This window comes from Bradyrhizobium sp. CCBAU 11386, from assembly GCF_028128955.1.
GTDB lineage: Bacteria > Pseudomonadota > Alphaproteobacteria > Rhizobiales > Xanthobacteraceae > Bradyrhizobium.
On record NZ_LBKA01000027.1, the window covers coordinates 56,201 to 110,959 of the forward strand.

59 protein-coding genes and 3 tRNA genes (2 of these 62 only partly in view) are annotated in these 54,759 nt (G+C 64.1%); 42 read left to right on the top strand and 20 right to left on the bottom strand.

What is annotated here, in order from left to right; translation table 11 throughout:
* Positions 1–771, top strand: the 3' portion of a protein-coding gene (locus XI09_RS06570; RefSeq protein ID WP_271566142.1) for an outer membrane protein assembly factor BamB family protein. The gene continues 1,068 nt to the left of window position 1, outside the view; the window shows 771 of its 1,839 coding nt (coding positions 1,069–1,839); its start codon lies beyond the left edge, outside the window; the stop codon is at positions 769–771.
* 404 nt (positions 772–1,175) lie between these two features.
* On the top strand, positions 1,176–1,589 hold the full coding sequence (locus tag XI09_RS06575) for a GFA family protein (protein WP_271566143.1): 414 nt from the start codon (positions 1,176–1,178) through the stop codon (positions 1,587–1,589).
* 19 nt (positions 1,590–1,608) lie between these two features.
* Here XI09_RS06575 and XI09_RS06580 read toward each other — a convergent pair.
* Together XI09_RS06580 and XI09_RS06585 are read right to left on the bottom strand one after the other, a co-directional pair.
* Positions 1,609–1,683 (bottom strand) — tRNA-Thr (locus XI09_RS06580).
* A gap of 164 nt (positions 1,684–1,847) precedes the next feature.
* Positions 1,848–2,312: a hypothetical protein gene (locus tag XI09_RS06585; RefSeq protein WP_271566144.1), complete on the bottom strand. Its 465-nt coding sequence runs from the start codon at positions 2,310–2,312 to the stop codon at positions 1,848–1,850.
* Positions 2,313–2,591: 279 nt separating this feature from the next.
* Here XI09_RS06585 and XI09_RS06590 point away from each other — a divergent pair, with 279 nt between their 5' ends.
* Complete coding sequence (locus XI09_RS06590) at positions 2,592–3,077, top strand: hypothetical protein (protein WP_271566145.1); 486 nt, start codon at positions 2,592–2,594, stop codon at positions 3,075–3,077.
* A gap of 45 nt (positions 3,078–3,122) precedes the next feature.
* Complete coding sequence (locus tag XI09_RS06595; RefSeq protein WP_271566146.1) at positions 3,123–3,632, top strand: hypothetical protein; 510 nt, start codon at positions 3,123–3,125, stop codon at positions 3,630–3,632.
* Positions 3,633–3,696: 64 nt separating this feature from the next.
* Here XI09_RS06595 and rlmB read toward each other — a convergent pair whose 3' ends face one another.
* The gene (rlmB, locus tag XI09_RS06600; RefSeq protein ID WP_271566147.1) at positions 3,697–4,527 is read right to left on the bottom strand and encodes a 23S rRNA (guanosine(2251)-2'-O)-methyltransferase RlmB; all 831 of its coding nucleotides are present in this window, start codon (positions 4,525–4,527) and stop codon (positions 3,697–3,699) included.
* 207 nt (positions 4,528–4,734) lie between these two features.
* On the opposite strand from rlmB, the gene XI09_RS06605 reads away from it, so the two are divergent.
* Positions 4,735–4,820: transfer RNA gene (locus tag XI09_RS06605), tRNA-Tyr, on the top strand.
* 132 nt (positions 4,821–4,952) lie between these two features.
* Here XI09_RS06605 and XI09_RS06610 read toward each other — a convergent pair.
* Positions 4,953–5,984 (bottom strand): LLM class flavin-dependent oxidoreductase, encoded by a 1,032-nt coding sequence (locus tag XI09_RS06610; RefSeq protein ID WP_271566148.1) that lies wholly within the window; start codon positions 5,982–5,984, stop codon positions 4,953–4,955.
* 140 nt (positions 5,985–6,124) lie between these two features.
* A complete protein-coding gene (locus XI09_RS06615; protein ID WP_333939040.1) occupies positions 6,125–6,991 on the bottom strand; it encodes a LysR family transcriptional regulator in 867 nt (288 codons plus the stop codon).
* 174 nt (positions 6,992–7,165) lie between these two features.
* On the opposite strand from XI09_RS06615, the gene XI09_RS06620 reads away from it, so the two are divergent.
* The 3 genes from XI09_RS06620 to XI09_RS06630 are packed head-to-tail and all read left to right on the top strand — an operon-like array spanning position 7,166 to position 10,284.
* Positions 7,166–8,524, top strand: coding sequence for an MFS transporter (locus XI09_RS06620; RefSeq protein WP_271566150.1), 1,359 nt, complete (start codon positions 7,166–7,168; stop codon positions 8,522–8,524).
* Positions 8,521–9,024 (top strand): GAF domain-containing protein, encoded by a 504-nt coding sequence (locus tag XI09_RS06625; protein ID WP_271566151.1) that lies wholly within the window; start codon positions 8,521–8,523, stop codon positions 9,022–9,024. Before XI09_RS06620 ends, XI09_RS06625 begins: the two co-directional genes overlap by 4 nt.
* 12 nt (positions 9,025–9,036) lie before the next feature.
* Positions 9,037–10,284: a metal-dependent hydrolase family protein gene (locus XI09_RS06630; RefSeq protein ID WP_271566152.1), complete on the top strand. Its 1,248-nt coding sequence runs from the start codon at positions 9,037–9,039 to the stop codon at positions 10,282–10,284.
* On the opposite strand, the gene XI09_RS06635 is transcribed toward XI09_RS06630, so the two are convergent.
* On the bottom strand, positions 10,285–11,187 hold the full coding sequence (locus XI09_RS06635; RefSeq protein WP_271566153.1) for a hypothetical protein: 903 nt from the start codon (positions 11,185–11,187) through the stop codon (positions 10,285–10,287).
* Between the two features lie 234 nt (positions 11,188–11,421).
* Here XI09_RS06635 and XI09_RS06640 point away from each other — a divergent pair, with 234 nt between their 5' ends.
* Positions 11,422–12,267, top strand: coding sequence for an outer membrane protein (locus XI09_RS06640; protein WP_271566154.1), 846 nt, complete (start codon positions 11,422–11,424; stop codon positions 12,265–12,267).
* A gap of 28 nt (positions 12,268–12,295) precedes the next feature.
* On the opposite strand, the gene XI09_RS06645 is transcribed toward XI09_RS06640, so the two are convergent.
* Positions 12,296–14,353: an ATP-dependent helicase gene (locus tag XI09_RS06645; RefSeq protein WP_271566155.1), complete on the bottom strand. Its 2,058-nt coding sequence runs from the start codon at positions 14,351–14,353 to the stop codon at positions 12,296–12,298.
* 128 nt (positions 14,354–14,481) lie between these two features.
* On the opposite strand from XI09_RS06645, the gene XI09_RS06650 reads away from it, so the two are divergent.
* Complete coding sequence (locus XI09_RS06650) at positions 14,482–15,072, top strand: TMEM175 family protein (RefSeq protein WP_271566156.1); 591 nt, start codon at positions 14,482–14,484, stop codon at positions 15,070–15,072.
* A gap of 8 nt (positions 15,073–15,080) precedes the next feature.
* On the opposite strand, the gene XI09_RS06655 is transcribed toward XI09_RS06650, so the two are convergent.
* Positions 15,081–15,461: a YciI family protein gene (locus XI09_RS06655; RefSeq protein ID WP_271566157.1), complete on the bottom strand. Its 381-nt coding sequence runs from the start codon at positions 15,459–15,461 to the stop codon at positions 15,081–15,083.
* Positions 15,462–15,662: 201 nt separating this feature from the next.
* Here XI09_RS06655 and XI09_RS06660 point away from each other — a divergent pair, with 201 nt between their 5' ends.
* Together XI09_RS06660 and XI09_RS06665 are read left to right on the top strand one after the other, a co-directional pair.
* Positions 15,663–15,848 carry a hypothetical protein gene (locus XI09_RS06660; protein WP_271566158.1) on the top strand — a complete coding sequence of 62 codons (186 nt, stop codon included), beginning with the start codon at positions 15,663–15,665 and terminating at the stop codon, positions 15,846–15,848.
* A gap of 39 nt (positions 15,849–15,887) precedes the next feature.
* On the top strand, positions 15,888–16,091 hold the full coding sequence (locus tag XI09_RS06665) for a hypothetical protein (RefSeq protein WP_271566159.1): 204 nt from the start codon (positions 15,888–15,890) through the stop codon (positions 16,089–16,091).
* Positions 16,092–16,100: 9 nt separating this feature from the next.
* Here XI09_RS06665 and XI09_RS06670 read toward each other — a convergent pair whose 3' ends face one another.
* Positions 16,101–16,814, bottom strand: a complete 714-nt coding sequence (locus XI09_RS06670) for a substrate-binding periplasmic protein (RefSeq protein ID WP_271566160.1) — start codon at positions 16,812–16,814, stop codon at positions 16,101–16,103.
* Between the two features lie 336 nt (positions 16,815–17,150).
* Here XI09_RS06670 and XI09_RS06675 point away from each other — a divergent pair, with 336 nt between their 5' ends.
* From XI09_RS06675 to XI09_RS06685, 3 genes are all read left to right on the top strand, one after another.
* Positions 17,151–19,556 carry an ATP-binding protein gene (locus XI09_RS06675; protein WP_271566161.1) on the top strand — a complete coding sequence of 802 codons (2,406 nt, stop codon included), beginning with the start codon at positions 17,151–17,153 and terminating at the stop codon, positions 19,554–19,556.
* Positions 19,557–19,874: 318 nt separating this feature from the next.
* A tRNA-Gly gene (locus XI09_RS06680) sits at positions 19,875–19,948 on the top strand.
* Between the two features lie 197 nt (positions 19,949–20,145).
* Positions 20,146–20,319, top strand: a complete 174-nt coding sequence (locus XI09_RS06685) for a hypothetical protein (protein ID WP_271566162.1) — start codon at positions 20,146–20,148, stop codon at positions 20,317–20,319.
* 272 nt (positions 20,320–20,591) lie between these two features.
* Here the strand turns inward: XI09_RS06685 and XI09_RS06690 are convergent, their stop codons facing one another.
* The gene (locus tag XI09_RS06690) at positions 20,592–21,182 is read right to left on the bottom strand and encodes a hypothetical protein (RefSeq protein WP_271566163.1); all 591 of its coding nucleotides are present in this window, start codon (positions 21,180–21,182) and stop codon (positions 20,592–20,594) included.
* A 106-nt stretch (positions 21,183–21,288) separates the two neighbouring features.
* On the opposite strand from XI09_RS06690, the gene XI09_RS06695 reads away from it, so the two are divergent.
* Genes XI09_RS06695 through XI09_RS06705 form a run of 3 tightly spaced genes read left to right on the top strand, consistent with a single transcriptional unit; the run spans position 21,289 to position 22,552 of the window.
* The gene (locus XI09_RS06695) at positions 21,289–21,594 is read left to right on the top strand and encodes a hypothetical protein (protein ID WP_271566164.1); all 306 of its coding nucleotides are present in this window, start codon (positions 21,289–21,291) and stop codon (positions 21,592–21,594) included.
* Entirely contained in the window at positions 21,578–22,318 is a 741-nt protein-coding gene (locus XI09_RS06700) for a hypothetical protein (protein WP_271566165.1), read from the top strand. The genes XI09_RS06695 and XI09_RS06700 overlap by 17 nt, the downstream gene beginning before the upstream one ends.
* 36 nt (positions 22,319–22,354) lie before the next feature.
* A complete protein-coding gene (locus XI09_RS06705) occupies positions 22,355–22,552 on the top strand; it encodes a hypothetical protein (protein ID WP_271566166.1) in 198 nt (65 codons plus the stop codon).
* A 391-nt stretch (positions 22,553–22,943) separates the two neighbouring features.
* Here the strand turns inward: XI09_RS06705 and XI09_RS06710 are convergent, their stop codons facing one another.
* Genes XI09_RS06710 through mdcA form a run of 7 tightly spaced genes read right to left on the bottom strand, consistent with a single transcriptional unit; the run spans position 22,944 to position 28,985 of the window.
* Positions 22,944–23,888 carry an acyltransferase domain-containing protein gene (locus XI09_RS06710; protein ID WP_271566167.1) on the bottom strand — a complete coding sequence of 315 codons (945 nt, stop codon included), beginning with the start codon at positions 23,886–23,888 and terminating at the stop codon, positions 22,944–22,946.
* Entirely contained in the window at positions 23,888–24,736 is an 849-nt protein-coding gene (mdcB, locus tag XI09_RS06715; RefSeq protein ID WP_271566168.1) for a triphosphoribosyl-dephospho-CoA synthase MdcB, read from the bottom strand. Before mdcB ends, XI09_RS06710 begins: the two co-directional genes overlap by 1 nt.
* Entirely contained in the window at positions 24,733–25,380 is a 648-nt protein-coding gene (gene mdcG, locus XI09_RS06720; protein WP_271566169.1) for a malonate decarboxylase holo-[acyl-carrier-protein] synthase, read from the bottom strand. Before mdcG ends, mdcB begins: the two co-directional genes overlap by 4 nt.
* The gene (gene mdcE, locus XI09_RS06725; RefSeq protein WP_271566170.1) at positions 25,373–26,113 is read right to left on the bottom strand and encodes a biotin-independent malonate decarboxylase subunit gamma; all 741 of its coding nucleotides are present in this window, start codon (positions 26,111–26,113) and stop codon (positions 25,373–25,375) included. The genes mdcG and mdcE overlap by 8 nt, the downstream gene beginning before the upstream one ends.
* Positions 26,100–27,014, bottom strand: coding sequence for a biotin-independent malonate decarboxylase subunit beta (locus tag XI09_RS06730; RefSeq protein WP_271566171.1), 915 nt, complete (start codon positions 27,012–27,014; stop codon positions 26,100–26,102). Before XI09_RS06730 ends, mdcE begins: the two co-directional genes overlap by 14 nt.
* A complete protein-coding gene (gene mdcC, locus XI09_RS06735) occupies positions 27,011–27,328 on the bottom strand; it encodes a malonate decarboxylase acyl carrier protein (protein ID WP_271566172.1) in 318 nt (105 codons plus the stop codon). The genes XI09_RS06730 and mdcC overlap by 4 nt, the downstream gene beginning before the upstream one ends.
* 10 nt (positions 27,329–27,338) lie before the next feature.
* Positions 27,339–28,985 carry a malonate decarboxylase subunit alpha gene (gene mdcA / locus XI09_RS06740; protein ID WP_271566173.1) on the bottom strand — a complete coding sequence of 549 codons (1,647 nt, stop codon included), beginning with the start codon at positions 28,983–28,985 and terminating at the stop codon, positions 27,339–27,341.
* Between the two features lie 193 nt (positions 28,986–29,178).
* Here mdcA and madL point away from each other — a divergent pair, with 193 nt between their 5' ends.
* From madL to XI09_RS06815, 15 genes are all read left to right on the top strand, one after another.
* A complete protein-coding gene (madL, locus tag XI09_RS06745) occupies positions 29,179–29,613 on the top strand; it encodes a malonate transporter subunit MadL (RefSeq protein WP_092191220.1) in 435 nt (144 codons plus the stop codon).
* On the top strand, positions 29,610–30,374 hold the full coding sequence (madM, locus tag XI09_RS06750) for a malonate transporter subunit MadM (RefSeq protein ID WP_271566174.1): 765 nt from the start codon (positions 29,610–29,612) through the stop codon (positions 30,372–30,374). Before madL ends, madM begins: the two co-directional genes overlap by 4 nt.
* Complete coding sequence (locus XI09_RS06755) at positions 30,375–31,061, top strand: GntR family transcriptional regulator (RefSeq protein ID WP_135174358.1); 687 nt, start codon at positions 30,375–30,377, stop codon at positions 31,059–31,061.
* A 484-nt stretch (positions 31,062–31,545) separates the two neighbouring features.
* Positions 31,546–32,733 (top strand): ABC transporter substrate-binding protein, encoded by a 1,188-nt coding sequence (locus tag XI09_RS06760; RefSeq protein ID WP_271566175.1) that lies wholly within the window; start codon positions 31,546–31,548, stop codon positions 32,731–32,733.
* Between the two features lie 12 nt (positions 32,734–32,745).
* Positions 32,746–33,618, top strand: a complete 873-nt coding sequence (locus XI09_RS06765) for a branched-chain amino acid ABC transporter permease (protein WP_271566176.1) — start codon at positions 32,746–32,748, stop codon at positions 33,616–33,618.
* 46 nt (positions 33,619–33,664) lie between these two features.
* Positions 33,665–34,648 carry a branched-chain amino acid ABC transporter permease gene (locus XI09_RS06770; protein WP_271566177.1) on the top strand — a complete coding sequence of 328 codons (984 nt, stop codon included), beginning with the start codon at positions 33,665–33,667 and terminating at the stop codon, positions 34,646–34,648.
* Positions 34,645–35,415 (top strand): ABC transporter ATP-binding protein, encoded by a 771-nt coding sequence (locus tag XI09_RS06775; protein WP_271566178.1) that lies wholly within the window; start codon positions 34,645–34,647, stop codon positions 35,413–35,415. The genes XI09_RS06770 and XI09_RS06775 overlap by 4 nt, the downstream gene beginning before the upstream one ends.
* Positions 35,408–36,148, top strand: coding sequence for a branched-chain amino acid ABC transporter ATP-binding protein (locus XI09_RS06780; protein ID WP_271566179.1), 741 nt, complete (start codon positions 35,408–35,410; stop codon positions 36,146–36,148). The genes XI09_RS06775 and XI09_RS06780 overlap by 8 nt, the downstream gene beginning before the upstream one ends.
* Positions 36,149–36,215: 67 nt before the next feature.
* Positions 36,216–37,424: an aspartate transaminase gene (locus XI09_RS06785; RefSeq protein ID WP_271566180.1), complete on the top strand. Its 1,209-nt coding sequence runs from the start codon at positions 36,216–36,218 to the stop codon at positions 37,422–37,424.
* A gap of 154 nt (positions 37,425–37,578) precedes the next feature.
* Positions 37,579–38,517: a nitrogen assimilation transcriptional regulator NAC gene (nac, locus tag XI09_RS06790; RefSeq protein WP_271566181.1), complete on the top strand. Its 939-nt coding sequence runs from the start codon at positions 37,579–37,581 to the stop codon at positions 38,515–38,517.
* 162 nt (positions 38,518–38,679) lie between these two features.
* On the top strand, positions 38,680–40,746 hold the full coding sequence (locus XI09_RS06795; RefSeq protein WP_271566182.1) for a hydantoinase/oxoprolinase family protein: 2,067 nt from the start codon (positions 38,680–38,682) through the stop codon (positions 40,744–40,746).
* A gap of 12 nt (positions 40,747–40,758) precedes the next feature.
* Positions 40,759–42,441, top strand: coding sequence for a hydantoinase B/oxoprolinase family protein (locus XI09_RS06800; protein ID WP_271566183.1), 1,683 nt, complete (start codon positions 40,759–40,761; stop codon positions 42,439–42,441).
* 7 nt (positions 42,442–42,448) lie between these two features.
* A complete protein-coding gene (locus XI09_RS06805) occupies positions 42,449–43,252 on the top strand; it encodes an SDR family NAD(P)-dependent oxidoreductase (RefSeq protein WP_271566184.1) in 804 nt (267 codons plus the stop codon).
* Positions 43,253–43,267: 15 nt separating this feature from the next.
* Positions 43,268–43,969, top strand: coding sequence for an HpcH/HpaI aldolase family protein (locus XI09_RS06810; RefSeq protein WP_271566185.1), 702 nt, complete (start codon positions 43,268–43,270; stop codon positions 43,967–43,969).
* Positions 43,970–44,179: 210 nt separating this feature from the next.
* The gene (locus XI09_RS06815) at positions 44,180–44,392 is read left to right on the top strand and encodes a hypothetical protein (protein ID WP_271566186.1); all 213 of its coding nucleotides are present in this window, start codon (positions 44,180–44,182) and stop codon (positions 44,390–44,392) included.
* Positions 44,393–44,482: 90 nt separating this feature from the next.
* Here the strand turns inward: XI09_RS06815 and XI09_RS06820 are convergent, their stop codons facing one another.
* Positions 44,483–44,722, bottom strand: a complete 240-nt coding sequence (locus XI09_RS06820; protein ID WP_271566187.1) for a hypothetical protein — start codon at positions 44,720–44,722, stop codon at positions 44,483–44,485.
* 274 nt (positions 44,723–44,996) lie between these two features.
* On the opposite strand from XI09_RS06820, the gene XI09_RS06825 reads away from it, so the two are divergent.
* Positions 44,997–46,289 carry a c-type cytochrome gene (locus tag XI09_RS06825; protein ID WP_271566216.1) on the top strand — a complete coding sequence of 431 codons (1,293 nt, stop codon included), beginning with the start codon at positions 44,997–44,999 and terminating at the stop codon, positions 46,287–46,289.
* A gap of 59 nt (positions 46,290–46,348) precedes the next feature.
* Here XI09_RS06825 and XI09_RS06830 read toward each other — a convergent pair whose 3' ends face one another.
* Together XI09_RS06830 and XI09_RS06835 are read right to left on the bottom strand one after the other, a co-directional pair.
* On the bottom strand, positions 46,349–46,654 hold the full coding sequence (locus XI09_RS06830; protein ID WP_271566188.1) for a hypothetical protein: 306 nt from the start codon (positions 46,652–46,654) through the stop codon (positions 46,349–46,351).
* A 4-nt stretch (positions 46,655–46,658) separates the two neighbouring features.
* A complete protein-coding gene (locus XI09_RS06835) occupies positions 46,659–48,629 on the bottom strand; it encodes a 4Fe-4S binding protein (protein ID WP_271566189.1) in 1,971 nt (656 codons plus the stop codon).
* A gap of 183 nt (positions 48,630–48,812) precedes the next feature.
* Between XI09_RS06835 and XI09_RS06840 the strand changes: the two genes are divergently transcribed.
* The 8 genes from XI09_RS06840 to XI09_RS06875 all read left to right on the top strand — a co-directional run.
* Positions 48,813–49,535 carry a biotin/lipoate--protein ligase family protein gene (locus XI09_RS06840; RefSeq protein WP_333939041.1) on the top strand — a complete coding sequence of 241 codons (723 nt, stop codon included), beginning with the start codon at positions 48,813–48,815 and terminating at the stop codon, positions 49,533–49,535.
* Positions 49,532–50,071: a DUF6505 family protein gene (locus XI09_RS06845; RefSeq protein WP_271566191.1), complete on the top strand. Its 540-nt coding sequence runs from the start codon at positions 49,532–49,534 to the stop codon at positions 50,069–50,071. The genes XI09_RS06840 and XI09_RS06845 overlap by 4 nt, the downstream gene beginning before the upstream one ends.
* Positions 50,068–51,075, top strand: coding sequence for a DUF6352 family protein (locus tag XI09_RS06850; RefSeq protein WP_271566192.1), 1,008 nt, complete (start codon positions 50,068–50,070; stop codon positions 51,073–51,075). Before XI09_RS06845 ends, XI09_RS06850 begins: the two co-directional genes overlap by 4 nt.
* Positions 51,072–51,590: a DUF3305 domain-containing protein gene (locus tag XI09_RS06855; RefSeq protein WP_271566193.1), complete on the top strand. Its 519-nt coding sequence runs from the start codon at positions 51,072–51,074 to the stop codon at positions 51,588–51,590. The genes XI09_RS06850 and XI09_RS06855 overlap by 4 nt, the downstream gene beginning before the upstream one ends.
* The gene (locus XI09_RS06860; RefSeq protein ID WP_271566194.1) at positions 51,587–52,213 is read left to right on the top strand and encodes a DUF3306 domain-containing protein; all 627 of its coding nucleotides are present in this window, start codon (positions 51,587–51,589) and stop codon (positions 52,211–52,213) included. Before XI09_RS06855 ends, XI09_RS06860 begins: the two co-directional genes overlap by 4 nt.
* A 131-nt stretch (positions 52,214–52,344) precedes the next feature.
* On the top strand, positions 52,345–53,124 hold the full coding sequence (locus tag XI09_RS06865; protein WP_271566195.1) for a molecular chaperone TorD family protein: 780 nt from the start codon (positions 52,345–52,347) through the stop codon (positions 53,122–53,124).
* A 29-nt stretch (positions 53,125–53,153) separates the two neighbouring features.
* Entirely contained in the window at positions 53,154–53,372 is a 219-nt protein-coding gene (locus XI09_RS06870; RefSeq protein ID WP_271566196.1) for a twin-arginine translocation signal domain-containing protein, read from the top strand.
* Positions 53,373–53,374: 2 nt separating this feature from the next.
* A protein-coding gene (locus tag XI09_RS06875) for a formate dehydrogenase subunit alpha (protein WP_271566197.1) crosses the window boundary here: on the top strand, positions 53,375–54,759 show its 5' end (the start). The gene runs 1,558 nt beyond the window's last position; 1,385 of the gene's 2,943 nt are visible here — the first part of the coding sequence; it begins with the start codon at positions 53,375–53,377; the stop codon falls past the right edge of the window.

The following is a 54,759-nucleotide window of genomic DNA, read 5'->3' on the forward strand; positions in this document are numbered from 1 at the left end:
GCAACCGCCGATGCGATCCTCGCGTTCGAGCTTGCGACCGGAAAGCTGCTCTGGAAGCACCAGGCGACCCCGAAGGACGCCTTCATCGTGGCGTGCTACAGCGCGGACAGGACCAATTGTCCTGACGAGCACGGCCCCGATCACGATTTCGGCCAGTCGCCGATCCTCGTGACCCTGCGCGACGGCAGGCGTGTTCTTGCCATCGCGCAGAAGTCCGGCGTCGTGCACGCGCTCGACCCTGATGATGGCGGCAAGATCCTGTGGCAGACGCGGGTCGGCAAGGGCGGTGCGCTCGGCGGCAGCGAATGGGGCTCGGCCGCCGACCAGGACCGCATCTACGTCGCGAACTCCGACGTGCGTTTCCTGCACGATGGCACGCGGCGGCTCGATTCCACCCAAGGCGGCGGCCTGTTCGGCCTCGATCTCGCCAGCGGGAAGATTGCGATGGAAGTGTCTCCCGTCGCCTGCGGCGATCGCCTCCAATGCAGCCCCGCGCTGTCGGCGGCGGTGAGCCTGATCCCCGGCGTCGTGTTCTCCGGCAGCGTCAGCGGCTTCCTGCGCGCCTACGCCACAGCCGACGGCAAGCTGCTGTGGGAGTTCGATACCGCGCGAGACTATACGGCCGTGAACGGCGTCCCCGCCCATGGCGGCGCGATCGACGGCCCCGGGCCGGTCATCGCCGGCGGCATGCTCTACACCAATTCCGGCTACGGCCAGTGGAGCGGCGTCGCCGGCAACGTGCTGCTGGCGTTCGAGGTGGGAAAGGAGTGAGGGAATCTCCGACGATTGCATGAGATTGGGAATGGCGGCGTCGCAAGAGCGAAGCACGGCGCCACAGTCTCGGTGTCGTCCTGGCGAACGCCAGGACCCATACCGCGAGGTCTGTCGATTGCGGGTGGTGCCGATCCCGAACGACCAATCTTCGCCAAACCCCACTCTGGGGTAATGGGTCCTGGCGTTCGCCAGGACGACGTTGGAGAGGCATTTGAGTACAACTGCTTCAACGCTGTCATTGCGAGCCAACGGGTCCGCGCCAAGCGCGGCCCGATGACAGGCTCCGCGAAGCAATCCAGAATCTTTTCGCGACGACAGTATGCGGAAACACCGTCCCGGATTGCGCTCGGTTCCATCCGGGCTGCAGGGCCCGTCAGCCAATCAAAGAGGAAGGAGTTTCGATGATCGAAGCCCGATGTCACTGCGGCGCTCTTGCGCTGTCGCTTCCGGGGCCATCAAGCCTCGTCGCTGCCTGCCATTGCATTGACTGCCAGCGACGAACAGGCGCGCCGTTCGGTGTCGGTGCCTTCTATCCGGCAGAGGCCGTCACGATCTCAGGCACGTCGAAGGAATACGTCCGGACAGCTGCAAGCGGCGGCAAGGTTCGCAGTTATTTTTGTCCCGACTGCGGTTCAACGGTCTGGTGGAAAGCGGACAATCTGCCTGCGATGATCGGCGTGGCCGTCGGCGCCATCGCGGATCCGAATTTTCCGGAGCCGGTCAAATCGGTTTTCGAGCAATCGAAACATGTCTGGGTGGAGATCGCCGGCGCCCAGCATTTCCAGCAGAGCAGCTTGCAGAAGAATTCGGACTGAGTGCTCCTGCGTCGAGCGCTGGTGCCGGCTGAGGGGATTGAACCCCCGACCTTCGGTTTACAAAACCGCTGCTCTACCGCTGAGCTAAGCCGGCGACGCTGGAGATGCGGGGCGGGGCTCGGCATGTGCCCTGTCCGTCCGCTCGGGCGTCGCAATATCAGACTTGGGTGGAAAGTGCCAGAACCCGCGCATGGATCGCAGGCATGAAAACAGGCGGCCCGAAGGCCGCCTGATCCGTCGCGCGTGGCTGAAGCTGGCTTACTGGCAGATGTGCCGGCGGCCGTCTGCACCCTTGAACCAGGTGCCGGGCGTACAGACGAAGCCGTTGCGCTGGGCGTAGGTGCGGGTGTCCCAGCCGCGATTGTCCCACGAATTGTCGTAGGCATAGCTGTTGTCCATGGCGCGGAACGGCGCGGTTGCGATCGCGCCGGCGGTGCCGATGGCAGCGCCCGCAACGCCGGCCGCGACGTCGGTCGGCCAGAAGCCGGTGCGGCTCCCGTTCCAGTCGTTATTCCAGTCGCCATTGGTCTGGCGGTAGCTCACGCGGCGATGGCGATAGCCACGGTCGCTGTACGAATTTCCCGGGCCGAGGTTCTGGCAATTGGCATTGGGGAATTGCGCCGAGCAGCGGGCTGGATTGTTGACCACAGCTTGCGCCATGGCGGGCGTTGCGAGTGCGGATGCCGCGATCACGGCGGCACCGAGCAGTTTCATTTTTGTCATTATTTGTCTCCCGTCTGATTGACGGGGGCTAAATGCTGGCGGCGATCGATGTTCCGATGAAACAGGTTGATTGTGCCGCCCATGGGTCAAACGGTTGTGAGCGAGTGGAACATGTTCCGGCGCGTGCGGCTCCCCGTTAACGCTTCGCTAGCGCAGCTTGCGGCATTTGAGCGGCCCGCGTCGCTTGCGCGTTAGGCTTACCGGCATTTGGTGAGCCGGCCTTAACCCTCTGTGCGCGGTGATCGGTTAGGTTGTGTTCCAGACAACCGGGACCCCACCATGCGCGCTCTGGCGCTCGCAGCCTTTCTGATCGGACTGCCCGCGACGGCGTTTGCCGGCGGCGGCTTCGATATCGTCGTGCCCGGCCGCCCCGGCGTGCCGATCATCATCAATGGCATCGACGCGTCCTATAGCGTCGTCGAAGGTGTCTGGGGCCTGGGCAAGAACGTCCAGGTGCAGCCGACGATCTATGGCGGACGCTATGTCGCCGAGCGGCAGCCCGACGACGTCGGCCATTATTATCCGACACTGGGCCTGCGGCCCGGCTACGGCCGGCTCGAGGTCGAGCCGCCAGCGAACCGCAAATTGCCGAAGCCGGCCGAGAGCTACCACCAGAGCTGGGGCGCGCAATCGGCGCCGCTGCCGCCGCAGATGGATGTGCCCGCCGATCCGCCGCCGGTGATCCTGGCGCCGGAGATCAATGTGAATCCGCAGCATCGTCGGCCCCGGCCGCGTGCCGAGGTGCCCGGCAAGCCGCCGGGTTAAGAAACGACAAAAAATCCGAGATACGGAAATCAACAGGAGAGAGTAATGCGTCAGATGATTTCGGGACTGGTCGCGGCGGCTGCCGTGATGTTCGTCGGGGCCGCGCCGGCCGCGGCCTGCGGCTTCAATCCGTGCCAGCCGGTTGCGCCGGTCTATTCCGGCTGCAACACCGGTTGCGGCGGCTACGGCTATGGCTATGGCTATGGCTATGGCTATGGCTATGGCGCCTATGAGCGTCTCGCCGAGCCGACCACGCAGTATTACTACGTCAACCAGGGCCCGACCTATACCGGCCCGGGCGCTTTCGCGCCGTATCCGACCTATCGTGAGGACGCGGTCGTCGCACCCGCCAACTATGGCTATGGCTATGGCTATCGCGCCGCCGCCTATCCCTATCACCGCCCGCACTACCGTCCGTATCGCTACGGCTACGGCCCGCGCTACGGCTATCTGCCGCGGGTGCACTACGGCTACGGTCCGCGCTATGGCTACGCCCACCGCCGCGCGCCCGCGCCGTACTATGGCGGCCACCGCGTGCTGCGCCGCTACTACTGATCGCTTGATCGGTTGAGTTTCGGGAAGCGCCCGTCCGCGTCATGCGGACGGGCGTTTTGTTTTGCTACCGTTTCATCAGCCCGAGCCGGCTCGCGCCGACATAGAGCGAGAGTGCGGCGGCGTTGGAGACGTTGAGGCTCTTGATCTCGCCGGGCATGTCGAGCCGCGCCACGACGCTGCAGGTCTCGCGCGTCAATTGCCGCAGGCCTTTTCCTTCCGCGCCGAGCACCAGCGCCAGCGGCTCGCGCAGCGCGACGTTTGAGAGGTCCTCGCTGCCTTCGCTGTCGAGGCCGACGGTCTGGAAGCCGCGCTCGTTCAGTGCGGTCAGCGCGCGGGCGAGGTTTTGCACCGTCACAACAGGCACGAGCTCGAGTGCGCCGGAGGCGGCTTTCGCGAGCACGCCGGTCGCTTCCGGGCTGTGGCGCGCGGTGGTGACGATCGCCTTCACGGCAAACGCCGCAGCGGAGCGCAGGATGGCGCCGACATTGTGCGGATCGGTGATCTGGTCGAGCACCAGCACCATGCCTTCCTGCTTCAAGGTCTCGATGTCGGGCGAGGGCAGGGGATCGGCTTCCGCCAGCAGGCCCTGGTGCACAGCGTCGGGCGACAGCAGCCGGTCGATCTCCTGAGGACGGACGATCTCGGGCGTGACGCGGGTCTCGATGTTTTCGTCCGCAAGGCGCCTTGCGGCGTTCTCGGTCAGCGTCAGCTTGCGGATCCGCCGCGCCGGGTTTTGCAGCGCCATGGTGACGCTGTGCCAGCCATAGAGGATGACCGGCCCGTCGGATGCCGAATCACGGTCGCGCCAGGCCGGCCGGCCGGCCGATTTCCCGGGCCTGTTGAAGGGCTTAGCCCCGCTGCGGGGCCCCCTCGGGGTGAATTTTCGATCCTTCATGGGCTCGCTTGTGTCACGGGTCCCGGAATATGGCAATTTGGGCGCCCAAGGTGACGATTTTAGCTGTTCGCCTCGGTTGACTTTGCCCCACCGCATCGCCCATAAACGCGCCCGGTCGCGCCCCCATCCGGGCTGTCGCGGCCTTCACGTTCCATGGCCGTCTTCGGTCCGCCGGCAAGGTCCGGCCCGATTGTGCTGCCGTCGAGCGGGGGAGTGTCCCGAGTGGCAAAGGGAGCTGACTGTAAATCAGCCGCCTCATGGCTTCGCAGGTTCGAGTCCTGCCTCCCCCACCAGCCTTCGCTCGCTTCGCGAGCTTCGGCTGGGCAAGCCAGCCAAAATCATCGTGACGCGAAGCTAGCGAAGGCTGTCGCGCCGTAGCCCGAAGGGCGTAGGCGGACTGTCGAACGGATACGAACGTCGCTATCTCACCCCATCATCTCCCGCACCATCGGCACCACCTTGCGCCCATAGAGCTCGATGCTCTTCATCAGCTTCTCGTGCGGCAGGGGACCGGCCGAATACTTCAGCTGGAAACGCGAGATGCCAAGCGCCTTTGCCGTCTTCGCGATCTTGCGCGCCACGGTTTCCGGCGAGCCGACATAGAGCGAGCCGTGCTCGGCTTCGCTCACGAACTCGTCGCGGCCCATCGGCGGCCAGCCGCGTTCCTTGCCGATGCGGTCGCGCATGGCCTTGTAGTCGCCCCACAGCTCTTCGCGCGCCTGCGCATCCGTTTCCGCGACATAGCCGGGCGAGTGCACGCCGATCGGCTGTGCCGGGCGGCCGAACTCCCTGAAGGCGCGGTGATAGAGATCGACGTAAGGCGCAAAGCGCGCAGGATCGCCGCCGATGATCGCGAGCATCAAGGGCAGGTCGTAATGCGCCGCTCGCACCACCGATTGCGGACTGCCGCCGACGCCGATCCAGGTTTTGAGCGCGCCGTTCTCGACCGGCGGATAGACCAGCTGATCCCTGAGCGGCGGACGCAGCTTGCCTTCCCAGGTCACGGGCTTCTGCGACAGCAGAGCGGCGAACAGATCGAGCTTCTCCTCGAACAGCGCCTCGTAGGCGCGCAGGTCGAAGCCGAACAGCGGAAAGGATTCGGTGAACGAGCCGCGGCCGAGGATTACCTCGGCACGTCCGTTGGAGAGCGCATCGAGCGTGGCAAAGCGCTGGAAGACGCGGATCGGATCGTCCGAGCTCAGCACCGTCACGGCCGAGCCGAGATGGATGTGCCTGGTGCGCGCCGCGATCGCCGCGAGCGCGGTCTCGGGCGAGGAGATGGCGAAGTCGGCGCGGTGATGCTCCCCGAGCCCGATGAAGTCGAGGCCGAGCTCGTCGGCCAGCACCGCCTCGTCGACGACGTTGCGGATCACCTGCGCATGGGAAAGCATGGCGCCGTCGGCGCCCCTGGTGACGTCGCCAAAGGTATCCAGTCCGAATTGAAGCGATGCGGTCATCGATCGGGTCTCTATCGGGCGCGAGCGGCGCCCGTCATGTGGGAGGAAACTGTTAGCTGTGCAGCTAGGGCGCGGAGGCCGCTTCGACAATGCCGCTCCGGGAAAGGCTCGGTTTCCGGTTTTTGACCGCGACGGCGGGCTCAATCGGATCTGGCGAACATCTCGACCAGGGTCTCGCGCAGCCAGCGCTGCGCCGGCACGGTGTCGTTGCGCTGGTGCCAGAACAGGCTGACGATGCGCGGCGGCGCCTGAAGCGGAAGCGGCATGGCATGCAGCAACGGCGCATGCCTCGATTGCGAACGCAGGTCGCTCGGCAGCACGGCGATGAGGTCGGACTGGCGCACGACCTCGTAGGCGGCGCTGTAGTGATTGACGGTCGCGACCAGGTTGCGCGACAGCCCGCGCGAGGCGAGGAAGAGGTCGTAGGACGGCATGGTCTTGCCCGCGAGGCTCACATCGACGTGTCCCGCGTTGAGGAAAGTGCGCGTGCTGAGCCGCTTCATACCCGCGAGCGGATGGCCGCGGCGCATGAAGCAGGCATAGTCGACGGTCCACAGCGAGCGCGAGCGAATGGCGGCCGGCTGTTGCGCCTCGTTGACATAGACGCTCATGACGCAGTCGACCCTGTTGTCCTCGAGCTGGTCGGCGATCTCCAGGATGGTGTTGGGGACGGTGTGGACCCGCGCTTTGGGTGCGACCTTGCCGAGATGGCCGAGCAGGTCCGGCATCACGAGCGAGGAGACGTAGTCCGACATCGACAGGCTGAACTCGGTCTGCGCGCGGGCGGGATCGAACACCTGCTCGTCGAGCGCACCACGCACGCTCTCCAGGGCCTCGCCGATCGGCTCCCACAGCACCACGGCGCGCTGGGTCGGCCGGATCCCGGTGCCCGATCTCACGAACAGGGGGTCGCCGAGCGCGTCCCGCAGCCGCGCCAGCGCGTTGCTGACCGCGGGCTGCGTCATCGTCAGCGTGCTCGCCGCGCGCGTGACGCTGCCTTCGGTCATCAGCGCCTCGAAGACCTTCAGGAGATTGAGGTCGAGCGATCTGAACGACACGGCGCAACATTCACAATGGTGATATAGTAGATCATAATTATAAATTATGACGATAATGTCTCCTTGTCTATGGTTCCCTGAGGGACACGCGGAGCGCCGGGCCGCCAGACTGAGGGGACTTTCATGTCGATGATATCGGCGCGCATCGAGCGCCTTCCGTTCGCACGCTTCCACAAGCATCTGCTGCTGATGGGCGGGCTCGGCTACATGTTCGACGCGATGGACGCGGCGGTGCTGGCCTTCATCCTGCCGGTGCTGCGCACCGCGTGGAATCTGTCGAGCGTGCAGATCGGCGTGCTCGGCAGCAGCACCTATATCGGCTTCCTGTTCGGCGCGTTGCTGGCAGGCACGCTCGGCGACCTGATCGGCCGCCGCGCGGTGATGATGTCTGCGCTTGCGCTCTATTGTGCGGCGTCCATCGTGAGCGCGATGGTCGATGCATGGCCGTCCTTCTTCGCCGCCCGCGTCGTCGCCGGCATGGGCACCGGCGCGGAGAGCGCGATCATCGCGCCCTATCTCGCGGAGTTCGTCGCGCGGCGCTACCGCGGCAGCTTCACCGGCGCACTGGCGGGCTTCTTCTCCTTCGGCTTCGTTTCCGCGGCGCTGCTCGGCTACTTCATCGTGCCCGCCTATGAGAACGGCTGGCGCATCGTGCTGGTGATCACGGCGGTGCCGGTCGTCATGCTGTTGTGGTGGCGTAGGTCGCTGCCGGAATCGCCGCGCTGGCTCGAAAGCCGGGGCAGGGAGAAGGAAGCCGAAGCCGTGCTGGACAGGATCGAGGCAGAGTTTGCGCGCGAGGGCCGTGTCCTGCCGCAGCCGGTCGTCGAAGCCGCCGCGCCGCAGGGAGCGACCGGAACGCTGCTTGCCAATTTCGCCGCACTCCTCGCCGGCCGGCAGGCGCGCATCACCATCATGACCTGGATCATGTGGCTGGCGATCACCTTCAGCTATTATTCCTTCTTCGTCTGGATCCCCGGCCTGCTGGTCCAGAACGGCATGAGCATCACCAAGAGCTTCGCCTATTCGATCGCGATCTATTGCGCGCAGATCCCCGGCTATTTCAGCGCCGCCTGGTTCAACGAGCGCATCGGCCGGCAGGCGACGATTGCGTCCTACATGGTGCTCGGCGGCGCCAGCGCGCTCGGGCTCGCCTTCGCGCAGAGCGACCAGCAGATCATGGCGGCGGGAATTTTCCTGTCCTTCTTCATGAACGGCACCTATGCAGGCGTCTATGCCTATACGGCCGAGGTGTTCCCGACGCCGGTCAGGACCACCGGGGCCGGGCTCGCCTCCGCGATCGGCCGCATCGGCGCGATCGTCTCGCCGATCCTGGTCGGCTATCTCTATCCCAATTTCGGCTTCGCCGGCGTGTTCGGCGTCACCACCACCGTGCTGCTGCTCGGGGCGGTGACCGTCGTGCTGATGGGCGTGCCGACGCGCGGCCGTTCGCTGGAGGAGATTGCGGCGGGTGAAGTCGCATGACGCGGACCAAACGCCAGGCCGATCCGCTGCTCTGTGCCGTCGCGGCGGCGCAGGGCAGGGCGGATCAGCCGGATGCGCTGTTCGCGGCACTGGACGAAGCCATGAAGTCCGCGATCGGGCACAAGCTGTTCACGATCCTGACCTATGACGGCGACAGCGGTGAAGCGGCGCGGGTCTATTCCAATCTCCCCGGCCCATATCCGACCGGCGGACGCAAGCGCCTGGCACCGGGCCCGTGGACCGAGGCCGTTCTTGACCGCGGTGAGGCCTATATCGGCCGCACCCAGGACGATCTGCGCCTGGTGTTCTCCGACCACGAGCTGATCGCCTCGCTCGGCTGCGAGAGCGTGCTCAACATGCCCGTGCGTTGGCGCGGGCGTACGCTCGGCTCGCTCAATCTGCTCCACGAGGCAGGCTGGTACGACGAGGACGATGTCGCTGCGTGCCTTCCCTTTGCCCAGCTCACATTGCCGGCACTGCTCGCGCCGGCCCACTTCTGACAGGACGCCGCGATGCCCAGCATCCTCTTCAAGAACGCCGCTCTGCTCGATCCGCTCCAGCCGGACCTGCTGGAGGGACATCACGTGCTGGTCGAAGACAATTTGATCAAGGAAGTCTCGGACCAGCCGCTCCAGGCCACTGCGGACCGGACCATCGATCTGAAGGGCAAGACGCTGATGCCAGGCCTGATCGACCTGCACGTGCATGCGGTGGCGGTCGAGCTCAATCTGGCGCAGCAGGTGCACATGCCGAACGTGCTGGTGACGTTGCGCTCGACGCTGCTCTTGCGCGGCATGCTGCGGCGCGGCTTCACCACGGTCCGCGATGCCGGCGGCGCCGGCCATGCGCTGAAGCAGGCGATCGAGACCGGCCTCACTGACGGCCCGCGGCTGTTCGTCTCGGGCCGGGCGCTGAGCCAGACCGGCGGCCACGGCGACATGCGGGCGCGCTCGGATTATCTGGCGAGCGATGCGCCATGTCCGTGCTGCGTGCGGGTCGGCGCACTGGCGCGCGTCGCCGACGGCGTCGACGGCGTGCGCAGGGCGGCGCGCGAGGAGCTCCAGATGGGCGCCGACCAGATCAAGATCATGGCCTCCGGCGGCGTTGCCTCGCCGACCGATCCGGTCGGCGCCTTCGGCTATTCCGAGGACGAGATCCGCGCCATCGTCGAGGAGGCGCGCGGGCGCCAGACCTATGTGCTCGCCCATGCCTACACCGCCGCCGCCATCGCGCGCGCGGTTCGCTGCGGCGTGCGCACCATCGAGCATGGCAATCTCGTGGATGAGCCGACCGCGCGCCTGATGGCCGAGAAGCGCGCCTATGTGGTGCCGACGCTCGTCACCTACGAAGCGCTGGCCAACGAGGGCGCCCAATATGGCCTGCCGCCAGAGAGCGTCGCCAAGATCGCCGATGTCCGCGACGCCGGCCTGCGTTCGCTCGCGATCTATCGCGACGCCGGGGTAAAGATGGGATTTGGCAGCGACCTGCTTGGAGCTTCGCAACGCCTCCAGAGCGACGAATTCCGGATTCGCGCCGAAATTCTAGGAGCGCGCGCCGTCATCGCCAGCGCGACATTGATCGGCGCCGAAGTGCTCGGCATGGAGGGCAAGCTCGGCCGGATCGCGCCCGAGGCTCTCGCGGACCTGCTGGTGGTCGACGGCAACCCGCTACGCGATGTTGCCTGCCTGCTCGGCCAGGGCGAGCACATTCCGCTGGTGATGAAGGCAGGCAAGGTCCAGTTCGACCGGCTGAACGCGTAGCTACCGGCAAGTCCTCGTCATCCCGGTCCGGAGCGGCGCAGACTGGACGGCGTTCGCCCATAGCGACGGCGAAAGCAGCGGTTGAAGGTCGAGAGGTCGCTGAACCCTGCGGCGAGAGCGATGTCGCCGATCCGATCCTGCTTTCGCGCGGGATCGAGCAGCATGGCGGTGGCGAGCTTGAGCCGTTCGTGCGTGACAAAGGGCGCAAAGCTCAGGCCGCTGCGTTCGAACAGCAGATAGATATCGTTCGGACAGGCCCAGCCGCAGTGCGACATGTCTGGCCGAGAGAGCTGGATCGCGGAGATGGGCGCGGATGTCGGTTTTCGCCGCGGCGAGGCGCGCCGCTGGGATCGCGCTTTGCGCTGCCGGCTCGGGATTGTCGTCGCCTGACCGCAAGGAGACGGCGATCAGATCGACGATATGTTCATTGATGAAATGGGAAAGCAGGGGATCGGCGGGAGTGCCGCTCGCAGCGAGCGCGTCGACATAGGCTTGCAGCAGGCGCAGCGCGGTACCGTTCGAAGGTAATCGGTGAAGCAGCTGCCCGTCGATGTCGGGTATCCTGCTGCGAAACAGTGCGCCGTCCAGCCGGACGTTGGTGAGTTGGATGCAGCCCTCCATCGCGAACGAGCTCGCAGCGCCGTAAAACAGCAGGATGCTGTCGTCCGTATCGCGTGGCAACGTCTCGTCTTCGCCAAGGATGCGATAGTTGGATCGTCTGACCCAGCTGAATGCGAACCCGTCGTTGTCATCCTGGCACGGTTCGTTCGCGCGGGGCTCGCGCGGCTCGATCTCGAGCCGCATGTGATGGCGTCCGAGGTCCTGCAGCCAGATCGCGAGCCTGTCCTCGGGTGGCAGGGCGTCGGTGCTGAACAGGAAACGCGTCAGGCGCTTGGTCGTCAAAGTGATCGTGCCCCCGCCAAATCCGGAGCTTTGTCGCGCGTTTTGCCGCCCCGGTTCGAACCGGCCTCAATGGAGCACGAGCTGTCGCGCTACATATCGATGTGACGCGTCTGCAACAGACGCTAGGATTTCGCGTTGTTGCAGGAATTGCAGTGCCGGCTGCACGGAGCGCCGAGACCTCGGAGCAGCATCTTCTAGGATCGCCCTCGAGTCTCGTGACTGGCCGCGTGCGCCATGCGCGGGCTGACGCGACATCAGCAAGGAAATGGCATGAAGAAGGGCTTGGCGGCACTGTTGGTTTTCTGCGGGTGCGTTTCGGCAGAGGCCGGCGAGATCAGCTGGACGGGATTCCACGCCGGAGTGAGCGGAGGGTATGGTTGGGCAAGCGGCGGCGTCATCGCACGTCCTGGTGATCCGCTCACGCAGAGTCTGACATTCGGTCAGCCCGTCGTTCCGCCGGTCGCGGCCTCTCTCAATGCCAATGGCGGGCTCGGCGGCGGCCAGGTCGGCTATGATTGGCAGTTCGCCGGTCGCGGCGTGGTCGGTGTCGAGGCCGATATTGCTGCGGCCAGCCTGAAAGCCAGCGCGTCGACACCGGTCACGCTATTCGGGACGCAGCCCGCGACATTCGACGTCAGCCGCAATATCGACTGGTTCGGCACGGTCCGCGGACGTATCGGATTTCTGGCGGCGCCGGATCTCCTGATCTTCGGCACCGGGGGCTTCGCTTATGGACGCGTCAGTGAATCGGCCAGTGTGTCGCTGCCGCCGGGGGTGTCGAACTCTATCGGCAATTTCGGCTATGCCTTCGCGTGCGGTCCGTTCTATGGACTTGGGTCATGCTTCGCCGGCACTTCGTCCCGCGTTGCGACCGGATGGGCCGCCGGTATCGGCGGTGAGAAGCGCTTCACGCAGAACATCAGCCTCAAGGTTGAATATCTGCACGTCGACCTCGGCAGCGGCAGCTATCCCGTCATCGGCAGCCTCTATGCCGGTGCGCCGTTCGCGCCGAGCTTTCTCAATGCCCGTTCCAATACGGCAATCGATCTCGTTCGGGCGGGGCTGAATTACAATTTCTGAGCGCGATCGTAAGCTCGGTTTCCCGAGCCTACCGCCACATCCCGCGCATCCGCGCGCCGATGTCGATCTTGGGCCCTTGCGCCGCGGTGCGCGCCGCGCCTGCGGCCGCCTTCGGCCAGGCCGTGCGCTCGAACAGATAGACCAGCTGCTCCGGGATGAAGCGGGTGCGCGAGGCGTAGACGTGGCGGTCGCCCTTGGCGGCCTGGCCGTGGGTGAAGAAGCGCTGCGGCACGACGAGGTGGAGATCGTCCTTGGCGCGCGTCATTGCAACATAGAGCAGGCGGCGTTCCTCCTCGAGCTCGGCGCTGGTGCCGGCGCCGAGGTCGGAGGGCATGCAGCCGTCGACGACGTTGAGCACGAACACGGATTTCCACTCCTGGCCCTTGGCGGAGTGGATGGTGGAGAGGATCAGATAGTCTTCGTCGCGCAAGGGAGGCCCGGATTTGTCGCTGGTCGCATCCGGTGGATCGAGCGTGAGCTCGGTCAAAAACTTCTCGCGCGAGGCGTAGCCGCTCGCGATCTGCTCGAGCTGCATCAGATCGGCGCGGCGCGTCTCGGACTCCTCGTGGATGCGGTCGAGATGCGGCTCGTACCAGAGCCGCACGCGCTCCAGATCCGCCGGCCATTCCGAATAGCGCAGGTTTGCGACCGTGCGGACGAAATCGGTCCAGTCCGCGCCGGTGCGCGGCGGCACCGGCAACTGGCCGAGTGCAGCAAGCGGATCGGTGCTCTCCGCCATCTGGTCCAGCACGCGCTGCGCGGTTGCGGGGCCGATGCCTGGCAACAGATGAAGGATGCGGAAGCCCGCAACGCGGTCGCGCGGGTTTTCGGCAAAGCGCAGCAGCGCCAGCACGTCCTTGACGTGGGCGGCGTCGAGGAATTTCAGGCCGCCGAATTTCACGAACGGGATGTTGTGGCGGGTCAGCTCGATCTCCAGCGGACCCGAATGCGAGGACGTCCGGAACAGCACCGCCTGGTGCTTCAGAAGCGCGCCTTGCTCGCGATTGGCCAGCACCTCTTCGACGATGTAGCGGGCCTGATCGGCCTCATCGTGCACGGTGACGAGCTGCGGCTTTTGCGCGGAGGTGCGATCGGTCCAGAGGTTCTTGGTGAAGCGCTCGCGCGCGAGGCCGATCACGCCGTTGGCCGCCGCCAGCACGGCTTGCGTCGAGCGGTAATTGCGGTCGAGCGTGATCATCTCGGCGCGAGGCGAGAAGCTTTGCGGAAAGTCCAGGATGTTGCGCACGGTGGCGGCGCGGAACGAATAGATCGACTGCGCGTCGTCGCCGACGACGGTGAGGCCGCGCCCGTCGGGCTTCAGCGCGAGCAGGATCGAGGATTGCAGGCGGTTGGTGTCCTGGTATTCGTCGACCAGCACGTGATCGAAGCGGCCACCGATCTCTTCGGCGATCAGCGCATCGCTCATCATCTGCGACCAGTAGAGCAGCAGGTCGTCGTAGTCGAGCACGTGCTGGGCCTGCTTGGCCTCGACATAGGCCGCGAACAGGCCCTTCAGCTCGGCCGCCCAGCCCGCGCACCAGGGATAGTGCGCCCCTAGCACCTTCTCGATCTCCGTCTCGGCGTTGACGCAGCGGGAGTAGATCGACAGGCACGTGCCCTTGGCGGGAAAGCGGCTCTCGGTCTTGGACAGGCCGCGCTCGTGCCGGACCAGATTCATCAGGTCGGCGGAATCCTCGCGGTCGTGGATGGTGAAGGCAGGGTCGACGCCGATCCGCTCGGCATATTCGCGCAGCAGCCGCGCGCCGATGCCGTGGAAGGTGCCGGCCCAGGTCAGCGCATCGCGCATGATCGCGGCGTTGTTCTCCCCGAGCACCTTTCGGGCGATGCGCTCGACCCGGCCGGCCATCTCGGCCGCGGCGCGGCGAGAGAATGTCATCAACAGGATCCGGCGCGGATCGGCCCCCGCAACGATCAGATGGGCGACGCGATGGGCCAGCGTGTTGGTCTTGCCGGAGCCGGCACCGGCGATGACGAGCAGGGGGGCGCCCACGGTCGTGCCGTCGGCCACGCCATGCTCGACGGCGCGGCGCTGCTCCGCATTGAGCGTGTCCAGATATGTTGCCACGAATCGCCCCGGTGAAACCGTGAGATTCGGCGATCTCCTCGCGAATCGCAATGCGGCTGGACGGAACCGGATTTAACACCTAGGGAAAAGACGGCCCAAGGTTCCAGCCCGAGAAGAGCGCGCCCGGCATGACCGAGCTCAAGCCCGACCAGTTCGAGATGCGGCGGCTGGAGTCGCTCAGCAACACCATTTTCGGCGTCGCCATGACGCTTCTGGCCTACGATCTGCCCAAGGCCGCGGTGTTCACCAGCGCCCCCGGCTGGAGCGATCTCGCCCATGTCTATTCCGGCAAGCTCGCAGGGTTGGCGCTCAGCTTCATCATCGCCGGCGTGTTCTGGATCAGCCATCACCGCCGGCTGGCGCGCCAGCCGGTGGGCAGTCGCGGCGCGGTGATCCTCAACCTGTTCTTCCTGCTCTCGATCGTGCTGCTGCCGGTGACCAACGGCCTCTACACCAACTACGCCATGAGCAGTGCGGTCGCCGTGCTCTACGGCCTGAATCTGACCGCGATCGCCGGCCTCAACGCCTGGCTGTGGTGGCTGATCCTGGGGAGCTGGCGCCAGGAAATCATGGCCTCGCTGTTTCCGCTGCTCGTGTTCATCCCGGGCACGATCGTTGCGGCGTTTGCCCCGCACATCGCGCCCTTCGTGTGGTTCATCGCCTTCGGCGGCCTGCTGATCCAGCGCTTCTATGTCGCGCGAACCGAGCCGGACGCGTAAGGCGCGGCTTACCCTGGTGTCGCGCCGAACCCGTCGGCCGGCACGTAAAGCTTGACCGGGCGGATTTCGTAGACCGCAGTCGGATTAACCTGACGCAGCCTCCGCGCCGCCGCGATGGCCTCATCGTCAGTGTCGTATTCCACGAGGTGGAAGCCCAGAAGCTGCTCCTTGGTCTCGGCAAACGGGCCGTCCAGCACCACGCCCGCGCCGGGGCCACGCAAGGTGCGGGCCTTTCGGGTCTCGTCCAGACGGGCGGCCGGCCCGAAGTGTCCGCTTGCCCTCAAAGGCGCCTGAACCTCGATGACCTTGGCCACGACCGCAGCGTCCTGCTCCGGTGTCCAGGATAAAATCTCGTCTTCCACGTGATAGGCCAGGATGGCGTAGAGCATTCGTCACCTCATTTTTTTGCTGCGCGCGTCCAAAGGACGTATCACCGCAGCCCGCCCCGACAATCCCCAAGCACAAAATATTGCGTCGTGCAGGCTCGACGAAACCGTCCTGAAACCCGATTGCCGCCTTGCGGGGTGAACGCTGCCCAAATCCGGGGCGACTGATGGCCACAAGAACACGGAAGGTCATCGGAGGCGGCAATGTCGGGTCACACCATCAAGATCATCTGCGACGCACGGCGGGCGGCACAATCGGAGCCTGCCGATTTGCACGACCAGAGCGGTCATCACCGCTATTACGGCAGCTCGGCCGAGAACGGCGGCGAACGCATCGTCGAGAGCCGTCGCGGCAAACGCCCGCGCGCGCTCAAGGTCTGCGGCTTCTGAAGCCTTTTCTGAAGCATTGGGCGAGACCGGTCTTCGCTGATGGGTGTCCTGCAAATATCGATCGCCGCGCTGCCGTTTCTGCTCTCGCTGGCGAGCCGTAGCAGCAAGGCGATCGCGCCGTGCCTGCTCACGAGCATCGTTACGGTGCTGCTCGGCGAGGAGCCTCACCGGGCGGTCATGGCCTGGTGCGTTGGCGTGCTGATCGCCGCGGTGGCGTTACGCGAACGGCTTCGCGCGACCTGAACGACGCCCTCACGGCGCGTTGAGGACCCGCTTGACGAGGGCCTCCCGCAGCGCCGCCAGTTCGCCGCTCGCCTCCATCTGCGCGATCACCTTGCCGACCTTCGGCACCAGATCGCGATGACGTTCGTGCAGGTAGTGGTAGATGTGGATGCGCTCGAGCGGCGGGGAGAGCGGGTAGATCCTGGCCTGCAGATTGAGCTTCCTCACCGCGACGAGTCCGCTGAAGAGGTCGGTGACAATCACGTCGAAACGGTCGGCGTCGAGCATCTTGACCATGTTCTCGAGGCTGGTGGTCGCCGTGACGCGGGCCATGTCGCGGGTGCCGGCCTCCGAGGAGCCGACGCCGCGGACGATGCCGATGCTGTAGTCCCTGATCGAATTCCAGCCAGCGACGTCGAAATGCAGTTTCGTCGTGAACACCGCGGGCTCGATGTAGTTGATCGCCGGCGTGACCTGGATCAGCGTGGGGTAGTCGCGCGCGAGCGTTCCGATCCGCTGGATCTCGCCGTCGACCTCGCCTGCGCTCGACAGCGCGAGTGCCCGCTTGCCGGGGACGTCCTCGAATTCCAGCCTGATGTTGAGCTTGGCATAGACGGCCCGCAGCATCTCGCCGCCGACATATTGATCGGGGATGTCGGCGATGCGCGCCAGCCGGATCAGCTCCTGCGCCTGCGTTGGACCGGCTGCGAGCAACGACAGGCAGGCGATGGCTATCCGCCACATCACGCGTCTCCTTGGTCGTGCATTGCTACTACTGGATTCGGAGGCCCGCGCGATCTACCGGGAGTGGCGCGCCTGCGCGCCGGCTGCAACGGCCATCGCTCGCCCGCCATGCAGGCGGCTCCGGACTTTAACCGATGTCATTCTAGCACCCGAGGTGATAGTTTGCCCGAGAATCCTGCTGCTGGGCGCAAGATATGACCCCGCCGACCTCAAGCCGCCCATGGGCCGACAGGAACACCACGCAGGTCGCGTGAAGGGAAAGTCTCAACGATCGAATTGCTCGCGGCCGCGACCGGCCGGCCGGAGCAGGATGCCGCCATTCCGGGGACGTGGTGCATGGGCAACGCAGGCGACGAGGATTCCAAGCGCAGCCGCGCCGTTGCCCCGGCGGCCGCGAAGCAGGATTTGAGCGGGATCGGCGCTGCGCTTGCGCCGGCGATGATCGGAGCGTTGCTGTCGCGGATCTTCAACTGGTCGCGCAGCGGCGTCGGGCCGCGCCTCCTGGCCGCCGTGCTGCTGTTCTCCTCGATCGTGACGCTGATGCTGACCGCGCTTCAGCTCTATCTCGACTACGACCGCGAGGTCGGCGTCATCGAGACGCGGCTTGACGAGATCGGCCGCAGCACCACAGGCAGCCTCGGCGAGAGCCTGTGGAATCTCGACCAGAACCAGATCAAGCTCCAGCTCGACGGCATCCTGCGGCTGCCCGACATCCGCGCCGCCGAGGTGCGCGAGATCGCCGATCGTCCCAATCCAATCCGTGTCGCGGTCGGCGAGCCGAACACCCGTTCGATCGTGACGCGCGACTACCCGCTGAACTATTCCGTGCAGGGGGCCGCGCGCACGATCGGCGTGCTCCATGTCGAGGCGACGTTGAGCGAGGTCTATCGGCAATTGCTGAACCGGGCCCTGATCATCCTGGCAAGCCAGGCGGCGAAGACGTTCCTCGTCTCGCTGTTCATCATCTACATGGTCCATCTCCTGGTGACGCGGCACCTGGTTGCCATCGCCGACTTCGTCAGCAAGTACAGCCTGGCGCGGCCGCCGCCGCCTTTGCACCTGGAGCGTCGGCCGCCCTACGATGCGGACGAACTGGACAAGGTGATCGACGCTTTCAACGCCCTGTGCGCCAATCTCGAGCGGGCCTATGGCGAGTTGCGCGAGGCCAATGCGAATCTCGAGCGCGACCTGAAGATCCGCCAGCGCGCCGAAGACGACGCGCGCGCGAGCGAGCAGCGCTTCCGCGACTATGCCGAGACCGCGTCCGACTGGTTCTGGGAGACCGGGCCGGATCATCGGTTCACCTACATATCCGACCGCGCCGGGGCCTTCGGCATGGACCATAAGGCGCTGATCGGCAAGCGCCGCACCGATGCCGCGTTCGACCACGACGCCGAGCCGGAGAAATGGCGCGTGCACATGGCGGTGCTGGACCGCCACGAGCCGTTCCGGAAGTTCGAGTATCGCGGTCGCGACATGACCGGACGGGTGCGCCATTTCAGCGTCAACGGCCAGCCGGTATTCGCGGCCGGTGGACGCTTCATGGGTTATCGCGGCTCCGCCACTGATGTCACCGAGCAGCACGAGACCGAGGAGCGGCTTCGCCAATCCCAGAAGATGGACGCGATCGGCCAGCTCACCGGCGGCGTCGCGCACGACTTCAACAACGTGCTCACCGTCATCACCGGCACCATCGAGATCATCCAGGAAGGGCTTGCGGACAGGCCTCAGTTCGCCGCGATCGCGCAGCTGATCGACGATGCGGCCGCGCGCGGCGCCGAGATTACCTCGCAGCTGTTGACCTTCGCGCGCCGCCAGCCGCTGGAGCCGCGCGAAATCGACGTCAATGCCCTCGTGGTCGAAACGGCGAAGCTGCTGAAGCCGATCCTGGGCGAGCATATCGAGATCGTGACCCGGCTCGCGGACGACGCCTGGTCCGCGATGGCGGATCCGTCGCAGCTCTCCTCCGCGATCGTCAATCTCGCCGTCAACGCGCGTGATGCGATGCCGGACGGCGGCAGGCTCACGCTCGAGACCGCGAATCGGGAGCTTGACGGCGTGCGCAGCGACGGCGACGTCATGCGCGGCGCCTTCGTGATGATTGCGGTGACCGACACCGGTCACGGCATCCCGGCCGACATCCGCGAGCACGTGTTCGAGCCGTTCTTCACCACCAAGGGGGTCGGCCGCGGCACCGGGCTCGGGCTCAGCATGGTCTACGGCTTTGCCCGCCAGACCGGCGGCACCGTCGAGATCGAGAGCGAGGAGGGACAAGGCACGGTGATGCGGTTGTTCCTGCCGCGATCGAAGGGCGAGGCGCCGACCAGGACAGGACCGGCGCAGGCGCTCGCTGCGGCGCGCGGGCACGAGACGATACTCGTGGTCGAGGACGATCCGCTGGTGCAGGGCTATGTCATCGCCCAGCTCGGCAGCCTTGGCTATCGCACGCTCGTGGCCGGCGACGGCGCAGCCGCCCTCGCGCTGGTCGACCAGGGCGCCAGTTTCGATCTGCTGTTCACGGATATCATCATGCCCGGCGGCATGAACGGGCGGGAACTGGCCGAAGCCGTGCGGCTTCGCCGTCCTGGGGTGAGGGTGCTCTACACCTCTGGCTATACCGACAACACCATCGTCCACGAAGGACATCTCGATCCCGGCGTGGCGCTGCTTCAGAAGCCATACCGGAAGTCGGAGCTGTCGCAGAAGATTTGCGAGGTGCTTGCGGGCGGGCCGGCCGCCTGAGCGGCATCTGCCTACGAAAAAGGCGCGGCGGGGAGGCCCCGTCGCGCCCGATTTCGTGCTCGCTGGTCCAGGGCTGAGAGCGCCCCGATGCCAAGCCTTGTTCAGAGCTTAGCGGGCGATCCCAGCGAGGTGACAGCGCTTGAGATAAGACACTGGATCACCTCCTTTCGTTGGTTTCGGGAGGCTCAATATAGGGCGAAACACCCTCGTCGTTAAGAGCTGGGGCTGGCGGCTGGGAACAAGCCCGTTCGCGAAGCGGGAAAGACCGATCCGGGGCAGTTGAGGCCGCCGCGCGGCCGTGTTAGGGGAACGCGAGATGCGGGTGTAGCTCAATGGTAGAGCAGCAGCCTTCCAAGCTGAATACGAGGGTTCGATTCCCTTCACCCGCTCCATCCCAACAACGCGAAAATCAACGCAGGTTCAGTGTGTTACATGAGGGTCGGAGTCCGTCAAGAATCCGAGAAAGTTATGCGCCCTTTTTCTAGGACGCTCATCGGGCGCACCGATTTTCCTAAGTCGTTGAAAAATCAATAGAGCAATAGATTCGCTGGCTGAGGATCGCTGCTGATATATTTAGCGAATGCGCATCATGCTGGACAGCAACGTGCACGACTTGATTGCGGCGGGCGACTCCGTGCTGCGAGCGATTACGCAGCGCATTTCCGAAGGGCGATTGAATCTCGTGAGCACGCATGTCCAGCGTGATGAACTGTCGCTCGCTCCGGAGTCACACCGCACTCCTGGAGATTTACGGGCTGGCTGAGAAGGTGCCAACTAGCGGGGCGGTGTGGGACGTATCCCGTTGGGACGAGTGCAGTTGGGGCACCGACAAGGTGAATGCCTCAATCGTTGCACTGATGTCTGGAAATCAAAACCATGCAGAAGATGCGCTAATAGCGGCAACGGCGGCGGGTGAGGCTGATGTGCTCGTTACGAACGAAACCCGGCTAGCCTCCAAGATTCAGCGAGCCGGTTTTTCGGTCAAGGTATGGTCGTGGAGCGAATTTGTCGCTTGGCTCGGATAATCGAGCCTAATTAATCCTTGTCGGGCCTGACGGCTTTCAAAAAGCTTCGGCTGAAACTTCCACCTGACTCCGCTTTTTCTTTGTGGAAGTCCTCGATGCCGTTCGGATATGCCAAGACAAAGTTTATCTCGCCAATTTCCTTGGCAAGCTTAATCAGGCCATCGAATTCGATACTCACTTCAAATTCGACTCTCGGCCTGTCGCTAAATGTCTTGAGCTTGTCTGGATCGCTTACTTCCCAAGCCCACAGGCCATGTGTTGTTTGATGTCGCCTGTTTTCACAGTTTGCAATCTTGCCAGAAAGCTTTTCAAGTTCGGTCTTGCGGGAACCGTCAGGAAGGAGCCTGACCTCGGTCAACCAAGCCTTGAGACGCCGCGCGAACGATAGGTTGAAAACGTCTGCATCCGGCTCGACGCCGCGAGCGGCAGCCATCTTTACGCTCTGGTAGAGGAGATAGTGCTCCAGAATCGCCCAGTGCGCAGTAACCCATCCTATCGCAGCTAGCTCTTTTTCCTCTAAATCAGGTCCAAGTTGATGGAGGCCACCCTTGAGTGCGATTGTAACCAAGGTATTGCTGAAATTTTTTGAACTGTCAGACATGACGCTCTCGGAAATCAGTTGCGTGGATGAGACGCTGAATTGCTTAAATATGAGCTACAATACAACCTGAAATTAACAAACAACGAAACACTCACGAGGGAGGTGTATGGAGGTTGAAACCGGTACATCGGCTGCCAATAGTCATGGCGTCGGTCGAAGACTTATTTTGCCTGCCCATCTTGTTGAGGAGCGGCGTCGCAAAGATGCAGTGGTGGAGGCATTCTTCAAGGAGTGTGACGCCAAAATTGCAAGGTGGGAAGAAGAACGCATCGATCAGATGTACGATGAAATGATCGAAGGCTACGCCATGCAGGCCCATTCACTAGGAATGATGGCTTGGGCTGTGGTGATCATCGGCGCGATCTTTCTTTTCTTGAACGTGTACGTTTTGCTGCATGGTGGCGCGCCGTGAGACCTGTAGCCGCTTCGCCTTCGCCGCAGTCGGATATGTTTGCTGCTGCCTAGAATCAGTAGCGGTTGATATAGTCGTCGTCGAACGGGGCGAGACCTATTTGAGAAGACATATTACGGTCAGTCATGCGGGGCGCACCATCAGCGTGGGTTGGATTTCATTTCAACCCGATGGCTCTATATCGTTTGGTCTTAAAGACAGGGCCTACGTTTCGCCGAGGCTTCGCGAGCGGCAATTTATCTGGAATGCCTACAATCGAATAACGATTGAATACGTCCTTCCTTCTGATCCAGACGCGCTATTGCAAGTGAAGAATCCGCATTTCACGTTCCATCCTGACGTGATGTTTCATCTGAAGTCTAACGCTGATCGCAAGGCAAAAGATGAGGCAATATTCGAAGGAATTGCCGACGTTGGTATTGTACTGCAACAACAAGATGAGATGCCTTGGATACGGGCGACATCAGCGCCTTTGAGCACGCTAAAGCCCTCAACTGAGGCTAGATCTGACAGTATCGAAACTGCCGATCTAGGAACAACGGCTCCAGCAATAATGTCGGATTGTTCAACGAGGATGGAGATTGATTTCATTCGACCAGAGGATGTCGTCGATCATCGCGACAATTCGAGTTGGGAGTTCGTTTGGAAAAAGGTCGGTCTGCGAATAAGGGTCGGCCATATCACCCCACAAATCGCAACGCTGGCATGGTTTCATTCAGCGTGAGCGCGTTGCCCTACGTCGTGATCGTATCCTTGCACCATGATAATCTTCCTCAAATCCCTCGACGGCTCCGGCGAAAAGCGATCGCTCCAGGAAAAGCTGGTGCTGATCTTCAAGCAGCGGGTGGAGGATGCCGAGGATGATGAGGAGCGGGCGAGGGCGAAGCGGGATCTGGCGAAGCTGACCAGGCATTCGCGGTCCTGGAAAAAGAGTGATAAAGAGAGCGCCGTGAGTTGACACGGCGCTTTTTTGTTGTCGCGCCGCCGCCAAAAGTTCCGTTTTTCAGGGCGCTCATCGGGCGCAATAGCCCATGACTTTACCGACTTTTGGGTGATTTGGCGTGAAGTCGGGAATGCTGGAAAGTGCTGTTTTTACGCAGGAAAGTGAAGTTCGAGGAAGTTGCGTGAGGGATTTGGCCGAGCCTTCCAAGCTGAATACGAGGGTTCGATTCCCTTCACCCGCTCCAATGTTTTCAATAATTTAGCGCGTCAGGGCCTTTTCATTCTGACAAGTCGCCCATTTTCGTTCTGACAAGCGTCGCTTCGCTTGTCTTGCACGACGGTTGATGCGTTTCATTTACGCATCTTGTAACCTCAGCCCCCCAGTCGGACGCAGCTCCCTAATTGCGTCAAGGAGCGCGAGTGCCACGGCCGGGGCGGCTCTGTAACCAATCTCGCAAACCACCTACCGTGCGAAATCCGTCCGCCGCGTAGCAGCGGACGGAGGGAAGGAAAGCCTGCATCATCTCGGCGAGTGCGTGTCCTGGACCGAGATCCAGCACCCTGCTGACGCCGAGCTCGGCAAGCGCTTCCAGCGTCGCCGACCAGTCGATCGGGCGCGCCACCTGGGAGGCGAGCTTTGCTGTTGCGTTGCTGGCCGAGAAGATGCGCTCGCCGTCGCCTCCGGCGAGCAAGACTCGTTGATTTGCGATAGCGGAGCGTGTGCTGGCGTCGAGCGTCAGTTGAAAGGGGCGGCAGGCCTGTTCGAGCTGCCGCGTGTGCGACGCGATTCTCACGGCGAGAAGACCTGTGCGCGTGGCGCCTTGTCGGGTCGCTTCCTGGCAGAGGTCGATCACGTCCTGCTCGGCGCCTCCGACGACAACGAGACGATCGGGGTTCCTGATCGCGATCTCGCAGCGATGCTTCCCGAGCAGGCGTTCGAGTGCGGCCGGGTCGAGCCCGCGCACATAGCCGAGGCGGCCGTCGGGTCCGGCGACGCTGTCCATCAGGCACGCGCGAACAGCCGTCAGTCGCAAGGCTTCATCGGCGGTCCATATCCCTGCAATGCTCCAGGCGGTCATCTCGCCGACGCTGTAGCCGGTGACGGCCGTAGGTTCGGTCAGGAGATCGGCAATGCAGGCATGGATCGCGAGCGTCGATGTGACGGTCAGGATCTGGCTGACATGGTTGGCGGACAGCTCGTCTGCGCTGTGCGTCCGGACGAACTCCCGTGGATCCTCGCCGAGACACGCGGTCGCCGCGGTGAAAACGGGCTCTGCGGCAGGCTGATCGGCGGCCAGATCGAAGATCTTGTCCGAGAGGGTGCCTTGTCCACCGCAGAGCAGGGCAAGCATCAGAGGTCCAGCCGATCGACGAAGAGGGCCATGGCCAGCAGATCCGCCGAGCCGCCGGGACTGAGATTGCGCGCCACGAATGCCTGATGAATCTCGATGGCTCGCTCGCGCCAGCCGTGACGTCCGACGCCTCCGTCGCCAAGGAATGCAGATGCGCTGTCCTGCGCGAAGTGCAATCCATCCTCTCCGCCGCGATGCAGGAGGTTGGTGTCGGTGACATCAGCGATGAGCGTCATGCAGGTCTGAACGCGGACCGCTTCCTCATCGCAAGGCGCGAGCTTTCGTGCAGCATGCAGGGCGGGCAGGGCGATCTCGTACACCGATGGGAAGCCGCAAGCGGCCTCCGCCCGGGCGCCGCCGGCACCGTAACGCCGCGAGGCCATGGCGCCATGGCTGCGCAAGGATATGGGACCTGAAAGGATGTCTTCGCCCCAGCGCTGCGACACCAGATCGCCGAGCGATTTGCGAATGCCGAGCGCACCGCGATATCCGGCCGCGGCGCAGAGCAGACCCAATCCGAAGATCGCGCCGCGATGCGTGTTGACGCCTCCGGTTGCCGCGAGCATGGCGCGCTCAGCGGCGACCCCGATCGCGCGCAACCGGCTCATGCCGGCGCCCTCGGCTCCGGCATGCGCCAGATCGCGGAGGAATGGCCTCAAGGTGTCGGCGCTGCGGCACAGCAGCTCGGCGTCCATGTCGCTGTGCGCGCCATTGTCGACATGGCTTACGAGCCCCGGTTTCGGATGGGTTTCAACTTCAAGCTTCAGGCAAAGCGACGCCAGATCACCGAACTGCTCCGCATCGAGCGCGCGGCCGGGTGTCGATTGCCATCTCAGCGCGACGTTCACGACAGCTTCCCCGACAGAAATGCGGCGCGCGTCGTGCTGATGACGCAGGCGGGGCCTTTCACGAGGACTTCATCGTCGTCAGCTCCGATGAGCTCGCGCCATTGGACCCCTCCCGCGCGACCAACGATTTCGCCGTCCAGCCGCATCGGAGCCTGCTTCGCGATCCGGCCGATGTCCGACGGCAGGGTGCCGGCGTGCCTTGCCGGCGACAGCGGCCAGAGCAGATCGAGGTCCGAACTGTCGGAAAGATAGGGCAAGCCGGTGAGATATTGCCAGGCCAGGCTGCCGAAGGTGCGGGTCTCCGGCAGAAGCTGGAGCAGCAGGCCGATCGTCTCCTGCCAGTGTGCAGGCGCCACGGCGGCCGCATCGGCCAAGGGTGGCGGCGCAGCAGATGCGATGATGTCACCGGGCGCGAGCGCGAGCGCGATGCGCCGTTTGCCGTGGCTGGGCGGCAGCGGCAGGCCGAGCGGAATCATGCCGGCGGCATCGCTGCACGCTGGCCGGCGAACGATGAGGGGATGGCCAGCACGCGCCCAGCCGTCGATGATCGGTTCGCTGGCGAGTTCGGGGTGGCGGCTCATCGCGACAGCCCATCCGGCTGCCGAAGCCTTCACCATGGTGTGACGCGCAAGCGCTTCAGCCATGTTGCGCTCCCCGCTGCGCGACCGCGGCGAGCGCGACGACCCGATCGGCGATCTCGGCCGCCTTTCGACGTCCGCCCCGCTCCGCGCCGAGCCGGCTGCGTTCGTCCCGTCCGGCAGGCTGCGCCAGCACGGCCGCAAGCTGCGGCGCCAGGGGTGCAGTTTCGTCCCAGACGACGTGAATGCCGCCGGTGCGGACCATATTGTCGAGCCCGGGCGCGAAAATGGGCGTTGCTTCCGCCTTGGCCTTCAGCACGTCGATCGGAAGCTTGGTGACCCGCGCCATCGACGGCAGATCCATCACCGCGGGATGCGCGCCGGGGAGTGCCACCAGCGTGCCGGTGGCAAGAGCAGTGGCGATAAACGCGCCCGCCGCGCTGCCGCCGTAGAGCAGGCCGACCGTACGGTGTCCTTCCGCTTCCGCCAGCAGCAGCACCTTGGCGAGATGCGAGAGGTATTCGCTGAGGCCGAACAGTTCGTCGCGCTTGCTCATGCGCTGGCTGGCGGAATCCACCAGGAACAGGATCGGCGTCCGATCGCATGACTTGATGATCTCGATCACGCGCCCTGCGAGCGCGATCGCCTCGTCCACGCCGAGCGGCTGTCCTTGCGTGATGCCGAGCACGTGGATCGGCTCGCCGTCGGGCAGGGTCGCATGTCCCGCGATCATCGCGCCGGTCGTTTCGATCTTGCTGCCGTTCGGGAACAAGCCGGTCAGGATGTCATCGAGCGTCATCGGCGTTCTCCCTTGTCTTTGCCGCGCGTAGAAAAGCGTCGGTCGGAAGCGCGGGGATCTCGGTCGGCGCGTCGATACCTAGCGTCTGCCAGATATCGACGGCGTCCTCGGCTTCGCCGAAACGCTGCAGCCGATGCTCCAGGCGATTCTGCTCGGCCTCGAGAACGGTGGTGTCGCAGCCACGCTTGATCTTGAGCGCGTCGATCGCCGCCTGGCGAAACGCCAGCGCCTCGTCGTCGACGAACGTGTCGGCGCCGCCGATGAGATAGCGGTGCTTGCCGCCCATGGTGCGCCACACCAGCGCGCGGTCGCGCGAGTCGAACTCCTCGATGCCTCTGTTGGTCTCGATCACCTCGGGGCCGCTGACGCTGATCCGTCCCTGCTCGGACACGATCAGGCGCGAGCAGGTGCCGGCGATCAGGCTGCCGCCGCCATAGCATCCGGCGCGGCCGCCGATCAGCCCGACGACGCTGACGCCCGCACGCCGCACCTCGATCACCGCACGCATGATTTCTGCGATCGCGAGCTCGCCGGCATTGGCTTCCTGAAGCCGCACGCCGCCGGTGTCGAACAGGATCAGCACGTCCTGACGATGCGCACGAGCTGCGAGCAATAGCCCCGTGAGCTTGGCGCCGTGGACTTCGCCGAAGGCGCCGCCCATGAAGCGTCCTTCCTGCGCGGCAACGAGCACCGGCGATCCCTCCAGGCGGCCATGCCCGATGACGATGCCGTCGTCGAACTGTTCCGGCAGGTCGAAGATCGAAAGATGCGGGCTGATCTCGCGCAGTTCGGGGCCGATGTATTCGCAAAAGCTGCCGGCATCGACCAGCGCGTCGATGCGCTGCCGGGCGCTCGCCTCGTACCAGCTCATCGAAACCGTGTTGGCTGCCACCTGTGTCATCGTTCCGGCTCCTCGATCTTGCGGACGCCTTGCGCAAGGCGCAGCGCGACCGTGTCCGGCCGGGCTCCGCCGTCATTGATGGAGATGCGCAGGCCGCCGGCAGGGCGGCGGGCGACGAAGTCACGGACCACGGCGTCCCACACCGCGCCGAAGCCGTGGGCTGCGGTTGCGATGTCGATCGTGCACGTATCGGCTGGCGAGGTGCGTTCCAGCAGGACCTCGAGATTGCCGGAGGCGACGACGCCGACGATCGCCTGCGTGCGGGTGCCGCCGGCGGATCTGGCTGCGGTCAGTCTGAAGCTGAGCTTTTCCATGCAAAACTCCTCACCAGTTGCGGAAGCGGCTGGGCGGACGGTAGAGGCCGCCGGAGGCCAGCATGAGGTCCTTGATCGAGCGGGCCGCCAGCAGGCGGCGGTCGGCATCGAGCGGATCGATGCCGAGATCCTCGGGACGCCGGATCACGCCGCGTTGCCGGAGCTGCTCAACCAGCTTCGCATCGCGCGCGCGGCCGATGTCGGTGTAGCCGGCGACGCCGCGGATGGCCTGCTCGCGCTCGTCCTTGCTGCGGCACATCAGGAGGTTGGCGATGCCTTCCTCGGTGACGATGTGGGTCACGTCGTCCGAGTAGACCATCACCGGCGCGAGATCGAGCTTGAGCTCGCGCGCCAGCTCGAGCGCATCCAGCCGCTCGACGAAGAGCGGAGCATTGCGCTCGCCGAAGGTCTCGCCGATCTGCACCACGAGCTTGCGGCCGCGGCGCAGGGCGGGGGCGGCATCGGGCGCCGCCTCGGCACCAGCCTTGAGCCAGGGTTCGCTCGCGTGGCGGCGGCCGCGCGGATCGGAGCCCATGTTGGGCGCACCACCGAACCCCGCGATGCGGCTCGTCGTCACCGTCGAGCTGTGGCCCTCGAGATCGATCTGGAGCGTCGATCCGATGAACATGTCGCAGGCATAGAGGCCGGCCGTCTGGCAGAAGGCGCGATTGGATCGCAGCGAGCCGTCGGGCCCCGTGAAGAAGATGTCGGAGCGCGCGGCGACATAGTCCTCCATGCCGACTTCCGATCCGAAGCAATGGATCTGCTCGACCCAGCCGGATTCGATCGCCGGAATCATCGTCGGATGCGGATTGAGCGCGAAATGGGTGCAGACCTTGCCCTTGAGGCCGAGCTTCTCGCCATAGGTCGGCAGCAGCAGCTCGATCGCGGCGGTGTTGAAGCCGATGCCATGATTGAGCCGGCGCACGCCGTAGGGCGCATAGATGCCCTTGATGGCGAGCATCGCCGTCAGGATCTGGGTCTCGGTGATGGCGGCGGGGTCGCGGGTGAAGAGCGGCTCGACATAGAACGGCCTGCCGGCTTCGACCACGAAATGCACGAGGTCGCCGGGAATATCGACGCGCGGCACCTTGTCGACGATCTCGGCGACCTGCGCCACGACGAGGCCGTTCTTGTAGCTCGTCGCCTCGACGACGGTCGGCGTGTCCTCGGTGTTCGGTCCCGTATAGAGGTTGCCGTCCTTGTCGGCGCTGACCGCCGCAATCAGCGCGACGTTCGGCGTGAGGTCGATGAAGTAGCGGGCGAACAGCTCGAGATAGGTATGGACCGCGCCGAGCTCGATCTTGCCGCCGAACAGCATGCGCGCGATGCGCGCCGATTGCGGGCCCGAATAGGAGAAGTCGAGCCGCCGCGCGATGCCTTTCTCGAAGATGTCGAGATGGGCGGGCAGGACCACGCCGGACTGGACCATGTGCAGGTCGCTGATCTCAGCGGGGTCGAGGTTGGCGAGCGCCGCGGCGAGGATGTCGGCCTGCTTCTGATTGTCGCCCTCCAGGCAGACCCGGTCGCCTGATCGGATCACCGCCTTCAGAAACGCGGGCAGGCTCGGGAGCGGGACGATCTTTCCCTTCGCGTGCCGTCGACCGGCCGTCAGGCGCTCTCCCAGAGCGGCCTTTTGCATACCCCAATTGCTCATCTCGGCTCCTTGGCATGCGAAATTGGCCTCATTAGCGTTGAATGTATGCGTATTGCGCCTGGATGTCAATTAGTGTATACGCAATCTCATAAGCGATGGATATTCGCATACACAGGAGGAGATTCATGATGCGAATGCATACAAGGTGCCCAAGTCGCGTGACCGGAGCTCCGTCCGCTCAGGGGAGGCGCCCGTGACCGTTTCCGGCGTAGCGCTGCTCTCCATCTGCACCTTGTTGGGGGTCTTCCTGGGGGACCTGCTCGGCATCGCCCTCGGCGTTAAGGCCAATGTCGGCGGCGTCGGCATTGCGATGATGTTTCTGATCGCCGCCCGGCTCTGGCTGGTGCGGCACGGCCTGCTCAGCCACGGTCTCAAGACCGGCGTCGAGTTCTGGGGCAGCTTCTACATTCCCATCGTGGTCGCCATGGCGGCGCAGCAGAACGTCGTCGCTGCCGCAAAAGGCGGTCCCATCGTCGTCATTGCGGGGATCGGCGCGGTCGCCGTGTGTTTCGCGATGGTGGCCCTGATCGGCCGGCTCAGCGGCCGTGTCGAGACCATGGACGAGATCGAGGCGCGAGAGGCGCTCGAGGCGACTGTGCCCCACTTCAAGTCCGGGAGGATCGGATGACGATGATATCGCACATTCTCGCTGCAAACTCGCTGCTCACCGCTTTTGCGGCCGTCGGAATCCTGATGTGGATCTCCGGAGTGATCTCGAAATACCTCACCTTCGGACGCATCCACGGCTCGGCGATCGCGATCATGCTGGGTCTCGTGCTGGCCTTTTGCGGCGGCATCGCCACTGGCGGCGAAAAGGGCGTCGCCGACCTGCCGGCGCTGACCGGGATCGGCCTGATGGGCGGAGCGATGTTGCGGGATTTCGCCATCGTCGCCACCGCCTTCGAGGTCGACGTCGTTCATGCGCGCAAGGCCGGGGCGATCGGTGCGGTCGCGCTTGGGCTAGGAACTGTCGTCCCGTTCATTCTGGGCGTGTTCGTTGCCGCGGCGTTCGGCTACACCGATGCCATCTCAATGACGACGATCGGCGCCGGCGCGGTCACCTACATCGTCGGGCCGGTCACGGGGGCTGCGATCGGCGCATCTTCGCCGGTTATTGCGCTCTCGATCGCGACCGGTGTATTCAAGGCGGTGATCGTCATGATCGGTACGCCCTTCGTGGCGAAGATGATCGGCCTCAACAATCCGCGCAGTGCAATGGTGTTTGGCGGCTTGATGGGAACGGTCAGCGGCGTGTCCGGAGGGCTGGCGGCGACGGACCGGCGTCTGGTGCCCTACGGCGCGCTGACGGCGACATTTCACACCGGGCTCGGGTGCCTGGTCGCCCCCTCGATCCTTTACTTCGCGGTGCGTGCGATCACGGGAGGCTGAATGGCAGAAGTACTGAAAGTCGCAGTCGGCGCGGAAGACGATGGCGGGCTGCTCTCCGATCGTATCCGCAACGCGCTCACTGACGAGATCGCCTCAGGCGCACTCGTCGCCGGTTCCGCCCTGGAAGAGCAGCTGTTGGCCGATCGCTTCGGGGCCTCCCGCACGCCGGTGCGGGAGGCGCTTCGCCAGCTCGTGGTCAGCGGCCTCGTCGAGGTACGCGGCCGCCGCGGCCTCGTCGTGGCGCGGATGACGCCGGAGCGCATCATGGACATGTTCGAGACCAGCGCCGAGGTCGAGGCGATGTGCGTCCGGCTTGCGACCTACCGCATGACCCCGCTCGAACGCAGCCATTTGATCGAGCTTCACGAAGGCTCGCTTGCGATGGTCGAGGCGAACGACGTTGATGCCTATGACGCGTTCAACCGGGAATTCCACGAATGCATCTACCGCGCAACGCACAACTCGTTTCTGGCCGAGCAGGCGCAGGACGTGCGTTCGCGGCTCAGCGCCTTCCGCCGCACCCAATTGCGGCAGGGCGATCGCATCCGCAAGTCCCGCGACGAGCATGATGCCATCATGCAGGCGATCGCAGAAGGTGACGGAGAGACCGCAGCGCGCCGAATGCGTGCGCACATGCTGAATGCAGCGTCCGCGCTCAGGCGCTACATCGATGATCGCCTCGGCTGAGTCGCCTGATCGTGCGATCGAGCCGATAGCTTGACTGCATCCGGCGGCCGCAGGCCTGGCCTATTGGCAAGGTCGCGTACCTAGTCTGTCTGATCGAGCGCGCCGCGCTCGCATCGCGCCGACCGTGATGTACCATGCTGCCGGCCGGCGAACGCCAATCAGTTCAAGTCATGGTCCAATTCCATCAACCACGACGGCCGAGATGAATCCGTCCTGTGCTATCAACTCCGGTCGTCGTGGACAGGCCAGCCCGACGCAGGGCTATCTGCTCCGGATTGCGGGGTGCTATTTCGACGGACCAGATTTCGAGTGAGCGGCTCGCCATAAGAATTCGCTATGGCGGCAGAGGACAGTCGTGCTTCCCCTGTCATCGAACGTAAATCTATTTTTTACCGTCGGCCGCAGCAAAAAATTCCAAGGGCAAGACCACAGAACTGGCGGCGTTCGCGGGCGCATCATTTTGTAGCAGCAACGGAGCGGGCAAATGACGATCGAGTTGAGCCGACGAGGATTTTGCATCGGAACCGCCCTGATTGGACTACAGAGCGTTTCCTCCAGCGCCTTCGCGGCGCGAAGCGAAGATGGGACGGTTAGGCTCGGTCTCGTCGCTCCGATGAGCGGTCCGAACGCCCGCTACGGCGCCTTCTCGATGCGCGGTGCCCAGATGGCTGCGAAGGAAATAAACGGCGCCGGTGGCATCGGTGGGCGCAAGATCAACATCCTGGCTGGCGACAGCCAAGGTACTCCGGTCGAAGGCGTCTCGGCAACCCGGCGCCTCATCGACCAGGATCAGGTCGACTTCATCATCGGCGACGTATCGAGCTCGGTGACGCTCGCGATGCAGCCGGTCGTGGAGGATGCCGGTGTGCTTCTCCTCAATGCCGCCTCGTCGAATCCGAAGATCACCTACAAGGCGGGCGTCGGCGGGTTCAAATGGACCTATCGTAATTATCCGACCGACGAAAACCGCGCCCTCGTCGTGCTGCAATACGCCGCCGAAAAGAAGGGATTTACCAAATACGCCGTGCTGTCGGTCGACACCGACTACGGGCGCGCAGCCATTGAGTTTACCAAGAAGTACCTGCCGCGCTTCAAGAGTCAGATATTGACGGAAGACTATTACAAGGAAGGCGAGGTGGATTTCCGCAGCGTCCTGTCCAAGATCCGCGATTCCGGCGCCCAGGCCATCATCATGTATGGCAATGCCGATTCCACACCCATCGTCGGACGTCAAATGATCGAAACCGGGATTGCCGGCAAGATCCCCCTGATCGGCAACGCCGAGTTCAATACAGCGAGCTCCATCAAGGCGGCGCCGAAGGCGCTCGAGGGCGCAATCGAAGCCGCGGCCTGGCTTCCGGCCTACGAGTCCGAGAGGAGCAAGGCCTTCGTCGACAAGTTCACTGCCGAGTTCCGTGAAGCGCCCAACAACCACGCTTATGTGCACTGGGAAACGACGCATCTGTTGGCCAAGGCGATCGAGCAGGCCCAGAGCATTGATCGCGAGAAGGTCCGTAACGCGCTTTCCAATATCCATTATGCGAGTGCGGTCGGCGAAGTGACTTTCGACGACCACAATCAGGCGCGCTTGCCGATGATCCTTCTCGAGATCGAGAATGGCAAGCCTTCCATCAAGGGAGCTTACTCGGCCGAGATCGACTATCCGAAATAGGACCGAGCGCACATGTTCTACACGGTCATCGAGCAGGTTGTTAACGGCATCGTCTCCGGATCGGTTTACGCGATCGTTGCCGTCGGCATGACCATGATCTTTGGCGTGCTGCGTGCCATCAATTTCGCCCACGGCGAATATTACATGCTCGGAACCTTCGGAGCCTGGTTCGCGATCGATTATTTCGATTTGCCCTATCCCGTGGCGGTCGTGATTGGTGTGGTCGCCACCGCGGTGATCGCCGTCGTCGTTGGCAATTTCGTGATGCAGCGGATCGTGGGGGCTCCGGCCGAGGCCGGAGTGCTCGCAACCCTCGGCGTTGCGTTGATCCTCCAGAACACCGTCATCCTGATGTTCGGGGGCAGCTACAAGTTCTTCTCCGGCGGCTATATCGAGCCGGTGACGCTGTTCGGCTTCACGCTCGCAGAACAGCGTATCCTGATCATCATCGTCGGCCTGATCGTGTTCGTCGGCCTCGAGTTGATGGTCACTTATAGCCGGATGGGTAAGGCGATGCGCGCGGTATCGCAGAACATCGAATGCTGCGCGGTTGTCGGCATCGACGTCCGTCATGTCGCACTTTGGACCTTCATCCTCGGTGCTGCCCTCGCAGCACTCTCGGGCGTGTTGACCGCACCGGTGAACGTCAGCGTCTACGGCGGCATGGGGGAGCTCATCACGTTCAAGACGCTGCCGATCATCATCATGGGCGGACTTGGAAACGTCCGCGGTACGTTCGTCGCGGCGATGATCCTCGGCATCGCCGAGAGCCTGGTCGCCACCTATGTCGGTCTGCAGTTCCGCGACACCGTTGGTTTTGCAACCCTGATGCTGGTGTTGATGTGGCGCCCGCACGGGTTGTTCTCCGCGCAGGCGCGCTTCTGATAGCGATGGGATTTGGCATTTGACTGAGATCGTCCGAGGGCAGCCCATGACATCAGCCGAACGCACGGTCGTGACGGCGAGGGATCTTCGCGCTCCGTTCGGCGTCGCGCTCATCGCGCTGGCCTGCATCGCGCCGCTGTTTCTCGGCAACTATCCGCTGCATGCCATCATCATTGCGCTGATCTTCCTGTTACCGGCGCATGGGCTCAATCTGCTGCTCGGCTATACCGGGCTGCTGTCGCTGGCGCAGGCGGCGTTCTTTGGCATCGGTGCCTATGCCTCGGCTCTGCTGGCGGTGCATTTCGGCACGCCGTTCTACGTCAATTTCCTTGCCGCCGGCGTCGTGACCGGCCTTATCGCGCTGCCGCTCGGAATTCCCGCACTGAGATTGCGGGCCACGTCGTTCGTCATGTGCACGCTCGGTTTTGTCATCATCGGCCAGGCCGTCGCCAAGAACTGGATCAGCCTGACACGCGGCGACATGGGGCTGGCGGCAATTCCCAAGCCTTACTTCGCACTGGGGCCGGCCTCGTTCACAGTCTCCGGAACGGTCGGATTTTATTATCTTGTCCTCGTCATCGCCGCGCTCGCGACCATCGTCGTCTACCTGATCGTCCGTTCGCCGGCCGGCCGCAACATGATAGCCATTCGCGAGAACGAGACGCTGGCTGAATCCGTGGGCATCCCGACCTGGCACTACAAGCTCGTCGTCTTCATGATCAGCGCGACCTTTGCCGGGCTGGGCGGCAGTCTCTATGCGCATTACCTGACCGTGGTCAGCCCGCTCACCTTCCAGATGTATTACTCGACGACGATGCTGATCATCGTGCTCGGCGGCGGGGCGGGGACCATCTCGGGCGTCATCTTCGGCAGCCTGTTGTTCGTCGGCCTCACTGAAGCGCTGCGCGTTGCCCCGGAGCTGCGCATGATCGCCTACGGCTTCTTCCTGCTGGGGCTCGTGTTCTGGTTCCCGAGCGGGTTCGCGCCGCTGATCGGGCGCTTCTGGTCCTTCCTGGAGAAGCGCAAATGAGCGGGCTGCCGATCCTCGACATTTCCGGCCTCTGCAAATCCTACGGCGCCGTGCGCGCGGTCGACGGTGTCGACTTGCATGTCAACCGCGGCGAGATCTGCGGGCTGATCGGTCCCAACGGATCGGGCAAGTCCACCTTCTTCGACTGCGTGACCGGTCTCGCCACACCGAGCGCGGGCGCGGTGAAGCTCGATGGTCAGGACATCACGGGCTGGTCGCTGAACGACATCGCCCGCGAAGGGCGCATGCTGCGCTCGTTCCAGAAGACCGTGGTGTTCTCCGCGCTCGACATCGAGGAGAACCTCGTCATCGCCGGCCAGATGTTCAGCTTCCCCGGGATTCTGTCGACTTTCGGAATCGGGGCGGCCGCGCGCAATCGCGTCGCCGCGCTCAGGGAGCGGGCGCGGGAGCTGATCAAGATCGCGGGTCTCTGGGACGTGCGCTTCCAGCCCGCCGGCAAGCTCTCCGGCGGCCAGCAGAAGCTGATCCAGTTCGCCTCGATGCTGATGCCGGAGCCGAAGCTTATTCTGCTCGACGAGCCCATGGCCGGCATCAATCCGAAACTCATCGAGCGCGTGGTCGAGAGTATTCGCCTTGCCAACACCTCCTTCGGCGTGAGCTTCCTCATCATCGAGCACAACATCGACGTGGTGACGAGCCTCTGCAAGCGCGTGGTCGTGCTCGATCAGGGACGCAAGCTCGCTGAGGGAACACCTGACGAGATCGTCCAGAACCAGGCGGTGCGGGAGGCCTATCTCGGTGGCTGAACCCTCTCTCTCGATCAAGGGGCTGCGCGCTGGCTACGGCTCGCTCGACATTCTCAACGGCGTCGACCTCGACGTGCCGCAGGGACAGTTCGTCGCGCTGATGGGGCCGAACGGCGCCGGCAAGTCGACGCTGCTCAAGACGCTCTATGGCATGACGACGATCAAGGGCGGCACCGTCAACTGGCAGGGCAGGGACATCACGGCGCTGAAGTCGCGCGCGATTCTGGCCGAGGGCATCTCCTGGGTGCCGCAGGGGCGCTGCAACTTTCCGGTCATGACGGTCGACGAGAATTTGCAGATGGCGGCCTACACGTTACGCGACGGCAGGGTGAAGGCGGAGCGCGACTATGTCTATGATCTCTTTCCGATCCTGAAGACGCGCCGCAACACGCTTGCCGGCAATATGTCCGGCGGCGAGCAACAGTTGCTTGAGGTCGCGATGGCCGTGCTGCAACGGCCAAAGATCCTGCTGGTCGACGAGCCGTCGGTCGGGCTGTCACCGGCCGCGATCGGCATCGTTTTCGACGAGCTGTTGCGCATCAACGCCGCCGGCCAGACCATCTTACTGGTCGAGCAGAACACCAAGAAGGCGATGGCGGTTGCGCAGCGTGCCGTCATCCTGCGGCTCGGCAAGGTGATCTGGGATGGCCGTCCCGCCGACATCACCCACGACGAGCTCGGCGAACTCTTCCTTACCGGCCGCATGCGCGGTGAGACCGACGTCGAACATTGACTTCGAATATTGACTTGGCACCCGCTTGGCGGGCGCGGATACATTCGCAACGCAAAGGACGACCACAGTGACGATCTTCGTGCCGGCCGCGCGCGTCTCGCGCATCAAGATATCTCCGACCACGGCTGCTTCCGCGCGCGTGCGCGAGCTCAAGGCCGGCGGCCGTGACATCGTCGACATGGCAATCGGCGAGCCTGATTTCGATACGCCGGATCATGTCAAGGTGGCGGCGCATGAGGCGATAGACCGCGGCGAGACGAAATACACCGCCGTCAACGGCACCGTCGCCCTGCGCAAGGCGATCATTGCCGACTACAAGCGCCGCCTTGGGCTGGAATATGCCGACAACGAGATCTGCGTTGGCGGCGGCGCCAAGCAGATCCTGTTCCTCGCGCTGATGGCGAGCGTGGAGGAGGGGGCGGAGGTCATCATCCCTGCGCCCTATTGGGTCTCCTATCCCGACATGGTCATCGCCAATGACGGCAAGCCGGTCATCGTCCGCTGCTCGGAGAACCAGGGTTTCAAGCTGACGGCGGATGCGCTGGAGGCCGCGATCACACCGCGAACGCGCTGGCTGATCCTCAATGCGCCCTCGAACCCGACCGGCGCGGCCTATTCGCTCGCCGACCTCAAGGCGATCGGCGACGTGCTGCTGCGTCATCCCAACGTCCTTGTGCTGTCCGACGATATCTATGACCAGATCTGGTATCGCGATGAGCCCGCGACGACGCTTGCCGCCGCGGTGCCCGAGCTCAGGGACCGCGTTCTGCTCGCCAATGGGGTATCGAAGACCTACGCCATGACCGGATGGCGGATCGGCTACGCCGCGGGTCCCGCGCCGCTGGTCGCCGCCATCAACAAGCTGCAATCGCAGATGTCCTCATGCCCCTCGTCGATCAGCCAGGCCGCCGCCGCCCATGCGCTGATGAGCGACCAGTCGTTCGTTCGCGACAGCGTCAAGCTCTACAAGGAACGCCGCGACTATGCTTGCGCACGGTTGAACGCGATCCCCGGCCTGTCCTGCCTGGTGCCTGACGGTGCCTTCTATCTCTATCCCGGCTGCGCCGGCGTGATCGGCAAGACCACCCCGGGCGGCAAGGTCGTCGAGAGCGATCTCGATTTCGTACTCTATCTGCTCGATGATGTCGGTGTCGCCGCCGTGCAGGGCGCGGCCTACGGGCTCTCACCTTATTTCCGCCTCTCGATTGCGACTTCGATGGAGGCGATCAAGGTCGCCTGCGACCGCATCGAGAAGGCCTGCAGGGCGCTGCGCTGAGTGCGAAGCCGGACTTGCCTGCCAAATCGGCGCGCAAGCGAAGAAACCGATTGAAATCAATAGGCTAGATAAAGGATAGTATCGATCCAGACCGTGTTTTCATGAACGGCCGAGCGGGCGCCGCCCGTTCGGTTTAGGACAGCGTTCGACACAGATGAGCGTCGATTTCAGGAAGCTCAAGAGCTTCGTCAAGGTGGTCGATGCCGGCAGCGTCTCGCGCGCCGCCGGCCTGTTGCGCACGGCGCAGCCGGCGCTGTCGCAGCAGATCGCAGCGCTCGAGAGCCATTTCAAGCACAAGCTGCTTCTCCGCAGCAATCACGGCATCGTCCCGACCGAGGCTGGCCTCATCCTCTACCGTCATGCGCAATTGCTGCTGAAGCAGATCGAGCAGGCCCAGATCGACATTGATCAATCGACCAAGGCGCTGGCCGGCCGCGTCTCGATCGGCCTTGCGACCTATTCGGCGTCAAGCACTCTGTCGCTGCCGATCCTGAAGGAGATGTCGACGCTGCATCCCCAGATCATCGTCCATATCAACGACAGTTTCGGCCATGTGCTGAGCGAGCTGATCATGACCGGCAAGATGGACATGGCCATGATCTATGGCTCCGGTCCGATCAAGGGTGTCAAGCTGCAGCCGCTGTTCCGCGAGGAGCTGTTTCTTGTTTCGCCTGCTGGGCCGGGTGCGAAGAAGCCGGCGGACGAACCGCTGCCACTGTCGGCGCTGGCCAACGTTAAGCTGTTGCTGCCGAGCCAGGGGCACTTCCTGCGTCGGCTGATCGACGAATCGCTGGCGCGGGCCCGGGTGGCGCCGAACGTCGTCTCCGAGATCGAATCCGTCTCCGCGCTCGGTGCGGCCGTGACCGAGGGCCTCGGCTCGACCATCCTGCCGGCCTCGGTGGCCGCGAGCGCGTCGAGCTTTGGCGGTGTCGAGGTGCGGCGGCTGGTTCGCCCTGCGATCGAGGCAACCGTCTCGCTGTGCATCTCCGACCATCTCCCCTTGTCGGAGCCTGCGCTCGCCACACGATCGGTGCTTCTAACCGTGGTCGAGAAGCTGATGCGCGGCCATCCGCAGGGCATTCGATCGGTCTAGGCGCCACGGCCGAACGTCAAAGCCGCTCGTCTGCATGCACTGTAGCCGCATCGCGTCGGTTTCGTCAGGCCATAAACAAAACCTATGGCGGCAGACGGGAGTTGTGGTGGTCGGCCGCAACCGCATTTTCTACGCTCGAAGACAATCGCTTCGAGGAAACAGATGACCAAGCTCGCATTCGATACCGGGGGGACCTTCACCGATTTCGCGCTGCTCGACGACAAGGGCGAATTGCATCTCCACAAGGTACTGAGCACGCCAATCAACCCTGCCGAGGCCGTGGTTCGAGGTGTGTCCGAGCTGCTCGAACAATTCGGTAGTGCCGTCGATCTCAACGGGCTGCAGGTGCTTGGCGCCACCACCGTCGTCACCAATGCGGTGCTGGAGCGCAAGGGCGTCAAGACCGGCTTCATCTCGACGGCCGGCTTCCAGGACATGCTGCGCATTCGTAACGAAGGCCGTTACGACCTCTACGATCTGAATTTGAAGTATCCGGATCCGCTGGTGACGCGTGCCAACAGCTTTGGCGCGGTCGAGCGTATCGCGGCCGATGGCGAGGTCATCACCGCGCTGGAGGAGGAGACGGTCCGCGAGATCGCCGGCCGGCTGCGGGAGGAGGGCATCAAATCCGTCGCCGTCTGCCTGCTGCACGCCTACAAATATCCTGATCATGAACAGCGAATCGCTGCGCTGCTTCGTGAAGAGGACCCGGACGTCTTCGTGTCGCTGTCATCAGAGGTCTGCCCGGAGGTGCGCGAGTTCGACCGCGCCTCGACCACTGTCGTCAACGCCTATACGCGGCCGCAGATGTCCGGACACGTCGCCCATCTCGAACGCGAATTCGCCGCCAAGGGCATCAATCGACAGGTGCTGTGGATGACCTCGTCGGGCGGTCTCGTGCCGAGCAGCCGCGCCGCCGAGCTGCCGGTGCGCCTGATTGAATCGGGGCCAGCCGCCGGCGCGGTCGCGGCCGCCGAATTCGGCCGCATCGCCGGCGAGGGCAGCGTGCTGTCCTTCGATATGGGCGGCACCACTGCAAAACTGTGCCTGATCCCGAACGGCGAGCCGACAGTCGGCACCGATCTGGAGGTCGCGCACTATCATCGCTTCCGCAAAGGCTCGGGCTTTCCGCTGAAGATCCAGTCGATCCGCATGATCGAGATCGGCGCTGGCGGTGGCTCGATCGCCGCGAAGAACCCGCTCGGCCTGCTCGATGTCGGACCGCGTTCGGCGGGCGCGCTGCCGGGACCGGCCGCCTATCAGCGCGGCGGCACCGAGCCGACGGTGACGGACGCGGATATCCTGCTCGGCTATATGGGCACCGGGTCCTTCGTCGGTGGCTCGTTCAAGGTGTCGAAAGATGCCGCGCTCACGGCCATGACGAAGCTTGCATCCTCGCTTGACGTCAGCGTTCCCCGCTGCGCCTGGGGTATCCACGATCTCGTCAACGAATCCATGAGCAAGGCGGCGGCGGTGCATGCGACCGACCTCGGCGTCGATCCGCGCAGCCTGCCGATGGTCGCCTTCGGTGGCGCAGGTCCGGTGCATGCCTATGGAATCGCGCGCAAGCTCGGCATCAAGCGCATTATCTGCCCGACGGGCGCCGGCGTCACCTCGGCGATCGGCCTGCTGATCGCGCCGGTCGCGGTCGATCTGTCCGCGAGCTTCCCGATGCAGGTCGACAATTGGGATTTCGCGGCGATGGATCGCCTGCTCGGCGATCTCGCGCTCCAGGGCGCCGAGGTCGTCCGTGCCGCTGGCGTTGCGCCAGAGACGATCACCAACACCTACACGGTCGACATGCGCCACGTCGGCCAGGGTCACGAGATCACGGTCGTGCTGCCGGATCGCAGCTTGCCGCCAAAGCAGTTCCACGAGGAATTGCTCGGCAATTTCTACAAACTCTACCGCGAGCTGTTCGGCCGCACCGTTGCGGGCTCATCGGTCGAGGTGATCACGTGGCGGCTGCGCTCCAGCGGCCAGAAGGATCAGGTAACCCGCCCGCACGCACGACATCCCGCCGAGGCCAAGAAGGGCACGCGCTCGGTCTATTTCAGCGAGCGTGGCGGTTTCGTCGAAACGCCGGTCTATGACCACTACAAGCTGCCGGTTGGTGAAGAGATCCAAGGGCCCGCGATCGTCGAGCAGCGGGAGTCCACCGCGGTCATCGGACCGAGCGGCACGGCTCACGTCGACATCAACGGCAATCTCGTGATCAATATCGCCTGAGGACGACGCACCATGTCCGTGAACGCTGCCGATTTCAACGATCCGATCAATCTCCAGGTGATGTGGAATCGATTGATCTTCATCGCTGACCAGGCCGACATCGTGCTCGGCCGCACCGCGTTCTCGCCGATCGTGCGTGAGAACCACGACTATGTGACCGTGCTGCTCGACAGCCGCGGCCGCGCGCTTGCGCAATGCACCTGGTCGATTCCGGTGTTCATCACCTCGCTGCCGGTGGCCGCGCAGAAATATTTCCTGCCCAAGTTTTCGGCTGAGACTCTGGAAGAAGGCGATGTGCTCGCCACCAACGATCCGGAGATCGGCACCGGGCATTTGCCTGACGTGACGATGATCACGCCGATCTTCAAGAAAGGTAAGGTCGTGGCCTATGCCGGCTCGATCGCGCATCTGCCCGATATCGGCGGCGCCCCCTTGCATTCCGAGGCCAGCGATATCTTCGAGGAGGGCATCCGATTCCCGATCGTGAAGCTGCATAAGGCAGGCGTTCCCAACCAGGACGTGCTCGACATCATCGCCGCCTCGGTTCGCTTGCCGACCGAAGTGATGGGCGATCTCGAATCCATGGTTGCAGCCAACAATGTCATGGGCCGCGAGCTGGTGAAATTCCTCGATGAGTATGATCTCGATGGCATCGACGAACTGGCCGATGCCATCCACACGCGATCCGAAGCGCAGACGCGGCGGGCGATCCGGCAATGGCCGAACGGGACCTACACCGCCGAGGTCCTGCTCGACGGCTACGACACTGATGTGACGCTCAAGGCGGCCGTGATCGTGCGCGACGATTCCATTCACGTCGATTACGCCGGAACGTCCGAGCAAATTCTTCACTCGATCAACTGCCGGACCAATTATCGCTACGCCCATTCGGTTTACGCATTGAAATGCCTGCTCGACCCGGATACTCCGAATAACGAGGGCTGCATCACGCCGATCACGGACGAGGCGCCGCTCGGCTCGATTCTCAATCCAGAGGAATGGACGGCGGGCAATTCGCGCAACCTCATCGGGCACGTCATTCCGTCGCTAATCTTCAAGGCACTGGAGGGCGTGGTGCCGGACAAGGTGATGGGCGACAGCGGCGGCGCGCCGATCTGGGCCGCCAACTGCGTCGGCCGGCGCGACGACGGCACGCAATACGGCTCGGTGCAGAATTTTCACGGCGGGCAGGGCGCGCGCGCCGAATTCGACGGTCTCGATACCTTGAGCTTTCCGTCCAACTGCAAGGTCACGGCGATTGAGATGTTCGAGATTGCCGTCCCCGCGCTCACAGAGTGCAAGGAGCTCATTCCGGACTCGGGCGGTGCTGGCAAGAGCCGTGGCGGCCTCGGCCAGCGCGTCGTGCTGCGCAATCTCGGGCGCAATCCGATGAACATTTACCTCGCGTCGGAGCGCGTACGTCATCCGTGCTTCGGTGTCGTTGGCGGCAAGTCCGGCAGTGCCGGCAAGGTGTACAAGAATGGCGAGCCGCAATTTCCGAAGGGTAAGGTTGTCCTGAAGATGGGTGACCGCCTGGAGGTCGAGACACCGGGCGGGGGCGGATGGGGACGTACGTCCGAGCGCGCGGCGGCTTCGGTCGAGCTCGACCTTGCGGAAGGCTTGATCACGCCTGCGGCCGCAAGGCAGATTTACGGCTATCACCGCTCAAACGTGGCGGCCACCGCCGCCGAATAGGGGAAGCATGGGTTTGCTCGATGGCAAGATTGCGCTCGTCACCGGCGCGGGGACGGGAATCGGGCGCGAGTCCGCGATCCTGTTGGCACAGGAGGGCGCAACGGTCGTCGTGACGGGGCGCCGGATCGACCCGTTACGGGAGGTCGTAAGCGTCGTGGAGAAGGCCGGCGGCAAGGCCGTCGCTCGCGCGATGGACGTGGCTTCGCGGGAGGCGATCCTGGAGACGGTTGCCTGGGTCAAGCACAATGTCGGGGCGATCGATATTCTCGTCAACAATGCCGGTAGCGCCAGCAGGGTTCTGAACGCGCGCTTCATCAGCGAGGCGGAGTGGAACGCCACGGTGAACGTCAATCTCACCGCCGTGTTCAACCTGACGCAGGCCGTGCTCGAGGACATGATCGCAAAGAAGGAGGGCACGGTGATCACCGTGTCGTCGCTCGCGGTCGTCAATCCGAACCTGCTCGGCGGTGCCGCTTATGGTGCGGCCAAGGCCGGCGTGAAGAACTTCATGGCCTTCCTGCACAATACGTTTCGTAATCAGGGCATCCGCGCTACGACGATCCTGCCGGGTGAGACCGACACGCCGATCATGGACAATCGCGCGAGGCCGCCTCTGGATAGCGAACGCGCCGTGATGCTCAATCCGCACGACGTCGCGCGCGCGGTACTGCTCTGCGCCAGCCTGCAAAGGGGCGCGGTGATCCCCGAACTGCATATCTGCCCGACCTTCATGCGCGACACCTCTGCCGATATCGAGACGGCGCGCTGGGTCGGAGCGCCCGCGGGCCTTGCCGACAAGCCGAAGAGCTAGAGAAGAGGATCTCCCATGAACGGAGCGAAATTGCGCGCGCGCCTTGTCAAGGACGAGGCGGTCACCATGTTCACGCCGCACCACGCGTCATCGGGCCTCGCCGTCCGTCTGGTCGAGCTCGGTGCCGACGCCATCTTCGTCGATTGCGAGCACGGCACCTGGAGCTTTGAGGATGTGCGGGTCACGGCTCAGGCCATCCGCGGCGCAGGCGGCGCCGCGATCGTCCGTCCGCACTCCCACGAGCGACCGATCCTGATTCGGTATCTCAATGCCGGCGCCGACGGGTTGATGGTGCCGATGGTCGATACCGCCGATCAGGCGCGCGCCATTGTTGACGCGGTCCGCTATGCATGTCCCGCCGACCACGAGAAGCGGCTGATCATCGCGATGATCGAAACGCCGCAGGCCATCGAAAATATCGATGCCTTGCTGGCGGTCGAAGGCGTCGATGTCTTCTTCATCGGCCCCGGCGACTTGTCCCAGAACATGGGGTATCCGCCAGCGCCGCCGTTCGGGCAGCCTCGGCCGCAGGCCGTCGTCGAGCGGGTGGCTTATGCAGTCAAGACGATCAGGGCGGCCGGAAAGGTCGCGGGCACGCTCGTGACATCAGACGAATTGCCGTCCTGGCTCGATCACGGCGTGCGGTATTTCTACATCCACTCAGATCCGTTCCTTCGCGTCGGACTGGCCGGCGTCAAGAAGATGCTCGTTCGGTGAAGGGACCGAGTTGGAGTTCGGTGGCTGAAGCTGGCTCAAACTTGCCCATGTTGGATTGGCGCATCTTTGACGGCGCGCAGCGAGGGGCAACCGCCCAAGCGATGATCAGGCGATGATCAAGAGAACGAGAGATGTGAGGGATCTCACAGGGGAACTTCGAGTCTTGCACTAGTCAGAGCTTCGACTCTCTCAGAACCAACGGAGGTTCGCATGAAGCTCCTGATGATCTCTGGCCTGGCTGCGCTCGCGGTTTTCGTGGCCGCGACGAATATGCAGCGATCGCATCCATTACCGGTGAGTCGCACATCGGTAGCTGGGATGCCCCCGGTGCAGGAGATGCAAAGACAGGCGCAACAAAGCAAACTGCCGGTTGAAGATTTCGCAGATCGATCTCTTGTGTTTCCAAGGGGAACACAGGAGTAGAAGGAATACTCCCGTCGCGTCTCAACCAATAGTGGTCGAGCTGGACGTCTTGGACGGCTCGTATGTCTTCGAACGGTCACAAGCGCTGTCTCAAGGACCCATGAAAATCGGGTTGATCCCGATGGGATCGCCGAGCAGTCCCAAGGATTGAAGCCGCGCGCTGTGAATGTCGACTTCAAGGACGGCCAGGAGCAGCGCCAACACGATGGCTATGTAGACGAGCAGTGGCGACGCGCCCTGGCTGCCGGGATCGCGGTCTCGTGGCGGCGACGCGCGAAAGTGCCACAACCGCGAGATGAGCTGCAGATAGGTTTTCGGGTGTACTTGCATGTCCAGCCTCGGTCCATGAGGCGTCCTTGGCAAGACTGCGACCACGTCGATCGCCAATCAAGGCGCCGCTTGTCGCACTTGGAACCGAATACGAGCTACCCCCATTGAGCTGGATCAAATGGGTGCGTATTTGCCCAGAGGCCGGGCCACGGACACGCCACGGAAGATATCCGCAGAACGATCGCCGGACGTCACGGGACGGCATTTGGCCGTGGTGAAAAAGCCGGGCAGAATGGCACGGTGGGTGCTTCGCTGTGAGTGTCTCCGACGGCCAATGGATTTGACCTTGCGTCTCGCCACCGCCCTTCTGACGGCATCGCTGCTTCTCCCGCTGCGGCCCGCGCAGGCGCAGTTGGCGGGGCACGGCGGGCCTGTCCGCGCAATCGCCGTTTCGGCCGATGGCAAGACAGTTTTGTCGGGGAGCTTCGACACTGCAGCGATCCGATGGTCCCTGGCAACCGAGTCCGCCGAGCAGGTCCTTCGCTTCCATTCGGGTGCGGTGAACGCGGCTGCCTTCCTCGGAGACGGACGAATGGCAACGGCTGGTGCGGACGGCCAGATTGCTATCTGGACGCCGGGCCGGCTGCAACCAGACCAGGTTGTCGAAGGTCATACGGGACCCATTGTCGGACTCGCCGTTTCGCCCGATACATCGAAGCTCGCATCGGCCTCGTGGGACCACACCGTGCGGATTTCATCCCTGTCCGACGGTGGGACGCGCGTGCTGCAAGGTCACTCGCAAAGCGTGAACGGTGTGGCCTTTGCCCCCGACGGAAAATCGCTGGTGAGCGTTGGCTACGATCTGACGGTGTGGATCTGGCCCCTGCCGGGCGGCAGCCCCGAGATCGTTTCGATGCCGGCGCCGCTGAATGCCGTAGCCATCTCGCCTGATGGCGAAATCGTCACCGGCGCGGCGGACGGGAAGCTGCGCATGATGACCGCCGATGGCAAGGTGAGTGGCGAGGTCATGGCTGGCGCCAGGCCGATCGTGGCCCTGGCAATCTCGCAAGACGGTGCCTTGATCGCCACGGGGGCAATTGACGGCACCGTTACGATCGTCGATCGCAAGGCGCGCAGCGTGATGCGCACGCTCGCCGGGCTCGGCGCGCCGGTCTGGTCGGTCGCGTTCCTGCCCGATGGCGCGACGCTCCTGACTGGCGGTGCTGACGGCAAGATCAGGCGCTGGAATGCACTGACCGGCGCGGCGATCGGGTCGAACGTGCTGGGCACGCCGGCGGATCCGCTCGCTGCTTATGTCGGCGATCACGGCGCCGAAATGTTCAGGGCCTGCGTCGCCTGCCATACATTGTCGGAGACCGAGGTACAGCGTGCCGGGCCGACGCTTGCGGGACTCTTCGGCCGGAAGATTGCCTCACTGCCGGGCTATCGCTTCACCGACGCGCTCAAGGCGATGGATATCGTCTGGACGCCGGAGACCGTCTCAAAACTGTTCGAGATCGGGCCGAACGCCTACACGCCTGGTACCAAGATGCCGGAGCAGAAGATCGGCTCGGCCGAGGATCGCCGCGCGCTCACGGACTTTCTGGCGCGTGCGACGTCGAAGTAGCCGGCAGCAACGCCTTGCGCCTCCTCAAGCGAAGGCGGCAAGGTTCCAATGTCAACGCCCTAATACCCCGGCCATCGCTCCACGGGAATATTCGTTAGCTCCGGGTTCTCCTCGAGCATGCGAGCCACGTCGATGCTGGGACGTTCCTTGAGCGCCGTCACGACACACTGGTTGACGTATTTCCGGCGTGACAGCCACTTGACCTTCTTGCCCTTTGTCTCGGCCTTGCAGGCGACGATCGCCTGTTTGAGCGCGACCTTTTCCGCCTTGGTGAGGGCGGCAGCCTCGACGGCTGTGCCGGCGAGAACCGTGACGACAAGGCACGTCGAAAAAACCAGCATGAAACGAGGCATGTGGCAATTCATGCGGCTATTCCTTGTTCTCGCGTTGGCGCAGATAGTCATCCGTCGTCCGTGGTGGCGCGCGTTCCGGAACGTCCTGGATCGGATCGAACTGCTGTTCGCTCATGACAATCACGCGACAATCGGCGCACATCCGCAAGGCCTCGGTCCGGCGGTCCCCGGTGGGATACATCCAATGGTGCCCCTCGAGCTTCGTCGCGATCCGATCGATCGTGCTCTTCACGCCGAAGGGCGTGCCGCAGCGGACACACAGGGCCGGTTCTTCTTCCTTGATGACTTGCGCCTGCGCACGCCTTGCCCGGAAGTCGATCTGCGGGGTGAGCGTGATGACCTTCTCAGGACAGGTGCTCTGGCACAGGCCGCACTGCACGCAGGCGTCCTCCACGAATTTGAGGACGGGACGCTCGGGATCGGCGCGGAGCGCGCCGGTCGGGCAGGCCGAAACACAGGACAGGCACAGCGTGCAACCGCCGGTGTCAACGGTGATCGCACCGATCGGTGCACCCTCGGGCAGAGCGATCACGTCGACCGGCTTTGGCGCGAGGCGATGCAATTCACTCAGGCCGAAGCGAAGCAGATCGCCGCGCTTGCCGACGGTCCGGAAAGTCGCAGGATTCTCGAGGCCGGCGAGGGGACCAATCGCCGTCAGTTGGTCAGCCAGAGTGTCGGGATCGTCGGTTTCGATCGTGGTCACGCGGTGGCCCTGAAATCCGAGCCCGGCAAGAATGGTCTCGGCCATGACGATCGTCTGCAGCAATCCGGTCACGCCGTGTCGCGGCTTGGCGCGCAGGAGAAACCGCACGGCCGCCGCGCCATACGCGAATGCGCCGATAACGGCCTCCAGGCCGACCTGCGTCAACTCGTTGACAGCGAGGGGAAGCACGTTGGCTGGCAGTCCGTCGCCATGACGGGCGAGTGCATCGATCAGCGGCGTGCCGTGCTGGCTGTCATGCAGCAGCAGCACCGGATGCGTGCCGCCAGCTTCGCGATAGGCGAGCAACATGGCACGAAGGATCTGCAACTGGGTGTCGGCGGGCGGCAGCGCGTAGGATGCAGCTCCTGTGGGGCAGGCGGCTGCGCATTGCCCACAACCTGCGCAGACGTTTGCGTTGACAGCGACATGGTCGCCGTCCGGCGTAATCGCGCCGGTCGGGCATAAGTCAAGGCAACGATGGCATCCGGTCAACTTCGAGCGCGAATGCGCGCAGAGGCTGGGCGTGAAGTCGACATATCTCGGCTTGTCGAAACTTCCGACGAGATCGCGAGCGGCAAGCACCGCGCGCAGCACCGCCGCCGGATCTCTCGGATCGGCGCGGAGATAGCCGTCCCGCAGGTCGTGCGCCGGAAACAGCGGCGGCTCGCCGGAGAGGTCGAGCACCAGATCGCAGCGCGAGGTCACCCCGTTGCGCTGGGCCTCGAACACGAAGCGGTCGCGCGAAGAGGGGTGCGGTTGCGCGTAGTCGTCGATCGTGAGCTCGAAGGCACCAAAATGTCCCCGCGCGTTGCGGATCTTGCCTTTGACGATCGGAAACACTGCGGCGGCAGGCGGCGTAATGTCTGTCGGCGGCTTGAGCATGACCGTGACATCGAGATGGTCTGCGAGCAGCCTCCCGGCTTCGATCGCGGCCTCGTCGCGCCCATAGATCAGGATGATGCCGTCACTCGACAATGTGACCAGCGGAAAGTCCGGTGCGGGAATTGCGGCCGCCGCAAGCAGCGCCGCCATCTTCGCGCCCGCATTCGCACCGTCGCGCGACCAGCCCGCCGTCTCGCGGATATTGACAAAGGTGATCCCGCCAGGGCGTTCGCCGATCTCATGGGTGAATTGCGCAGCCTGCTGCGTGCAGGCGACTGTCAGCGGGCCATCTGCCTTTGCTGCATTGCGGAAATGATCGAGCTCTGCGCCGCAGAGATGGCGAAAGCTTCTGATCTCGCAGTTGGGGCACCCCCGCCGGATCGCGGCCGTGTCGAGGCGCATCGTGTCTTCACACGAGCAGATCAGGACGGTCTTCGCTGGCTGCTCCAGGTGAATCCCTCCGCCGGTGCGGCGCGAGTCTATGGACTCGCGCCATTCCTGCACCTCATATAGATTTTCACTATCGGGAAGAAAAGGAAAGTGGAGACGGCCTTGCGGTCGACCCCAACCAGCCACGTTTCCCTGGTGGAACCGATCCAACTGCCGCCGCCCTTCACGCTGGTCCGGTTGCGTGAGAGCGGAGACGCCTTTGCCCACGCCTGCGGCATTGCACCCAAGCGCGGCGCCGGCACGCTGGTGTGCGTCGGGCGGTTCGATCTTGCCGAATTCGCCGTGGTGCTCGAGCCAGGCGAACTCTTGAGCACCGCGCGGCGCGCCTTCTACGCCGGCATGGTCGCGCTCACCGACGCTCTTCGCGCCTATGCGCCGCCCAACAAGACGGTTGCGATCCGCTGGCCCGGCTCCGTCGAGATCGACGGCGGGCTGGTCGGCGGGGGGCGGATGGGGTGGCCATCGTCCGCGCGCGAGAATGAACCGCCCGCATGGCTGGTGTTTGGCGCCATGATCCGGACGGTCGCAATGGCCGATCAGGGGCCCGGCGTTCATCCTCTCGCGTCCGCGCTGGACGAGGAGGGCTTCGGCGAAGCGGGCGCCGTGCAGGTGACCGAGAGTTTTGCACGGCACCTGATGCGGGTGATCGATCGTTGGCAGGTCGATGGCTTTGACAGCGTCGCACGCGATTATCTCAGCCGGGTTCCCCGTGAGCGGCGAACTGTCCTGAGGATCGACGAGAGCGGCGATCTCCTCACGCGCCACGTCGGTACCGGCACGGTCGAGCGGAGCGAGCTCGTCAAGGCGCTCGCCAAGCCATCCTGGCTCGATCCGAAGCTCGGAGGACCACGACTGTGAAACTGCTCCGCACCATCGCGCTCGATCCCTCCGACACTTTCGTGTTCGATGCGGCGGCAGAGCCCGGCGATTGGGCCGTCTCCGGCGCGTTCCGCTTCTGCGACCAGGATCCGGCGACGTTGAGCGGCAAGGCGCGCGCGGCGTTCCGCAGCGGCTTCCTCGGGGTGCAGTCCTGGGGCTGGTCGACGCTGGTGCAGATTGTGCCGGCAACGGAGAGCGATTGCCGGGCGCTGATCGAGCTCCTCGCCGGGCAACTCGTCGATCGTTTCGGCGCGCCGGATCCGGCAACTGCGCGGACGGCCGCCGAAGAGGAGGTCGCCTTCGTGCGGTCGCTCTGCACGCATCCGATCAGTTCGCTCATTGCCGTCCACCGCTCGGTGAGCGACGGCGAAGTCCGCGAGACGTTCCGCAGGCTGCAGCTGCGGCAAGGGCAGGGGCACGGCAAGGCGTTCTCGTTCATGGAAGCCGAGGATGATGTCGAACCCGACAGCAATGTCAGGCTTGCCGATATGAGCCAGGAGCCGCAGCATCGATGAATGATTTCTGGATCACATGCGGCCACCATCTGCTCGATCGCGAGGCAGGCGGCGGGCTTCGCGTCACCGACGAATTCCTGAAGGTCTATTTCGTCCGGCCCGAGCTGGTTCCGCCGGACGAAGCCTGCCCGGTCGAGCGGCGGCTGCACCGCGAGCTGCTTGCCGCTCCCCGCCGGGCGGTCAGTGCGGACGAGATCGCAGCGATTGTCGATGCGGATGCCCGGGAGAACTGGCGGCTCGTGCTTGCCGTTCGCGATCTCCTGGTGCGGCATTCGACCCTGGAGGCCGCCTATCTTGCAACCGTCCGGTCGGGGGGAAACAGATTGCCGCCGCTGTTCGTCAATCAACTCGTGCATGTCATCCTGCGCAATGCGCTGGATGGCTGCGATGACCCGTTCGTGCTGCGCGCCGCCGAGCTGTTCTTCCGCCCACAGCGCATCCTGCCGCAAGAACGGGCCTTGCTGCTCGGCGATGAGGAGGTCGTCGGCGGGCAGAGCCCGACCCCGGTGCTCTCGCTGATGTCTATGCTGGGGGCCGTGACCGATGCCGAGCTGGACGTCTTGAGCGAGGGCAACGCCGACGACTATTGGCACCGAAGCGACCATTTCGACATGGCTTTCGATCTCACCGCGGGCGGGCGCGGGCCGAGGGCGCTGGCGCAGGCGATGGCGCGCTGGATCTCCCATCTGCTCGGGATCGACGTCTGCATTGAGCCGCTGCGCGAACTGCGTGATGCGCGGCTCACCTGGTATGTTGGGCTCGACGCCGATGCGACCAGGCTCGGCGACCGTCTCTGGCATGGCGAGCAACTCGACGACCGCAGCGCCGGCCGCGTGCTCTCATTGTTCCGCCTGACGTTTGCAGACCCGAGTGCGGCCGCAGACGAGATGCAGGGCGAGCCGGTCTATCTCTTCCTGTCGATGAACTCCGATCAGAAGCTCCGGATGAAGCCGCAGAATTTGCTGACGGGGCTGCCGATCAAACACCTGGAGAGGGTGACATGAGCCCGGCTGCGCTGCCGCTTGTGCGTATCCCTGTCGGTATCGTGGTCGGGCGGTACAAGGCGGACTCGCCGTGGACCGACTTTGTCTGGCGCGCTGTCGCCGTGCTGCCGGACGAGCCGGACACGAAGTCCTGGACGGCGCTCCGTGACGAGGGCGGTGGGACGACGCTGTTCTATGCCGGCAGCGCTACGGTCGATCTCTACAGTTCCGAGACGGCGCGCTATCGCGACAATCTTGCTACGGGTCGTCCGAGCATCTGGACAGTGTTGTCGCCTGCGGAAGGCTCCTGGCCCTATTCGGTGACTGCCGCCACCGCCGATCCTGCGGAAGGCGAGGCGTTCACGGAGGCCGGTGCGAATCTGGTCGAGGCCGTCCCCATGCCGGAAGTGCTGCGTGAGCAGATTGAAAGCTTCGTTGCCGAGCACCACGTCGAACGGGAGTTCTTCAAACGCAAGCGGCGGCAGGCCGATCCGGAGGCGCTGGCGCGCCGGCAGCATGAAGGCGGACACGAATGAGTGAGGATAGGTTCCTGGCGCGCTGGTCCCGTCGCAAGCAGGAGGCAAAGGCGAACCCGACGCAATCGGATCCGGCAATGCGTGATGACACGCAGCCGGCACTGCCGCCCGCCGCGAAGGACGACGAAGCGGAGTTCGACCTCTCGAGCCTGCCTTCGATCGACTTGATCACGTCAGCGACCGACATCAAGGCGTTCCTGCGCAAAGGGATTCCGCAGGAGCTGACGCGTGCGGCGCTTCGTCGCGCCTGGAGCGCTGATCCCGCCATTCGCGACTTCGTGGGGCTTGCGGAAAGCGCGTGGGACTTCAACGATCCGACCGCGATGCCGGGCTTTGGTCCGCTGGATTGTTCGGAAGCAGAGCTGGCCGCGTTCGTGGACAGAATCGTCGGCGGCCTTGGCAAGTCAGCCGAGACGCTGTCTGAGACTCCGGTTGAAGTCACGGATTCTTCGCGGGAATTGCGCCAGGTCGAGAGACCGAATGTCGAGATCGTCGCCGAAGAAGCTGCGCCCACCGAGCCCGCACCTGTTCCTGCTGCAACGCAACTAACAGTCGCCGAAAACACTGGAAGCGAACAACTGTCGATTCCTCGCCGCACGCATGGCGGCGCGTTGCCCCGCTAGGGCCCCCGACGAAAGGCCATAGCCTCGGACTATGGGAGGCGATTGACCCTCCGTTGGGCCGGGACTACGCTTCGCCTAGCGCTTTGTAGCAAAAGCAAAATCAGCACCTGGGACTTGGATGGGAGGTCCACGTGCGTGATGATGGCCTTGAGCGAGCCATTTACGCCGCTGGCGGCGTTGCTGGGCTTGCGCGCAAAATCGGCATCAGCCAACCCTCCGTTTCGAACTGGAACCAGGTGCCCGTACAACGGGTGATTGCGGTCGAAGCGGCTACCGGCGTATCGCGCAAAGACTTGCGGCCTGATCTGTACGGCGAGCCGCTTCTGTCCGAGGGGCTGATTGAACCCGTCGATGCGGCGCGTGCGCAGGAATATCTGCTGCTCGCGACGCTCTTGTCCGCAGCACCGTCAAGAAGGCTGCTCGATCAACTGGCCGCATTGACCGGTGATGCGACGCCACTCGGGCGCGCGCATGCTGAGCTGGCCGCGGCCGCCGCCAATGCAGACGCAGCGCAGGCCGAACGCGAATATTTCGATCTGTTCGTCGGTCTCGGCCGCGGCGAGCTCTTGCCCTATGCCTCCTACTATCTGACGGGATTTCTCAACGAGCGGCCGCTGTCGCGCCTGCGCGCCGATCTCGCCGCGTCCGGGATCGAGCGCGCCGCGAATAATTCGGAGCCGGAAGATCACGCCGCCATCCTGTGCGAGATCATGGCAGGTTTCGCGGGAGGCCGCTTCCCTGCGTCGTTCGAGGCGCAGCGCGCATTCTTTGACAAACACGTCGGGCCCTGGATAGGGCGGCTGTTCGCCGACATCGAGGGCGCGCAGAGCGCCGTCTTCTATCGTGCGGTCGGCGCGCTTGGTCGCGCCTTTATCGAGATCGAGACGGAGGCATTCACGTTCGCCAACTGACCTGCACCGGCGGGTCCAGGAGAGATGCGATGAGTGAAGACAGGAAAGCCAAAGTCGGGCGCCGCGATTTCCTGCGCAAGGTCGGCGCCGGCACGGTGGGCGCCGGCGCGACGCTCGCGACACCGCTGGTCGGGTCCGCGCAGGCTGATAGCGAAACCAACGATGAGAAGCGCAAGGCGCGCTACAAGGAAACCGATCACGTCAAGGCCTTCTATCGCGTCAATCGTTATCCGGCCAAGGGAGGTTGACCGTGCTGATCAAGCGAGCAAACCAGCGTTCCCTCCGCCATGGTTCCGTTGCCGAGTCCCTTGCGGGGCAGGCCGGTGGTCTCGACCGCCGCAGCTTCTTGCGCAAATCCGGTCTCGCCGGTGGCGCGCTCGCCGCGCTCGGCACGCTGCCGGTCGGCGGCGTGCGCAAGGCGGAGGCGGCGATGGCCGGTCCGCTCACCGCAGGTGCGAGCGTCCGCAAGAGCATCTGCACGCATTGCTCGGTTGGGTGCACGGTGACGGCCGAGGTCCTGAACGGGGTATGGATCGGCCAGGAACCGAGCTGGGATTCTCCGATCAATCGCGGCTCGCATTGTGCCAAGGGCGCATCCGTGCGCGAGCTCGTGCACAGCGAGCGACGGCTGCGCTATCCGATGAAGCTCGTCGGAGGGCAGTGGACCCGCGTGTCCTGGGATACCGCAATCAACGAGATCGGCGACAAACTTCAAGCCGTACGTGAGAAGTCGGGCCCCGATTCCGTCTATTGGCTTGGCTCGGCCAAGATGACCAATGAAGGCGCCTACCTGTTCCGCAAGCTTGGCGCATTCTGGGGAACCAACAACACCGATCACCAGGCCCGCATCTGCCATTCGACCACCGTCACCGGCGTCGCCAACACCTGGGGCTACGGCGCGATGACCAACAGCTACAATGATATCCGCAATGCGAAGACCCAGGTCATCCTGGGCGGCAATCCGGCGGAGGCGCATCCGGTCTCGCTGCAGCACCTGCTCGAGGGCAAGGAACTGCAAAAGGCCAACTTCGTCGTCATCGACCCGCGCCTGACGCGTACCGCCGCGCACGCGACGGAATATGTGCGGATGCGGCCGGGCACCGACATCCCCGTGCTTTACGGCATGATGTGGCACATCCTCCAGAACGGCTGGGAGGACAAGGAGTTCATCCGGCAACGGGTCTACGGATTCGACGATCTCCGCAAGGAAGTTGAAAAGTGGAATCCGGAAGAAGTCGAGCGCGTCACCGGCATTCCCGGCGAGCAGCTCAAGCGCGTCGCCAAGATGTTTGCCACCGAAAAGCCGGCCACGCTGATCTGGGCCATGGGGCAGACCCAGAAGACCGTCGGCACCGCCAACGTGCGTGCCAGTTGCATTCTGCTGCTGATGACCGGCAATGTCGGCGGCGCGGGCATGGGAGCCAACATCTTCCGCGGCCATGACAACGTGCAGGGCGCGACCGACGTCGGGCTCGATATCGTCACGTTGCCGTTCTACTACGGCCTCGCCGAGGGCGCCTGGAAGCATTGGTCGCGGGTTTGGGAGGTCGACTATGACTTCCTGAAGTCGCGGTTCGATTCCAAGCAGATCATGGAAACCCCCGGCATTCCGCTGACCCGCTGGTTCGAGGCGGT

What these genes read in the sequence shown, in the direction of transcription:
- XI09_RS06730 (WP_271566171.1), bottom strand. Translation starts at nt 27,014, where the DNA reads ATGACACAGGTGGCAGCCAACACGGTTTCGATGAGCTGGTACGAGGCG.
- XI09_RS06815 (WP_271566186.1), top strand. Translation starts at nt 44,180, where the DNA reads ATGAAGCTCCTGATGATCTCTGGCCTGGCTGCGCTCGCGGTTTTCGTG.
- XI09_RS06810 (WP_271566185.1), top strand. Translation starts at nt 43,268, where the DNA reads ATGAACGGAGCGAAATTGCGCGCGCGCCTTGTCAAGGACGAGGCGGTC.
- XI09_RS06695 (WP_271566164.1), top strand. Translation starts at nt 21,289, where the DNA reads ATGGAGGTTGAAACCGGTACATCGGCTGCCAATAGTCATGGCGTCGGT.
- XI09_RS06835 (WP_271566189.1), bottom strand. Translation starts at nt 48,629, where the DNA reads ATGCGCCTCGACACGGCCGCGATCCGGCGGGGGTGCCCCAACTGCGAG.
- XI09_RS06830 (WP_271566188.1), bottom strand. Translation starts at nt 46,654, where the DNA reads ATGAATTGCCACATGCCTCGTTTCATGCTGGTTTTTTCGACGTGCCTT.
- XI09_RS06755 (WP_135174358.1), top strand. Translation starts at nt 30,375, where the DNA reads ATGGCAGAAGTACTGAAAGTCGCAGTCGGCGCGGAAGACGATGGCGGG.
- XI09_RS06855 (WP_271566193.1), top strand. Translation starts at nt 51,072, where the DNA reads ATGAGCCCGGCTGCGCTGCCGCTTGTGCGTATCCCTGTCGGTATCGTG.
- XI09_RS06655 (WP_271566157.1), bottom strand. Translation starts at nt 15,461, where the DNA reads ATGCTCTACGCCATCCTGGCCTATCACGTGGAAGACGAGATTTTATCC.
- XI09_RS06660 (WP_271566158.1), top strand. Translation starts at nt 15,663, where the DNA reads ATGTCGGGTCACACCATCAAGATCATCTGCGACGCACGGCGGGCGGCA.
- XI09_RS06805 (WP_271566184.1), top strand. Translation starts at nt 42,449, where the DNA reads ATGGGTTTGCTCGATGGCAAGATTGCGCTCGTCACCGGCGCGGGGACG.
- mdcA (WP_271566173.1), bottom strand. Translation starts at nt 28,985, where the DNA reads ATGAGCAATTGGGGTATGCAAAAGGCCGCTCTGGGAGAGCGCCTGACG.
- XI09_RS06860 (WP_271566194.1), top strand. Translation starts at nt 51,587, where the DNA reads ATGAGTGAGGATAGGTTCCTGGCGCGCTGGTCCCGTCGCAAGCAGGAG.
- nac (WP_271566181.1), top strand. Translation starts at nt 37,579, where the DNA reads ATGAGCGTCGATTTCAGGAAGCTCAAGAGCTTCGTCAAGGTGGTCGAT.
- XI09_RS06630 (WP_271566152.1), top strand. Translation starts at nt 9,037, where the DNA reads ATGCCCAGCATCCTCTTCAAGAACGCCGCTCTGCTCGATCCGCTCCAG.
- XI09_RS06675 (WP_271566161.1), top strand. Translation starts at nt 17,151, where the DNA reads ATGGGCAACGCAGGCGACGAGGATTCCAAGCGCAGCCGCGCCGTTGCC.
- XI09_RS06690 (WP_271566163.1), bottom strand. Translation starts at nt 21,182, where the DNA reads ATGTCTGACAGTTCAAAAAATTTCAGCAATACCTTGGTTACAATCGCA.
- XI09_RS06800 (WP_271566183.1), top strand. Translation starts at nt 40,759, where the DNA reads ATGTCCGTGAACGCTGCCGATTTCAACGATCCGATCAATCTCCAGGTG.
- XI09_RS06650 (WP_271566156.1), top strand. Translation starts at nt 14,482, where the DNA reads ATGACCGAGCTCAAGCCCGACCAGTTCGAGATGCGGCGGCTGGAGTCG.
- XI09_RS06850 (WP_271566192.1), top strand. Translation starts at nt 50,068, where the DNA reads ATGAATGATTTCTGGATCACATGCGGCCACCATCTGCTCGATCGCGAG.
- XI09_RS06615 (WP_333939040.1), bottom strand. Translation starts at nt 6,991, where the DNA reads ATGACCGAAGGCAGCGTCACGCGCGCGGCGAGCACGCTGACGATGACG.
- XI09_RS06825 (WP_271566216.1), top strand. Translation starts at nt 44,997, where the DNA reads ATGGATTTGACCTTGCGTCTCGCCACCGCCCTTCTGACGGCATCGCTG.
- XI09_RS06700 (WP_271566165.1), top strand. Translation starts at nt 21,578, where the DNA reads ATGGTGGCGCGCCGTGAGACCTGTAGCCGCTTCGCCTTCGCCGCAGTC.
- XI09_RS06610 (WP_271566148.1), bottom strand. Translation starts at nt 5,984, where the DNA reads ATGACCGCATCGCTTCAATTCGGACTGGATACCTTTGGCGACGTCACC.
- XI09_RS06705 (WP_271566166.1), top strand. Translation starts at nt 22,355, where the DNA reads ATGATAATCTTCCTCAAATCCCTCGACGGCTCCGGCGAAAAGCGATCG.
- mdcG (WP_271566169.1), bottom strand. Translation starts at nt 25,380, where the DNA reads ATGGCTGAAGCGCTTGCGCGTCACACCATGGTGAAGGCTTCGGCAGCC.
- XI09_RS06620 (WP_271566150.1), top strand. Translation starts at nt 7,166, where the DNA reads ATGTCGATGATATCGGCGCGCATCGAGCGCCTTCCGTTCGCACGCTTC.
- XI09_RS06795 (WP_271566182.1), top strand. Translation starts at nt 38,680, where the DNA reads ATGACCAAGCTCGCATTCGATACCGGGGGGACCTTCACCGATTTCGCG.
- XI09_RS06665 (WP_271566159.1), top strand. Translation starts at nt 15,888, where the DNA reads ATGGGTGTCCTGCAAATATCGATCGCCGCGCTGCCGTTTCTGCTCTCG.
- mdcC (WP_271566172.1), bottom strand. Translation starts at nt 27,328, where the DNA reads ATGGAAAAGCTCAGCTTCAGACTGACCGCAGCCAGATCCGCCGGCGGC.
- XI09_RS06640 (WP_271566154.1), top strand. Translation starts at nt 11,422, where the DNA reads ATGCGCGGGCTGACGCGACATCAGCAAGGAAATGGCATGAAGAAGGGC.
- XI09_RS06870 (WP_271566196.1), top strand. Translation starts at nt 53,154, where the DNA reads ATGAGTGAAGACAGGAAAGCCAAAGTCGGGCGCCGCGATTTCCTGCGC.
- mdcE (WP_271566170.1), bottom strand. Translation starts at nt 26,113, where the DNA reads ATGACGCTCGATGACATCCTGACCGGCTTGTTCCCGAACGGCAGCAAG.
- XI09_RS06575 (WP_271566143.1), top strand. Translation starts at nt 1,176, where the DNA reads ATGATCGAAGCCCGATGTCACTGCGGCGCTCTTGCGCTGTCGCTTCCG.
- XI09_RS06685 (WP_271566162.1), top strand. Translation starts at nt 20,146, where the DNA reads ATGCTGGACAGCAACGTGCACGACTTGATTGCGGCGGGCGACTCCGTG.
- XI09_RS06585 (WP_271566144.1), bottom strand. Translation starts at nt 2,312, where the DNA reads ATGACAAAAATGAAACTGCTCGGTGCCGCCGTGATCGCGGCATCCGCA.
- XI09_RS06590 (WP_271566145.1), top strand. Translation starts at nt 2,592, where the DNA reads ATGCGCGCTCTGGCGCTCGCAGCCTTTCTGATCGGACTGCCCGCGACG.
- XI09_RS06625 (WP_271566151.1), top strand. Translation starts at nt 8,521, where the DNA reads ATGACGCGGACCAAACGCCAGGCCGATCCGCTGCTCTGTGCCGTCGCG.
- XI09_RS06710 (WP_271566167.1), bottom strand. Translation starts at nt 23,888, where the DNA reads ATGCTTGCCCTGCTCTGCGGTGGACAAGGCACCCTCTCGGACAAGATC.
- XI09_RS06820 (WP_271566187.1), bottom strand. Translation starts at nt 44,722, where the DNA reads ATGCAAGTACACCCGAAAACCTATCTGCAGCTCATCTCGCGGTTGTGG.
- XI09_RS06775 (WP_271566178.1), top strand. Translation starts at nt 34,645, where the DNA reads ATGAGCGGGCTGCCGATCCTCGACATTTCCGGCCTCTGCAAATCCTAC.
- XI09_RS06670 (WP_271566160.1), bottom strand. Translation starts at nt 16,814, where the DNA reads ATGTGGCGGATAGCCATCGCCTGCCTGTCGTTGCTCGCAGCCGGTCCA.
- XI09_RS06765 (WP_271566176.1), top strand. Translation starts at nt 32,746, where the DNA reads ATGTTCTACACGGTCATCGAGCAGGTTGTTAACGGCATCGTCTCCGGA.
- rlmB (WP_271566147.1), bottom strand. Translation starts at nt 4,527, where the DNA reads ATGAAGGATCGAAAATTCACCCCGAGGGGGCCCCGCAGCGGGGCTAAG.
- XI09_RS06760 (WP_271566175.1), top strand. Translation starts at nt 31,546, where the DNA reads ATGACGATCGAGTTGAGCCGACGAGGATTTTGCATCGGAACCGCCCTG.
- madM (WP_271566174.1), top strand. Translation starts at nt 29,610, where the DNA reads ATGACGATGATATCGCACATTCTCGCTGCAAACTCGCTGCTCACCGCT.
- XI09_RS06770 (WP_271566177.1), top strand. Translation starts at nt 33,665, where the DNA reads ATGACATCAGCCGAACGCACGGTCGTGACGGCGAGGGATCTTCGCGCT.
- XI09_RS06595 (WP_271566146.1), top strand. Translation starts at nt 3,123, where the DNA reads ATGCGTCAGATGATTTCGGGACTGGTCGCGGCGGCTGCCGTGATGTTC.